The sequence below is a fragment of the Massilia sp. DWR3-1-1 genome (genome assembly GCF_049898325.1).
GTDB lineage: Bacteria > Pseudomonadota > Gammaproteobacteria > Burkholderiales > Burkholderiaceae_D > JAFCUW01.
Window position 1 is genome coordinate 1 of record NZ_JAFCXL010000025.1, and the last position, 56,828, is coordinate 56,828.

The window sequence follows — 56,828 nt, forward strand, 5'->3', positions numbered from 1 at the left end:
AGGCTGGCTGAACGAGTGATGAAAAGAGTGAATATCCAGCATGTGCTGGTGACGGAGGTGTATCAGTTTTAAATCGCTGCGAAGGCCAAAACTGTATCAGTTTTAAATCGCTGTTGACACTAATCCGGTGCGCATCAAGCAAGTGATGCTAAATCTGCTGTCCAACGCAATCAAATATAACCGCCTCGGAGGCAACATCGATATCTCGCGCGTCATGGATGGCCACGCGCAGGTTCGCATTGGTGTGCGCGATACCGGGCATGGCTTGACACCGAAAGAGTTGGGAAGCCTGTTTCAACCGTTTAATCGGCTCGGCCAGGAACACGGTAAGGAGGTCGGAACCGGCGTGGGCTTGGTCGTGACGAAGAAGCTGGTCGAATCGATGGGCGGGACGATCGGCGCGGAAAGCGAAGTGGGATGCGGCTCCTTGTTCTGGTTTAACGTGCCGCTCGCGAGGGACGGCACTCAACCCGTTGAGAGCTCAAAGGTCGAAGCAGATTAAGGGAAGACCATGAAAGCAGGACTTTTCTAAAACGGACCGGAAGATACGCAATTTACGCGCGAGCGATGCCACCATCGAGCCCTCAGACGCTTTCCGCTTTGCACACTCGCGCATCGTAATCGCGAACTCCTTGGCGTCAATAAGGGGCGGCTACAGAATTCAGGGGTGTAAGCCGGAACCCCCGGAATTTCCGCTCGTCAGTTCAATCCGAAGATGTTTTCATTTGGCCATGTCCGAAAACGATCGGTTGCGGACAGTGTCATTTTAGGATGTACGTAAAATTGCATGCCGATGTTTCGGACATGGCTTATAATAAGTACATCCATTTCGTACGCTTTGGCTCCCCAACATGTCTCGCACATTCATTTATGCTCGCGTCAGCACCGCCGATCAGAACACAGACAACCAAATTCTTGAAATCGAAGCGGCCGGCTTCGCGGTCGACAAACGCCGTATCGTGTGCGAAAGCATCAGCGGCAGCGTCGCGGCCACTGAACGGCCGCAGTTTGCTCGGTTGCTTGACCGTCTGGAACCCGGCGATATACTCATCGTAACCAAGCTAGACCGACTCGGCCGCAATGCAATGGATGTGCGCGCCACAGTAGAGCAACTGGCGGCCGATGCTATTCGTGTGCACTGCCTAGCGCTCGGCGGCGTCGATCTGACCAGCGCTGCCGGAAAGATGACCATGAGCGTGTTGAATGCGGTAGCTGAGTTTGAGCGCGATTTGCTGATCGAGCGAACCCAAGCAGGTCTTGCACGCGCACGGGCGGAAGGTAAGACGCTGGGTCGCCCGCCAGCGTTGACCAAGGTACAGCAGGCCGAAGCAATGCAACGCCTCGCGAGAGGTGAGTCCGTTGCCAAGGTGGCGCGTGATTACGGCACCACTCGCCAGTCCATCATGCGAGTTCGGGAGAGGCTCAGCCAATCCAGTGCAGCGGACTCCTGACAAGGACGCAGTCACCTTTCGAAATCGAAAATACGATCCAGCAGGCCGCCGAGCTGTCCGGAGGGCAGTTAAGGCCAGGCAAGGGGATTTGGACCATCCACCAAGGTAATCATAATGCTCTGATTGCCGCCATACAGGAAAAAGATGCCAGTCAGCTTTCTTTCTAACGCGCAGCGCGAGAACTATGGCCGCTACGCCGGTTCTCCATCACCCCATGACCTTGCCCGGTATTTTCATCTGGACGACACCGACCATGCGCTAATCGCTGCGAAGCGCGGCGTGCACAATCGGCTTGGCTTCGCCATCCAGCTGAGCACAGTGCGCTACCTGGGCGCGTTTTTGGAAGATCCGCTGGTCGTGCCCCAGCCCGTGTTGCGGACGCTGGCTAAGCAGCTGTGCATCGAAACGCTGGACAAAGCAAGCGCCTACAGCACTGGACGACAACGCTGGCAGCATGCGATAGAAATTCGCACACGCTATGGCTACGTCGAATTTACGGAACCCCTGATCGCCTTTCGCCTGACCCGATGGCTGTACGCTCTTTGCTGGACTGGCACCGACCGGCCGAGCGTGCTGTTCGAGCGCGCCACGACGTGGCTCGTGACGCACAAGGTACTGCTGCCAGGCTGCACGACGCTCGAACGGTACGTTGCGCGCCTGCGCAGCCGCGTCGAGGAGCGCTTATGGCGCTCGCTTGGCAATGGAATCAGCCTGGACCAGCAAACGCGTCTGGAAGCCCTCCTGATCTCTTCTGGCGGTACGCGGAACTCGCCGCTTGACCGACTGCGCACTGGGCCGCTAGTGGCCAGCAGCCGATCAATGAGCCTGGCGCTGATGCGACTGCAAGCCGTCCGTGAGCTTGGCATCCGTTTGCCAGCCGCCACGCGTATCCCGGCCACGCGGGTCGCAGCCTTGGCCCGGTTCGCCGGCGCCGCCAAAGCCAGCGCGATCCTGCGCCTGCCGACGTTACGCCGCCTGGCAACCTTGGTCGCGTTCGTGCACTGCCTCGAAGCATCGGCGCAGGACGACGCACTGGAAGTGCTCGAAGTCATCCTGAGGGAGCTTTTCGGTGACGACGTAAAAGCCCACAAGAAATCGCGCCTTCGTTCGCTTAAGGACTTGGATGAGGCAGCGGCTACCCTCGCCAGCGCCTGTCAAATGCTGCTGGACGACACCGTGCCGGATGCCGAGCTGCGCAACAAGTTGTTCGCACGGATTTCGCCGGACGCGCTCGCGCTGGCACTTGCCGGCGTCAACAAGCTGATTCGCCCAACCGACAACGTGTACTACCAAGAGCTGGATGCCAAATACAAGACCGTGCGGCGCTTCTTGCCCGAGCTGGCCGAACACGTTCAGTTTGGCGCGAATGCAGCTGGCGAGCCCTTCATCGCCGCATTCGCCTGGCTTCGCGCCAACATGACGGTGAAGAGACCCGGCAACGACGCGCCGCGCGAGATCATCACCAAGCTGTGGCAACGCCATGTGTTTCACCAGGATGGCGCCATCGACTTCCACGCTTACACTTTCTGCGTTTTGTCCGAATTGCGTATCGCGCTGCGCCGGCGCGACGTGTTCGTGGCCCCAAGCTGGCGTTACGCTGATCCGCGCGCCGGCCTGCTCGATAGCGCCGAATGGGAATCCACGCGCCCGATCATTTGCCGCACGCTTGGCTTGTCGGCGGTGCCAGGGCCGACATTGACCGCCCTGGCCGATGAATTGGATCGCACCTACCAAGCAGTCGCCGCCAGGTTGCCCGATAACCCGGCCGTGCGGTTCAACAAGGTGGGCGACAAACAAGAACTGGTGCTCAGCCCGCTCGACAAGATGGACGAGCCGGCGTCATTGATCGCGCTACGCGCCAAGGTCACAGGCATGCTGCCGCGCGTCGATCTGCCGGAACTGATCCTGGAGATTGCCGCCCGTACCCGCTTTACGGATGCCTTCACCCACATATCGGAGCGCACCGCGCGCGCTTCCGATCTGCATGTGAGCATCTGCGCGGTGCTGATGGCCGAGGCCTGCAACACTGGGCCGGAGCCGCTGATTCGCGGCGATGTGCCGGCGCTCAAGCGCGACAGGTTGTCATGGGTGGACCAGAACTATCTGCGCGACGACACCATCACTGCGGCGAACACCATGCTGGTCACCGCGCAGAGCCGTTCGACGCTGGCCAGCGTATGGGGCGGCGGCGAGGTCGCGTCGGCCGACGGGATGCGCTTCGTGGTGCCGGTGCGCTCGGTGCATTCCGGGCCGAATCCGAAATACTTCGGCGTCGGGCGCGGCGTGACCTGGTACAACCTGATATCGAACCAGTTTTCCGGACTGAACGACATCACGGTGCCTGGCACGCTGCGCGACAGCCTGGTCCTGCTAGCCGTCGTCCTGGAACAGCAGACCGACCTTCAGCCGACTCAGATCATGACGGACACGGGCGCGTACAGCGACGTGGTTTTCGGCCTGTTCCGCCTGCTTGGATACCGATTCAGTCCGCGCCTGGCCGATGTCGGCGGCACGCGTTTCTGACGAATCGATACCAAAGCCGACTACGGACTGCTCAATTCTGTATGCGGGCACAATATCAGCCTACAGAAGATCGAGCCGCATTGGGACGACATGCTGCGCCTGGCCGGCTCGCTCAAGCTCGGCCGGGTTTCTGCCGCCGGCATCATGCGCACGCTCCAGGTCGGCGAGCGCCCGACCAGGCTGGCCCAAGCCATCGCCGAGTTCGGCCGCATCGACAAGACGCTGCACACGCTGACCTACATCGATGACGAAGCCAAGCGCCGGGGCACGCTAACTCAGCTCAACCGTGGCGAGGGGCGGCACAGCGTTGCCCGCGCCGTCTTCCACGGCAAGCGAGGCGAGTTGCGGCAGCACTACCGCGAGGGGCAGGAAGACCAACTCGGTGCGCTCGGCTTGGTGCTCAACATAATCGTGCTGTGGAATACCAGCTACATGGAGGCCGCATTGAACCAGCTGCGCACGGACGGTTTCGAGGTAAGGGATGAGGACGTTGCCAGGCTGTCGCCGCTGCTGTATGAGCACATCAACATGCTGGGCCGGTATTCGTTTTCGGTGCCGGATGCGGTGGCCAAGGGCGAGTTACGGCCGTTGCGTAACCCAGCGAGCGATGAATAGTCCCGCGAACCTGGCTTAACCGTGTTTTACGTTCCACTGCACCTCAGACCCCGCGTACGCGCATGTCGCCTACGCGCATGTCGCCAACGCGCATGTCGCCTACGCGCACGTCGCCATCCGCTTCCCCCAGACTACCGGGATAGGCACTTAATCTGAGCCGGAAACGCGTCGAGCGTGAGCACGGCCCGTTTTAAGCGCGAGCCGCTACACCGATTCGCCGGGGCAGGGCAGCCAAGGCGCCTGCGCACGCCCGATTGCGCAGGCAGGTCCCACTTTGAACTTGCCAACCTGCATGCCTGAACACTATACTTCGCATATGATTCATATATGGAGAGTAGTGTGGGCATCGTCAATATCGAAGAAGAATTACATGATCAGCTGCGCAAGGCCAGCGCCGTATCCTGCCGTTCCATCAACGCCCAGGCGGCGTTCTGGATCAAGATTGGCATGGCTTGCGAGATGCATCCCACCCTGAGCTTCAACGACATCGTTACGGCCGAGCTGCGCGCGGCCGGGGTGGCGGCGCGGCCCGTCAGGGTGGCGGCGGCATGACCAAGACCCCCGACGAAATCGCCCTGATGGCGCAGGCGGGCAAGTTGCTCGCCGCCGTGTTCGGCCACCTCGACACGCTCGACATGATCGGCATGTCGACCATGCAGGTGAACGACCTGGTCGACCGTTACATCGTCGACGAGCTCGCGGCGCGCCCCGCCAGCAAGGGTCAGTACGGCTTTGCCTACGCCCTGAACGCGTCGCCCAACCACGTGGTGTGCCACGGTGTGCCATCGACGGCCGACATCCTCAAGGATGGCGACATCGTCAATTTCGACATCACCCTGGAGAAAAACGGTTACATGGCCGACTCGAGCAAGACTTACCTGGTCGGCACGGTGTCGGCGCCGGCCAGGCGGCTGGTGGACGTGACGTACGAAGCCTTGTGGAAGGGCATCAAAGCGGTGCGGCCCGGCGCCCGGCTGGGCGATGTGGGTCATGCCATCGAGCAGCACGCGCGCCGCCATGGTTACACGGTGGTGCGCGAGTACTGCGGCCACGGCATCGGCCGCGAGATGCACGAGCCGCCCCAGGTACTTCACTGGGGCAAGCCGAAAACCGGCCTGGTACTGCGCGAAGGCATGGTGTTTACCATCGAGCCCATGATCAACCAGGGGGGCGACGAGGTCGAGACGCAGGACGACGGCTGGACCGTCACCACCTGCGACGGCGCGCTGTCGGCCCAGTTCGAGCACACCGTGGCCGTCACCGCCAAGGGGGTGCGCGTGCTGACCTTGCGCGCGGGCGAAAAAGCCCTCAACTGAGCCGGCCGGCCCGGCCGCTGTGGGAGAAGGCGCCTGCTTGCCAGGGCCAGCAGGCCGATCGTGCGCTCGCCGCGGCGAGGTGGCCCTCCAGCGAACGCAAGCTGACGCTGCAGATAAACGGGTCGCCGCCGCGCCAGCTGCCTGGCACGTCCGCAGTGCGGCTGTCGACCTTGAACTGAAACACGATGGTCGCCTCGGCCAGCAGCGTCCAGTCAAACTGGTGTTTCGCCAAGGCCGCGCGCAGGAACAGGCTGTAGCGCTGCGCCAGCAGGGCGCCGCAATGGCAGGGCGGCCGCGCGGCCTGGGCCAACAAGTCAATCTCGACGGTGTGGGGTGGCGCGCCGAGCTCACGGTAGAGCAGGCCCGGGGCCCAATAGCCCTCGATGTCGTTGTTTCTGCCGAGCAAAGAAGCGAGCATGCCGGCGGCGGCATGGCGAAGACGGGAACGGATTCTCATGGCGAAGACCTGGTTCGGGCGAGCGCCCGGTAGCCCTTGCCGCGTCGGCCAGGGATCGATCGTATCACCGGCGCGCCCTTCAATCCTGCCTGAACTTTCCTTGCCGCTCCCCGGCAGGATGCCGCCATCTTGTTGCCCCTTAAATTAATTGTTCTTTCGTGACAATTGGCGAGTATTCCGACGATTTTTTCTGTCAAGATTAACTTGCTGGCGTGCAAGCCGACGAGGCGTGAAATGCGTCGCAGGAGCGCCTGCAGCCGGCAAAAGCGGCCGATTCCCCGCCTCCAACAAGCCTGAAAGAAAAATGCGTCCTTTCCTGTCCTGCCTTCTCTCGTTCATCACGGCGATGGCGTCGTTGCCGGCCGCAGCGCAAAAACTGGTGCCGTTTCAATTTCCCCGTGAGGGTATCGCGCCCTCACTCTGCGCGTTTCAAACGCCTGTCCCGCGCGATGCCCTGGTGCTGGCCGCCGGCGAATACGGGGGCAGGAAGACCGGTTTCCAGATCGACGATTCAGGCCACGAGGCGACGCAAATCGATGTTGCCGTCAACTCAGGGCACAACAGCGTCGTGCTGATGCTGGGTGCGTACGAGCCCACCGTCTGGAATGTAGGCTGGAGCGCTGGCACCAGGATTGTGGCAGTGATTGTGAGCGGGTATCACGCGCAGGCAGTGGCGGGATTGCCACGGAACGTCCCGATCATCAACAACAGTTATGCAAACCGCAGCAGCTGCGGCTATTTCTACATTCAGCCAACGGAGCAGCAAGGGCTGGACGCCATGGCCATGCAGGTCCTGGGACGGCCGGTCGACAAGATCTATCGATCCAGCAATGGCAAGGTGGTCGTTGGCGATACGCTGGAAAAAACCACGCACTTGCTCACGTCGAAGGACGTCACGGTTGAATCCCTGCGGCAGAAGAATGCACCGCCAACTGGCCCTGCGGGCCTCGCGAAAGCGGTCCGCAATGGCATATTGCGCGCTGCGACAGCCGATGACCTGGCTGCCTGGGAAACTGCAATGCAAAAGAAGCTCAATGGCGAGCCGCCGCTGCGTGACGCGGCCAGCGAAGGCAGGCGCAATCGCATGGGCAATCACATGGACAAGACCTATGTCGTCCTAAAGCGTTTCACGCTCCCCGCGGGCCTGTACGGGGGCGATGCCGCCGTGTTTTTATTACCGCGAGGTGTAGCTGTCCCAACCGGAAATTTGGGCCATTCCGCGCTGCTCGACTTGAATACCATGAGCTGCAAAGGGGGGCTTTGCCTTGGCCTGGGCCTGGGCACGATGGCGATGCCGAGCCTGGAGAAAGCCCGCGATGCGCAAAGCGTGGCGCTTCCCGAACAAGGCAAGGCAAAGTAAAAGGCGCGCATATGCGGTATCTCGTTCAACTTTGCCTGGCCTCTTGCTGGACCGTCCCCGCCGCAGCAAAGGCGCTCCTGTTTGATGTCGTGAAAACCAGTTCGGCTTGCGAACTGCGGGTGGTTGCGGCCCAGGTAAAAAATTCCACCTTCGAATGGGACGGCGGCTGCATCAATGGCAAGGCGGAAGGGATGGGGAGATTCATGCAAACACTGCAGTCGGGCACGGCACCTGCCCCTCGCTATCGCTCGACGCAAACGCGGCATGCGGGCGTCGTCTACGGCTACATGACGGCGTACACCGAAGGCGTGCCCGCCACATTTCCCCCTGCGGTGTATTTTTATTACGGCGACGCGAAAATCTCGTTCACCCAGGGCTGGGGATGGTCGCTCGACGGCTTGCACGTGGGAGGAACACAGATGGCCCTGCCCGCGCCAGCGCCTGCCAAGACGTTTCCGATGATGAGTATCCACTCGCCAACCCGTCGCCTGGTCCTTCACGCGTCCGATTGCTTGAACTACGACGGCAAGGTCGACGGCTGCGCGGCGGACAGGCCAGGCAATCGCGCCGTGTACGTGGTTCGTGAGTACGATAACGAGGGCAATATCGTTATTCTGCGCGAGAGCACGCTGTGCCCGAAGCCCTTCGATATTGCCTCATGCGGCCCCCTGCTGGCCCAAAAGAGCGCGCCATTGCGTGCTGAAATCCTGGCATTTCTCGTAGCGGCAAAACCGGCTGTCGACGAACTGCTCAAGCAGGCACACAGCGCCCGTCCTGCTGACCTCCCTCAGCCTGCGGCAGTCGACAGCGCGGGGCAGCCATTGGCCAGCTCCCCTCAATGACAACAGGCTTTCTGGCGGCGCGATTTTTATCCGAACCATCTGGCCTGCCGCGCCCGTTTTCTCCTTGTCGGGTTGAAGGGCAAGCCGCACCAGTCATCCATCAGGGGCCGGCCCCGCAATCGGCGTCCCCCTCAGTGCGCATGCCCGATGAGCTTGCCGAGTGTGGCGGCATCCATCGGCAGGTGAAAATGGGGCCCCTGGGCCTGGTCGCAGCCCAGCGCGATCAGCTGCGCTTGCTGGGCGGCCGTCGCCACCCCTTCGGCGATGACGACCACGCCAAGCGCATGGGCGCTGGCAATGATGCCGCTGGCGAGCGCGATGGGCATGGCCGCTTCGATGTCGTGCACCAGGTGGGCGTCGAGCCGAAGGCCGCGCAGGGGACACTTGGTCAGGCTGCTCAGGGAAGAATTGCCGGCGCCGAAACCATCGATGCACAGCGGCACGCCCGAGGCTGCCAATTGCTGCAGCAGTTCCGGGCCGCCCGGCCCCTCTCCCAGTAGCATGGACTCGGTAATTTCCAGCGCCACGGGCGCCGCCGCCTTGCCGATGCGCTCGAGGATGGCAATGCGCGCCGGGTCCGCGCCCTTGGCCTTCACGGGCAGGGAGGCGAGCTCGATACTGACGTTCAGCGCGGCGCCGTTCGTCCCGTGCCAGGCGGCCGCATGCGCCAGCGCATCGGTCAGCACCAGTTCGCGCAGTTCGTCGAGCACGCCCGCTTCTTCGGCCAGACCGGCGAAGTGCTCAGCGGTCAGCAAGCCGTTTGCGGGATGGTTCCAGAACAGCTGCGCTTCGGCGCCTTCGATGGCGCCACTGGCCAGCGCGACCACAGGCTCGTACAGCACGCTCAATTGTTGTTTTTCGATCGCGTTGCGCAGTTCGGCAATCCGGCCCTGGTGGGCGATGGCGGCGTTGCGCATTTCCGCCGTGAAGAAGCAGTAGCGGTTGCGGCCGCTCTGCTTGGCGGCGTACATGGCCTGGTCCGCGTGGCGCAGCAATTCGTCCTGGGCGCGCGCATCGTTGGGGTACAAGGCGATGCCCAGGCTGGCCGAAATCATCACGCTGCGCCCGGCGATGGAAAATTCGCGCGCCAGTGCATCGAGGATTTGCTGCGCCAGCACGCCGATGTGGGGCATGCTGCGAATTTCCGTGAAGATGACGGTGAATTCATCGCCGCCCAGCCGCGCCACCGTGTCGGTCTGGCGCACGCAGTCGCGGATGCGGCGGGCGCCTTGCTGCAAGAGCTCGTCGCCGGCCTCGTGGCCCAGCAGGTCGTTGACCTGCTTGAAGCCGTCGAGATCGACGAACATCAGTGCCAGCGGCAGGTGAATGCGGTCGGCCCGCTTGATTTCGTGGCTCAGACGATCACGGAACAGCAAGCGGCTGGGCAGGCCCGTGAGGTCGTCGTACTGGGCGCTGCGGCGGTATTTCTCTTCCGCCGCCTTGCGGTCGGTCACATTGCGCGCGATGCCGGCGACGGCCTCGAACTTACCCGCGTGGTCAACGACGGGTACCAGCAGGTATTCGAAGGTGACGTTTTTGCCGCGCCGGGTGCGGCTGATTTCACCGAGCGTGGTGCGCTGCGAGCGTGACACCAGGCGCACATGTTCGTCGAATTGTTCATGTGTAAAACCGTTGATCTCGGACAGGCGCTTGCCGCGCAGGACGCTCAGGGGTTCGCCAAACTCGGCGGCCAGGGCGGCATTGCCGTATTCGACGCGGCCGTCGCGGTCGACAATGAAGCTCAGGTCGGGCGAGGCCGATAGCAGGGTGTCGTACAGCCGCGCCCGACGGTCGCGGTCGTCGGAATAGCCGTACAGCGATTCGGTGAGCGCCTGGTCGATCGCTTCGTTAAACCGGACCAGCTCCATGAACACGGGGGTTTGCGCCTCGCTCTGGTGTTGTACCCACTGGCGCACGACGCTGGCGCGCAGCGCGCGGTATTCGGACATGGCGTCGTTGACGGAAAAGCCTTCCACCACCCGGTCCGAGCCATGCTGCCTGGCGTGGCTGCTGGAGGTTGCCACCGGACCGTGACCGGTGGATTTCTGCTCTTCCTGGTAGGCGCTCTGCACCTGGTCGAGATCGTCGGCGATGGCGACAAGGATGCCCGCTGCATGGTCGCGCAGGGCGAAGCGCGAGAGGGCGTTGGCGATGGGGATGCTCTGGGCGAACACCTCCCACTCGTCAAGAATGGTGTGCATGGACTGGCGGATAAAGGCGGCGATATTCACGGTGGGCGATCGGCGGTGGGACAGGGGCGCACGCTGGCGGACCCCGGTTGGACAGCCAGCGTGCCGATTCGTTCCCGCCGGTCGCGTCGCCCTGCTCAGGCGGCGGCTTTGAGCAGGCGCGAGACGGTCGACTGGTGCCAGGTGCGCCCCAGCGCCGTTTTCACGCCGCGACGGTTGAGCTCTTCGGCGATCTGCGCCATCGTCATCGCCTGCGCCTGCAGGCGGCGGATCTCGGGCAGGATGGCGGCGGCGAACGCGGCCGCCTTTTCCGCATTGCGCGCCTGGCCCAGCGCCTGCGCGGCCGGCAGATTGGTGCGGTTGCCCAACTGCACGCCCTGGGCCTTCAGGTCGGCCAGCGCCGACTTGGTGCGCGAGGCGATCAGCTTGCGCTCCTTTTCCGACAAGGCGGCAAACAGGTGCAAGATGAAGGGATCGGTGTCGACGCCCAGTTCGGCGACGATGAAGGGGGTGCCGGCCGCCATCAATCCGGAAATAAAAGCGACGTCGCGGCTCAGGCGGTCCAGTTTGGCGACGATCACGGGACAGCGCTGCTTGCTGGCCATGGCCAGCGCCTTGCGCAAGCCGGCGCGCTCGGCCAGTCCCAGCTTGCCGCTGGCCACTTCAGTGACCACCTCGCTCAACACGAAGCCCTCGGCGGCAGCGAACTCATCGATGACTTTACGCTGCGAGGCCAGCCCCAGGCCCGAGCGGCCCTGTTCATTGGTGGAGACGCGCAAGTAGGCGATGGCGGTTTTCATGTGGAGCAATTTCGGCGGGGTGGATATGCACTGATTATATTGCCTTTAGTGCTTGCATACAAGCGCAAGAAGAGTAGGTGGCTGGCGTGGAAGTCTGCATGGCCGGCTCGCCTGGCTGCGTTAGCGACGTCGACTGTGTCGACGCATGGCATCTGTGGCGCTTTCACCGTTGGCTGTGGGTCGTCCCCGAACCGATTTGAACTGGCGAGGTCAAACCTGCTCCACCAACGTATGGGGAGCGGGGCATGGCACAAGGCAAGCAGGTCCGTCCGAATTTCACCCGCCTGTTCTCCCGGCTGCGCGCCATTCATACGCACCAAAGGCGGGCCGCCTGCTGCTTCATGTCGGCGCTCGGCAACGCCGAGCGCTTCCTCCCAGCGTACTCGCTCACTTCGGCGGCTGAGCTCGAAGAAACGCAACAGCTGACGGTGAAAGCGCCCATTTCTTAGTCACGGTGCTGGCAGCCGTGTGGCGGGATCAAGCCGGCACACGTGCTGCCGCGGGTCATTTACATCGCCCGAGCAGGCAGATGCGCCGTGCGCGCCTCACCGTTCGGAGGCCGTGCCAGGACTCGCTCGCGCTCGTCCTTGGCGTGCGCCAGTCGGTAGAGGAGGGGAAGGACGAACAGCGTCAATATCGTCGAGGAAATAATGCCTCCGATAACGACTGTCGCCAATGGACGTTGCACCTCGGCGCCTGTGCCCGTTGCGATGGCCATTGGTATGAATCCAAGCGATGCCACAAGCGCCGTCATCAAGACGGGACGCAAACGCGTGAGCGCGCCGACATCGATGGCTTCATCGAGGGCCATGCCGTCGTCGCGCAGTGAGCGAATGAACGAAAGCATGACGAGGCCGTTCAAGACCGCCACACCGGACAGCGCGATAAAACCAACGGCAGCGGAGATCGACAGCGGGATGTCTCGCAGCCACAGTGCCAGGATGCCGCCAGTGAGCGCAAACGGGATGCCCGTAAAGACGAGCAATCCGTCTTTGACGTTGTTGAACATGACGAACAGCAGGACCAAAACGAGAAACAATGCCGCCGGCACGACAATTTGCAAACGCGTTGTCGCCGACTGCAACTGCTCGAACGTACCGCCCCAACTGGTCCAGTAACCGGGCGGAATCTTCACGTCCCGTTGAATCGTCGCTGACGCTTCAGGGACGAAACTGCCGAGATCGCGTCCCCGTACATTGGCACTGACGACAATGCGGCGCTTGCCATCTTCGCGACTGATCTGATTGGGACCGGGCGCGAACTCCAGTGTCGCCACTTCCGCCAGTGGAATAAAGCTGACCGCAGCTTCCCCATTGGCCCCGGCAGCCGGTCTTGGCAGCGCGATGGGCAGGCGGCGTAGCGCGTCGAGATCCGTGCGCAGATTCTCAGGCAGGCGAACGATGATGTCGAAGCGGCGATCGCCTTCGAACATGGTGCCGGCCGGACGGCCACCGGTTGCGATCGCCAGTGTTTCCTGGACGTCGACGACGTTGAGACCATACCGCGCCGTTTTTTCCCGATCGATATTTACTGTCAGCATGGGGAGACCCGAAGTCTGCTCAACTTTGACCTCGGTTGCGCCGCGCACGCGGCCCAGCACGGCCGCCACCTTGCTTGCCGTATCGTTCAGAACGTCCATGTCATCACCAAAAATTTTCACGGCGACATCGCTTCGCACCCCGGAAATGAGCTCATTGAAACGCAGTTGGATGGGCTGAGAGAACTCGTAGGTATTGCCAGGAAACTTGTTTGCCTCGGCCTGGACCGCGGCAAGCAGTTCGTCACGGGTCTTTCCAGGCGCGGGCCACTGGCTCTGCGGCTTGAGCATGACGTAACCATCAGAAATGTTGGGCGGCATCGGATCGGAAGCAATTTCAGCCGTGCCGGTCCGGGCGAACACGCGTTCAATCTCGGGAAACTTCGCTTTCAGCCCGGTTTCGATCTGCTTTTGCATGTCGAGCGATTGGCTAAGGCTGGTACCGGGGATGCGCAGCGCCTGGATGGCGAAGTCGCCTTCATTCAAGTTGGGGACAAACTCGCTGCCAAGGCGTGTCGCCAGGGCGCCCGACAGCACCACCAGGACCGCGGCGATGGTGACAACGACCGCCTTGTTGGCCATGAACTTTGCCAGCAGTGGGGTGTAGCCGCGTTTCGCATAAGCCATCAGGAAATTCTCTTTTTCGCTGACCCGTTCGCCGATAAACAGGGCAAGCGCTGCAGGGATGAACGTGAGCGAGACAATCATTGCACCGACGAGGGCCGCAACGACGCTGAATGCCATCGGATGAAACATTTTCCCTTCAACCCCGGTCAGCGCGAAGATCGGGATGTAGACGATCATGATGATCAACTGCCCGAACAGCAGGGGGCGCCGTGCTTCCTGCGCCGCTGTGTAGACTTCATGGTAACGCTCGCTTCGCGTCAAGGAACGCCCTTTTTGCTGCTGGGCGTGGGCAAGACGGCGCACACAGTTTTCGACGATGACGACCGCGCCATCGATAATAATGCCGAAGTCGAGCGCGCCTAAACTCATCAGATTGGCGCTGACCTTGTAGTTGACCATGCCGGTAAATGTGAACAGCATCGACAGCGGAATGACCATGGCGGTAATGAGCGCAGCGCGTATGTTGCCGAGAAAGACGAACAAGATCACGATCACCAGGATGGCGCCCTCGAACAAATTTTTCTTGACCGTATTGATGGCTTTGTCGACCAGTACGGTGCGGTCGTAGACGGTGACTGCACGCACACCTGCGGGCAAGTTCTTGTTAAGCTGGACCATCTTTTTTTCGACGGCTTGCGACACCAGGCGGCTGTTCTCACCGATGAGCATGAACACGGTACCGAGCACGACTTCCCAACCGTTGTCGGTGGCAGCCCCGGTACGCAGTTCGCGGCCGATCTCGACATTGGCGACATCCCTGATGCGGATCGGCACCCCTTGCACGTTGTTGAGAATGACGTTGCGGATGTCCTCGATTGATCGTACCTGGCCAGGCGCACGGATCAGGAATTGCTCGCCCCGGCGCTCGATGTAGCCGGCGCCCACATTATTGTTGTTGCGATCAACGGCGGCAACAATATTGGCGAGCGTCAGCCCATACGACGCCAGCTTGGCCGGGTCCGGTGTGACGTGATATTCCTTGGCATAGCCGCCAATCGAATTGATCTCGGTGACACCTTTCACGTTGCGCAATTGCGGCTTGATGATCCAGTCCTGAATTTCCCGCAAGTCGGTAAGACTATACGGCGTGCCATCCGGCTTTTTCGCACCTGGCTCGCTTTCCACCGTCCACAGATAAATTTCTCCCAAGCCCGTGGAAATCGGGCCCATCATCGGGGTCACGCCCGCCGGCAGCTTCTCCTTCGCCTCCTGCAGGCGTTGATTGACCAACTGCCGTGCGAAATAGATGTCGGTGCCATCCTTGAAAATGACCGTGATTTGGGACAGGCCGTAGCGTGACAGCGAGCGGGTCTGCTCGAGGTTCGGCAGACCCGACATGACCGTCTCGATCGGGAACGTGACGCGTTGTTCCATTTCGACCGGAGAATAGCCGGCAGCAGCGCTGTTGATCTGCACCTGGACGTTGGTAATATCGGGAACGGCGTCGATCGGCAGCTTTTGATAGCTGTAGACGCCGATACCCATGAGGGCGAAGACCGCGAGCATCACCAGCCATCGATGCTCGATGGAAAATCGAATAATTCGTTCAAACATGATCTGTTCTCCGCTTAATGGCCATGCCCGGCGCTGCCCTTGCCCTGCTCGGCCTTGAGGACAAAGCTTCCCTGGGCGGCGTACGGTGTCCCGGCTTTCATGCCGCGCACAATCTCTGTGGTCGTCCCATCGCTGCGACCGATTTGCACCGGTACGGCGATGAAGCCGCCGTCGATCCTAACGAACACGGTCGGCTTGTCCGCCACGGTCTGGATTGCCTCGGACCGCACCGCCACCGCGACATCACGTTTGTCGGCGGTCAGTTCGATGTTGACGAAAAGGCCCGGCCGCCAGGCATTGTCAGGATTGTCCAATGTCACCGTGGCCTTCGCGGTGCGGGTTTGCTCGCCCAGCAGCGTGCCGACGTAAGTGACAGTACCGCTTGCGCTCTGCGCCAGCGAGGTCGCTTTCACGGTGGCTTTTTCACCGACGCGAACGGCGCCCAGGTCTTTTGCCGGGACGTTGATATCTGCCCAGACGGAGGACAAATCCGAAATCTTGAACACAATCGCGTCTTCCTTGACGGACTCGCCCGGCGCGATGTGTTTTTCCACGATGGCGCCGGCGAATGGCGCGCGCAGTTCGAACCGGTTGAGCGCGCCGGCACTGCCGGGCGTCGCACCGACTGCAAGCAGTTTCTGGCGCGCGTTGCGGGTATGGATGTCGGCTTCACGCAGCACCTGCTGGGCTTGCAGGTAGTCTTGCTCAGCCGAAATTTTGTCCAGCCAGAGTTGTTTTTCCCGCGAATACGTCACTTCGGCCAGTTCCTGGCGGCGCTGGGCGGACAGCAGATCGCTGCGCAATTGGGAAATGTCCGCACTGGCCACGACCGCGAGCAGTTGGCCCTTTTTAACAAGCTGTCCGATATTGGCGGAAACGCTTTCAACCACGCCAGCCAGGCGGGGGACAATGTGCGCGGTCCGGTCTTCGTTGAAGCGGATTTCGCCGGACAACTCGAAGGCACTGCTGATCGATGCCGGCGCCGCCGATGCGATCGTGATGCCTGCAGTGTTTAACTGGGCATCATTGATTTCGATCTTGCCTTCCTCGCTGTCGAGCGTGATTTGCATCGATGCGTCGCCGCGCCGGACCTCGATCTTCGACTTGAAAATATGCGGCTCGGCAATTGGGACGGTCGAGACCTGACTGTCCTTGTCCACGGCGAACAGGATATGTTCGACCGCGCCCAGCGGACGGCGCAAGACTTCCGTCACCGTCGCGGCGCCAGGTGCGATCTGTTTGCGCTGGTCGAACAGCCAGACGCGATGACGTGCCGCCCCATTCTCTTCAGCCAGCAAGACCTCGACGCCGAAATCACCCTTGGTGAACAATTTTCCACCATGCGGTCCGACCTTGCCCACCTGTTCGGTGTGCGTCTTTGCGCCGTCCCCGGCCGATTCAGGGGCCGACTTGCCCACCTTGAGGATGAGCGCGAGCAGTACCACGCCCACAGCGACGATGATCGCGACGGCGATCCGTGTTTTCTTTTCTGGCGTGTTCATTCCTGCTCCTGAGGGGAGATGGCAGCATCGAGGAGGCGACCATGTTGTTCAACGTTGCCGACCAGCCGTTCGATGTCGGCTGCGGCGCGATGCGACTGGGCGAGCGCGCCGATGTAGAGGGCCTTGCTTTGATTGAGCGTGCGCTGTGCGTCGAGCACGTCGAGAAAGCTGAATTTGCCGAGCTCGAATCCTTTGGTGGCCGATTCGTACGCGTGCTGGGCACCAGGGAGGATCTCGTCACGCAGCACCGTCAGCTCATTGCTTGCCGCTTCCCGGCGCAGCGACGCTTGTGTCAGTTCGAGGGACAGATTTGCCTGTACCACAGCAACGTCATCTTTGGCCTTATCGGTGCGCCGCAGGGCGCTCAGTACATTGCCCTGGTTGCGATCGAACAGTGGCAGTGGAACAGCGATGCCGACGACTGTTTGGCGAATGCCCGCCTGCTCGTCGCGCTTGCTGCCCAAGCTCAACGTTACATTGGGCATGCGGCGACTGCGTTCGAGTTCGACACCCGATTTCTGCCGTTCAACCTCGATTCTGGCGCGAAGTAACTGGGGGGCGCCGGAAAGCTGTGCTAGCAATTGCGCGGTCGATTGATGGCTTGCCAGCGCCTCAGTCGGTACCGCAACCGGCGCCACGTCGGCAAGCTTGTTTCCCCACGTCGCAGCGAGGCGCTGCCGCGCGAGTGCGAGTTCCGTGGAGGCTTGGCTCAATTCAATCTTCGTACTGGCCTGTGCGACCCGTGCACGTGTCTCTTCAACGGGCGAAATTCTGCCCGCCAGGACACGGCGCGCGGCAGCGGCCGTGACGCGCTCTGATAGCTGCTGCGACGCGCGCGCCAATGCCAGTCGTTCTTGCGCCGACAGCACGTCAAAGTAGGCCGTCACCACATCGGCGCGCAAATTGGCGCGGTATGTTGCAACGTCGGCCGATGCGGCCGCTTGATCGAGATCCGCAGACGCAATGCGCGCGGCGCGTTTGCCGCCAAGTTCAATTTCTTGATTGACCTGGATCGTCGTGGTGTTGCCGCTGCTACGCAGCCCCTCGCGCACGAAGGTCAATGCGGGATTGAGTGACTTGCCTGCTTGAATTCGCTGCCCTTGTGCGATCGCGACGTCTTGCCGCGCAGAGCGTAAGCCAGGGTTGTACTGAAACGCCCGTTCGATCGCGGCGGCCAGGGTCAGTGGTGGTAGCGCAGGGGAGGCGCCCGTGACCGTCGATGGGGGGACAGCGCCGGGTACTGCGCTCTGCGCGTAAAGTGAAACAGGCTGTAGCAATAGCACGGCCAGCCCGAGCGGGGCGAGTTGAAGTCGCATGGATTCTCCGAAATGTGAATGGGAAAGAATCCGGCGAACCAGGGCCTACAGGTGCCCGAAATGAACGGGGAAGGGAAGCAGGGGTTGTCGCCGGACTAAGCGGCGACAAACCATTGAGGACGTTCGGGGGCGCCCAAATAGGGCGCGGGGAGTCCGGGAGGACCGGGAACCGTCTCGTGGCTGGTGATGGATAGAAAAATGGGGGCAGCCATCGAGGTGAACACACCGATCGACGAATGGACACACGTCGTGCAATCGGGATCGTCGCCGATGCTGGGCGTGGATGCATCGTCGTCCCCCACATCGCCGGAGCCCTTCGAACTCTGATGCTGATGCTGGTGGTGGCCGACGTGTTGTGCCGCCTTGCCCTGCTCGTGTTCGCAGTACGCATTGGCGACGCCCCAGCTGAGCTGGAGCACCATTGCGACGATGAGCAGTTGAAGGAAACGCAGGACCATCGCTCGATTATAGCGGCTTTTTTCGGCATTCACCGGCTCCAACAATTGCGGAAAACGCACGGCAAGGTGGCCATGGTGGGCGACGGCGTCAACGACGCCCCGGCAATGGCCCACGCCGCGGTCGGCATTGCGATGGGTGCGGCGGGCTCTGATGTCGCACTGGAAACGGCCGACGTCGCCTTAATGGGTGACGACCTTCGCCAGTTGCCCTTTGTGGTCGGTCTGTCGCGCCAGACCAGCCGTATTATCAAGCAAAATCTGTGGGTCAGCCTTGGCGTTGTTGCGGTGCTGATTTCGGCAACGATATGGGGACTCCATATCGGCACCGCCGTGTTATTCCACGAAGGCGCCACGATCATCCTGGTCATCAATGCGCTGCGCCTGTTGGCCTACCAGGACAAGGAGGAGCACGGGCGGCCTGGCCAGGCTACCGCGCAGGCAAGCGCCGGGGCGGTAGCCGTCGTCAAATAAATCGCTACGCGCCTGGCAATCAAACCGCCAGGGCCGCCGAGTACGCCCTCAAGCGCTGGCCTGCGCTGCGCCTTGCGTGACGGGCGCGCCGACAACATTGACGCAATATATGCATTCACTATATGAGCATTTAACGGTCGCATAATGGCATCGGGGCGCGCGGTTTTTCGGTGAATTTAGGCGAAGTAGGGCGCCGAAGGAGGGGTAATGGGGGCAGGGGAGGCAAAGTAGTGCTTTTTGCGCCGAAATATGCACCTTTTTTCGCCCGGGCGGTACCCAATCAGCCATCCTGCCACTGATGCGCGGGCACAGTGACACCGGCGTAAGGCAGCGACTGCGCGCGCATCCCCGGTGCGCTCGGCCAGTCGGACCGCGCCGCTGCCACGCGCCTTGCCAGCAGCAAAGGCGCCGCATGGGCGGCGCATGCTACGCAGCGGCCGCGCCCAGCCAGGCAAGGTGCGTTGTCAGCCAGCGACGAACTCGGCGCGATTTCGGCCCGCATGGGCTGACGTGGGCCACTGGGATGCACCAAGGGATCGTTCAGGACCGGGGTGTGCGTCCGGTGGTGGTACAAACTGTTCGATCGCACACTGGTCAATCTCCCATTGAACCATGACAAGCGGCTTGGTCATCAGCGCGCGCCTTACCAGCGACCGGGTCACCAGGAAGTGCGTCGCACGCCGATGATCCGCTTCCATGGCGCCGTAGCGGCAACCGGGGGCTTGCAGGAGCGTGCTTGGCGGCGGCCTCGGATCAGCACGCTGGATGTCTGGTGCATCAGGCAAACGGGGCAGGCAGGCCATAGGCCAGCAAGTATGCAGGCGGTCGTGACGACGTTTCATCGCCACGGAAAAGCGAACTCGGACAAGAAGAACTCGGGCAAGCAGAACGCTGGGCAAGGAGTGGCCAGCGGTCCACGCACAGACTCTATTTTACATAATATAAATTATGCGAAATTTAGTGCCAAGCTCACCAGCGTCGATCGCCCGCAATGACCATGAAAAACTCAGCCGTTTTTCTTGTCGCTGATGCCATCGAACTGCAGCGTATGCGTCGAACCTTTGAGCGCGGCGCCGCTCACGATCACGCCGTTGGTCAGGATCTGGATGTAGCTCGGCACACCGACCGGTCCCATGATGGGCAACATCAGATTTCGGTTCGGGTTTTGAACTCGCAATTGACGAAGTCGATCATCGTCGATTCGGTATTGTCATTCTGGATGACGACGGCAGAGCTGCCGCCGATGAAATTGATGCCATCGATATAGAGTTGATACGCGCTAAGCGCCTTGATTGCCGGGAACATGCCCGAGGGCTCGAACGATGCGGTTCCAAGCGCGACAATACGGCAAGCCGAGGGCACCGACAGCGCAGCGCCCAACCTGTAACGGGCCCCGTGGATGAACACGGTGGGCGTATCGTCGGTGTAGACCGCGCCCGACCCCGACGGCTTGAAACTGGCGCGATCGGCAAAAGCGGCATCGATTGCCGCTTGTAATGGGGCGCGGTCGTCGGCGATGCCGTCGCCCTTGGCCCCACCAGCGAATTTCTTGTCGCGCGGGTCGTAGAAGCTGCAATCGATGATGTCGCCTGGTTGCTGCTGGTTGCTGCTGGGTGCGCGACTGCGCGCCGGATGCTCCCAGCAAGGCCGCGCCTGATGTTGCCGCAAATGCCAGGGCCTTGCGCCTTGACTGATTTGGACCTGGATCGCTCATGCCATGATTGTGCGATGTGCCACCGATCGAAACCACAGCGCGTGCCTGCGCCCTCTTTTGGCGCGCGTCGGCGCGTCGGCGCGTCGGGGGGGCGCGCTAGCCCGGCACGGCTGAAAGCGCCGTCGCCCCTGCCGGCACAGCCTCTTACAGGCCCAGCGCCGACAGCCCCGGATGATCGTCCGGCCGGCGTCCCAGCGGCCAGCGGAATTTGCGGTCCGCCTCCTTGATCGGCAGATCGTTGATGCAGGCGAAGCGCCGCGTCATCAGCCCGTCGGCGCCGAATTCCCAGTTCTCGTTGCCGTAGGAGCGAAACCAGTTGCCGGCGTCGTCATGCCATTCGTAGGCGTAACGGACGGCGATGCGATTGTCGGCGAAGGCCCATAGTTCCTTGATCAGGCGGTAATCGAGTTCCTTGTTCCACTTACGCTCTAGAAAGGCCTGGGCCTCTGCGCGATTTTGGATGAATTCGGCCCGGTTGCGCCACGTCGTGTCGACGCTGTAGGCGCTGGCGACTTTTTGGGCGTCGCGGCTGTTCCAGCCATCTTCGGCCAGGCGCACCTTCAAGGTGGCGGTCTCGGTGTTAAATGGCGGCAATGGTGGACGGACTTCAGCTTGCATTTTTTACCCTGCTGGAAAAATGGACGGACGGTCAGACCTGTACGAGCGACCTGTTCGGCTGAAAGTGTATTACCAGGGAGGTAATAAGGACAAGTAAAATCCTGCCTCGATCCGGGCCGCGAACGCCGCCCGGGTGCTACAGGGGGCGCCTTATTGCGCTTGCAGTGCCGTGACGGCGTAGCCTTTTTCGGCGATCTGCGCGGCGACATGGTCCAGGTGGTAGGTCGCCAGCTGGTCGGCAGTGTCGTCGAGTTCAACCGCTTTCGCTTCGACTTCCCAGTCGGTATTGGTGGCCTCTTCCGGGATGTTGCGCGTTTCAGGCACAGCCAGGTAGCTGAATTTGCCGTCGTGTTCGGCTCTGCGGTAAATGTCCAGGCGCATAATGGTTCCTTGATTGAGGGTTTGTCGAGTCCGGTCTGCCGGGTGAGTCCGGATGTCAGGATTTATCTTACGCGCAATCGACATTTTCGTGCGTTAGGCACGGCAGGCACCCGATCAGCGGCTCGACTGGCCGCCGCGCAGCACCCGCGCCGGCAGCATCACGATCGCCTTGAGCAGATCGAAGACGGCATCGACGGTGATGCCGATCAGCCGGAACGGCAGCAGCAACAGCCAGGCAATGGGATAGAGGATCAGGGCCAGCAAGGCCAGCGGCCAGCACAGGAACAAGACCAGCAGCCACAGCAGAAAACTGAACATCGCACACTCCCTCGAACAGATTGGAAAGAGTTCAGGATAAATTCAGGCGGGCGGCGACGCAAAGCGCTTGCGATGAACGGCGCGCCGGCATGCCCAGGGGGCGCAAACGGCCGATGAACGCAAGCGCCCTGCCCGCTACCTGGACGCTTACTGGCCCAGGCAGATGATCTTGGTGTTGTATTCTTTGGCGTTGGGCTTCTTGCTGCTCGACCAGTCGATCGCTTCCTGCGCCTCGGCCACCGTCATGATGGTGGCCTTGTCCTTGTTCTTGATGAACGAGACCCCCTCGAACTTGCCGTCCTTGCCCCGCATGACCTTGGCGAAAACGGGGGGCTTGGTATCGCCGTCGGCGATCTTGTTTTGCTGGACGAGGTAACGCTGGTCGAGGTTTTCCATGACGGTGCTTAAAATAAGGTTCAATCCCGTATTTTAAGCGATTGGCCGGCCGCTTATGCGAATACCGGACTGCGGCCGACGGGGGCGATCGCCGCCGCCGCGTCCACGGCCACGGTGACCCGCATGCTGGCCTGCAATGAGGGCAGCGAACCGCCGCAGCGGTAGGAGAAGCTGACGTCGATGATGTCGCCCACGCGCGCGGGCAAGGGATCGGCCAGCGGCATCGTCATGTAATGGTTGAGCCAGTCAATGGTGCTCGATTCTTCCGCCACCACCGCCAGGATGTTCTTGGTGATGAAGCGCAGGGCGTTGAGCGTGCCCGCCTTTTCGACGCGGAATTGCCCTTGCCAGCTCACCAGGGTATCTTGCGGCTGGCTGAAATCCATCACGCTATAGACCGCCGGCGCCGACAGTTCGATGGTGCCGGGATGAATCACGTTGGTTTCCTGGAATTGCACGATGGGCGCATAAAAGCCCTCGAAGTCGTATTCCTGCTGCAGGGGCTGGACCGCCATGATGACGGCCTCGGGCAGGAAGATGGGCAGCGGCCCGCCGAACCTGGCGAGATAGCGGCGCTTGAACGATTCCATCACCTCGACCTGCTTTTCACGCAGCATGCCCACGTGGATCATTTCGCAAATGACCACGTCGACGGGTTCGGGTGGCAGGTATTCGAAGGCGTCGGCATGGACCACTTCGACTTTTTCGCCGTTCGGGTTCATCGCCAGCATCTTGCGCGCTTCCTTGACCATGTCGGGATTGAACTCGACGCACCACACTTTCGATGCCTTGGCGGCGGCGAACCACGACAGCACGCCCGTGCCACCACCGAGTTCGAGCACCCTGGCGCCCGGCTTGACGGCGTAGTTGATCGCCGATTTGAAGCCGTGCATGCGATTCTGGTCCATCAGCATATTGTGATGGTAATGAACCGGGATGAATTGGCCCAGGTAGCAAGACTCGATTTCGCGTTCGTTCAGCATGGTGTCCTCGTGGTGCAGGCCGGCGGTGTCGCCGAGCGTGGTTGTCAGTTCGTCAGGCTATTATCGCGAGTAAGTCGATGCTTCATTGCGAGGAGTTTGCCGGTCTTTACCTGCCAGTTCGCCCGATGCAATATGGGTGTGCGCTACCGCCCCGCCCCGCCATGGCGGGAAATCGCCGCGGCGATCCGGGGCTTTTCGGCCCGCAGCGCAATTTGCGCGGCGCTCAATTGCTCGCTATTGGTCAGCGTGGTGTCGGCGCCCGCTTCGAGCAGGGTCGTCACCGTCGCCTCCTGGCCTTCGCGGGCGGCCAGCATCAGCGCGGTAAAGCCGGCCGGCGCGCGCGCGTCGACGGCCGCGCCCCTGGCCAGCAGCAAGCGCGTAATGGCGTCGTCGCCGCCCGCGGCGGCGAAGTGCAGCGCGTTCCAGCCGGCCCGGTTGATGCGGGCGCCCCGGGCCAGCAGCGCTTCGACCGCCGCCCGGTTGCCCTTGTAAGCCGCCATCATCAGCGCGGTATTGCCGTTCGGCGCCTGCGCTTCCAGGTCCACGCCGGGCAAGGCGATCAGGCTGGCGGCGACCTCGGTGGCGCCTTCGCGCAGCGCCACGATCAGGCCCGGCTCGCCGCTGCGGGGATCGGCCTGGTTGGGATTGACCACCTGGCCGGCAATCATCTTTTGCACCGTTTTGGCGTCGTCCATCTGCACGGAGCGGAAATAGCGGGTCAGTTCGTCCGTGCCGGGCGCCCGGGCGGCCCCGGCCAGGCCCGCCTGCGCCGCCAACAGCAGGGCCAAGACCGTACGCTTGATTAGAATTTGCATGAGATAATCACCGCATCACGTTGAAAAGATTTAAGAAATTATCTGTCGTCTGGCGCGCCACCTGGTCGAGCGGCAGGTCCTTCAGGGTGGCGATATATTCCGCCACGTGGCGTACATAGCCGGGTTCGTTCATGCGGCCCCGGAACGGCACCGGCGCCAGGTAGGGCGAGTCGGTCTCGATCAGCATGCGCTCGAGCGGCACCGCTTGCGCCACCGCCTGCAAATCCTTGGCGCTTTTAAAGGTGACGATGCCGGAAAAGGAAATATAAAACCCCATGGCGATGGCCGCTTCGGCCACCTCGAGCGACTCCGTAAAACAGTGCATGACGCCGCCCACGCCGCCCTGGTCGGTGCCGGCGCCCTCTTCCTGCAGCAGGCGGATGGTGTCCGCGCTGGCCGAGCGGGTGTGAATAATCAGGGGCTTACGGGTGATTCTTGATGCTTTGATGTGGGTTCGGAAACGTTCGCGCTGCCATTCGAGGTCGCCCTCGAGCCGGTAATAATCGAGCCCCGTTTCCCCGATGGCGATGATTTTCGGGTGGTCGGCAAGTTTGACCAGCAGTTCAACGGTCGGTTCCGGCGTGTCCGCATAATCGGGGTGCACGCCGACCGAAGCATAGATGTGGGGATATTGCTCGGCCAAAGCCAGCACTTGCGGAAAGTCCGGCAGGTCGACCGACACGCACAGCGCGTGGGTGACGCGGTTTTCGGCCATCCTGGCCAGCAGTTCGGGCATGCGAGCGGCCAGCTCGGGGAAATTGATGTGGCAGTGGGAGTCGATATACATGGGGTGATTGTAGCCCGGCGCCATGGTTCACGCCAGCGCGCCGCCCCTCAGTCGACGCGCTTGCCCACGATGATCAGGTCGCGCTCGACGCCGTCGAGGTTGGCGACGCGGGGCAGATGGGCCCAGGTGGCAAAACCGAACTTGGCGAACAGGGCCAGGCTGGCCGCATTGTGGCCAAAGATGAAGCCCAGCAGCGAATGGACGGCGATCTGCGGCGCGTGCTCGATCGCCGCTTGCAGGCAATATTTGCCGATGCCCTTGCCGCGCCACTGCTCGGCAATATAGATCGACACCTCGGCCGTGCCCGAGTAAGCCGGGCGGCCGTAGAAATTCGAGTACGACATCCAGCCCACAATCGCCGGCGCGGCGCTGGCGTCGTCGGCCGCGTGGAGTACCCACAAGGGCCGGCGATCGCTTTCGTGGGCGTCGAACCACGGTTCGCGCGAGGCCACGCTCACCGGCTCCGTGTCGGCCGTCACTTCGCGCGAAGCGATGGTGGAATTGTAGATCTCGACAATGGCGGGCAGGTCGGAGCGAAGGGCGATGCGGTGGACGTAGGACGGCATGAGAGAGAAAGGAAAGGACAGTAAAAGTGAGGGCGCCCGCGGCGGCGCCTATAAAGTGTGGGTGGCGCGCGAGGAACGCAGGGCGGCGCCGAGGATTTCTTCGATGCGCAGCCTGGCGCGCTGGCCCGTTTCGTCGTCGGGAAAATGCACGCCGATGCCCTGCGCCTTGTTGTTGTTGGCCGCCGCCGGCGTGATCCAGACCACCTTGCCGGCGATCGGGTACTTGTTGGGGTCGTCCATCAGGGCCAGGATCAGGTAGATTTCGTCGCCGATCTTGTACGGCTTGGCAGTGGGCACGAACACCCCGCCGTTTTTCAGGAATGGCATATAGGCGGCGTACAGGGCCGCTTTTTCCTTGATGGCAAGCGACAATACCGATGGCCGTGGGGCCGCGGCTGCGCTCGCATCAGTGGGGTTGCCAGTCATTCCATTCCTTTCAGCTACCTCAGGAGCAATTTACAGTGTAATCAAGCAGCATCGCTTCGACAAACAGTTTCGGCGACAGGGGGTGGTCCGAGGTGGCCCGACGTTCATTGGTACTCTTGATCGCTTGCAACAACTTCGCAGTGTGCACCGTGGCGGACAAGGCTGCAAGTTCGTTCTGGTGGCGGGGATAGTAACGGATCCTGCCCGACAGTTTGAAGGACAGCAGGTCGTACAGCCACCGTTGCTGCCAAGAAACCAGTGTCGACAAGGCCGTCTTGCTCAATTTGTCGGCATGTTTGAGGGCCGCTTCCGCGCTGGGGCGCGCCAGCACGCCCAGCAGCAGTTCGAGGTCGTCGCGGTTGCCCGCCTCCGACTGGGCCAGCGCCGCCAGCGGTGCGCCGCCCTGCTCGCGCAGCCAGCTGTCGGCGTCGGCTGCGCCCAGGCCCTGCTGTTGCAGCCAGGCCTGGCCGGCAGCGTTGTCGGGCAAGGGCAAGGCGAACTTGCGGCAGCGCGACAGGATGGTGGGCAGCAGCCGGTCCAGGCCGTTCGAGGCCAGCAGGAACACGGTCCCCGGCGGCGGCTCTTCCAGGGTTTTCAGCAGGGCGTTCGAGGCCGGCGTGTTGAGCGCTTCGGCCGGGTACAGCACCACCACCCGCAAGCCCTGGCGGTGGGTGGAAATGTTCATGAAATCGGCCAGTTGGCGGATCTGCTCGATCTTGATGTCCTTCGACGGCGTCTTGGCCGCCTTGCCCTTCTTGCCCTCGTCGGCGCCCTCGTCGCCTTCGCCGGCGCCGTCGTCTTCCAGCGCTTCCGGGCGCACGCGGCGGTAATCGGGGTGATTGTGCTGGACGAACCAGCCGCAGGAGGCGCAGGTGCCGCAGGCAAAGCCGTCCGGCCGGACGTTTTCGCACAGCAGCGACTGGGCAAAGGCCTCGATGAAGTGGGCCTTGCCCGTGCCCGCTTCGCCATGAAACAGCAGCGCATGCGGCAAACGTTCACGCAAGACTTGAAGTTGTTGCCAGGCGCCTGCGTGCCAGGGATAGATGCTGCTATTCATAATCGATTCAATCACTTGCGACCTGTTTTGAATGTACTGCGCGAAGCCGAAAAGCGGGCGCGCCGATTACAGTTCAAGTAAGTTCTCAATAATGGCGGTGAGGCGCGCGCGGGTGTCGGCGATGCTCCTGGTCGAGTCGACCACCACGATGCGGTCGGGAAACTGGGCGGCGCGGCGCAGGTATTCCTGGCGGCAGTTGGCGAAAAACGTGGTTTGCTCCTGCTCGAACTTGTCGAGCGTGCGGGTGGCGTCGAGGCGGGCGCGGGCGATGTCGAGCGGCACATCGAACAGCAGCGTCAGCGCCGGCTGCAGGTGCGGATGGACCCACTGCTCGAGCGCTTCGAGCTTGGCCACGTCGAGACCGCGCCCCCCGCCCTGGTAGGCGAAACTGGCGTCGCTGAAGCGGTCGGAAATGACCCAGTCGCCACGCTGCAGGGCCGGCTCGATGACCTGGGCCAGGTGCTCGCGGCGGCTGGCGAACATCAGCAGCGCCTCGGTTTCCAGGTGCATCTTCTGATGCAGCAGCACTTCGCGCAAGGCCTCGCCCAGCGGGGTGCCGCCCGGCTCGCGTGAACTGACGACGGTTTTGCCGTGCGCCTTGAGCAAGTCGGCGACGAAGTCGATGTGGGTCGACTTGCCGGCGCCGTCGATCCCTTCAAAGGTGATGAATTTGCCCGGCAGCGCGGTCGATGCTGATAAATGACTTGTCATGCGTACTTAGCGTTGGAATCGGTTGACGGCGTTGTTATGCTCGTTCAGATTGGTGGAAAACTTGCTGGTGCCATCGCCCCGCGAGACGAAATACAGGGCGGCCGTCTGGGCCGGCTGCAAGGCTGCTTCGAGCGACTCGCGCCCCGGCAGGGCAATCGGCGTGGGCGGCAAGCCGCCCCGCGTATAGGTATTGTACGGGGTGTCCGTTTCCAGGTCGCGCTTGCGGATGCGCCCCGTGTACTTGGCGCCCATGCCGTAGATGACGGTGGGGTCGGTTTGCAGCAGCATGCCGGTTTTCAGGCGGTTGACGAACACGCCGGCGATCATGGCCCGCTCGGACTTCTGCCCAGTTTCTTTTTCGACAATCGAGGCCATCGTCAGCGCCTGGTAGGGCGTGATGTAGGGCAAGCTGGGGTCGCGTTTTTTCCAGGCAGTGTCTAGTTGCGACAGCAACATCGCGTGCGCCTGCTTGTAGATCTGCATGTCGGGCGAGCCCTTGGCGAACAAATAGGTGTCCGGGAAAAACAGGCCTTCCGGCACCTTGAAGTCGGACGACAGTTTGCTCATCAGCTCGGCGTCGGACAAATTCACCGTTTCGTGGCGCAGCCCCTCGTTGGCGGCCACCGCCGCGCGCATCTGGCGGAAGGTCCAGCCTTCGATGATGGTCAGCGATTCCTGCGCGAATTCACCGCGCACGAGCTGGTCGAGCAGGCGCCGGGGCGAACTGCCCGGCTTGAGCTCATAACTGCCGGCCTTGATGCGGCCCGCTTTCTGGGTGATCCGCGCCAGCACGGAAAACAGCCAGGGATTGAGCGGAACGCCCGCCTCGGCAATCTGCTGCGAGGCGGCGCCCACGCTGCTGCCGGCGAGCACGGTGAACGGCAGCGGCGCGCCGCCACTGGTCAAGGGCTGCTTGGCCCACCAGCTGAAGGCGACCGCGCCGAGCGCGGCGGCCACAGTGCCTGTGACGAGAAGTTTTTTAATGAAGCCCATGCGTGTTCTTTTGGTTTCGGGGGGTGTCCGGCGCGATTGGCGCGACATCTTTATAATGAACCCACAATGATAATGCTTTACATAGAAAGTATTCAGGAAAATATGGATCACTGGAATGATTACCTGACGGAACATCTGGCAGGCCCGCGCGACCCCGCAGGCGGCGATGATACCGTGCCTGCGCCCGCCTGCGCTGCCCCGCTGGACGCGGCGCAGCTGGCGGCCGGCTTTGTCGCCGTCATCGACGGCCTGGGCCTGATCGGCGTCGACGGCGACGATGCCGCCAGCTTCCTGCACAATCAGCTGACCAACGATGTGCTGCACCTGGGCACGGGCGAAGCGCGGCTGGCCGGCTATTGCTCGCCGAAAGGCCGTCTGCAGGCAAGCATGCTGGCCTGGCGTTCGCCTGAGACCGTGTTCCTGTTGCTGCCGCGCGAGCTGCAGGCGAGTTTGCAAAAGCGCCTGTCGATGTTCGTCATGCGCGCCAAGGCGCGACTGCGCGACGCGGGCGAAGGCGTGGTCACGCTGGGCGTGGGTGGCGCGGGCGCGGAAGCGGCCCTGCGCGAGGTACTGGGCGTGCTGCCTGGCGGCCCCTACGGCAAAAACGACTCGGACGCGGGCACCGTGATCCGGGTGGCCGACGCCTTCGGCGCCCCCCGGTTCCTGTGGCTGACCACCGCCAGCGCCGCCCGCGCCGCCATCGACGGCCTGCGCGCGCGCCTGGCGTTCGGCGGCGACCAGGCCTGGGCCCTGTCGTCGATCCACGCGGGGGTGCCGCTGATCACCGTGAAAACCCAGGACCAGTTCGTGCCGCAAATGGTCAATTTCGAGCTGCTGGGCGGGGTCAACTTCAAAAAAGGCTGCTATCCGGGCCAGGAAATCGTCGCCCGCAGCCAGTACCTGGGCAAGCTCAAGCGCCGCACCGCGCTGGCCAGCATCGGCGCGCAGGCGCAGGCGGGTGACGAGGTGTTCGCCGACAGCGATCCCGGCCAGCCCTGCGGCATGATCGTCAACGCCCAGCCCAATGGCAACGGCGACGGGGTCGATGTGCTGGTCGAGCTGAAACTGGCGGTGCTGGACGGCGCCGCCGTGCACCTGGGCGCGCCTGGCGGCCCCGTGCTGCGCTTTCTCACCATGCCCTACCCGCTCGACGCCATCGAGGTCTGAGCCATGTCCACCGGCTCCATCGACCTGTACGTGTATTACCAGGTGGCCGACGCCGATGCGCCGACCCTGCGCGCGCGCGTGGGCGCCATGCAGGCGGGCCTGGGCCGGGGCCAGCTCAAGCGGCGGCCCGGTTCCAGCGACGGCCGCCAGACCTGGATGGAAGTCTATCCGGCGGTGGCGCCCGCGTTTCTTGACGAGCTCGCCGCAGCCGTGGCCGCGGCTGCGCTGGCGGCGGCGGGGATCGGCGACCGCCACACTGAAATATTTACCGATCTGGCCCCGATGGAAGCTGCCCCATGTGCCTGATTGTTTTTGCCTGGCAAGTGGTGCCCGGTGCGCCGCTGGTGGCGTGCGCCAACCGCGACGAGTTCTATGACCGCCCCGCCCGCGCCGCCGCGCCGTGGCCGGAACACCCCGCCATCTACGCCGGCCGCGACCTGCAGGGGGGCGGCAGCTGGATGGGCATCACCACGCAAGAGGCGGGCGGGCGCTTTGCCGCACTGACGAATATCCGCGCCCCGGGCGAGCGCCGGCCTGATGCGCCCTCGCGCGGTGCACTGGTGGCCGATTTCCTGGCCGGCGGGCTGTCCGCTCCCGACTATCTCGCCAGCATCGCCGCCACCGCCCCGGGCTACAACGGCTTTAACCTGGTGCTGGGCGACCGCCACGGCTTGTACTGGTACTCGAACCGGGCGCAGGGGGACAGCCGCAACGGCCAGCCGCTGGCGCCCGGCATCTACGGCATTTCGAATGGCCTTCTGGACGCGCCATGGCCGAAGGTGGTGCGCACCAAGGCGCAGTTCGCCAGCCTGCTGTGCCAGGGGGCGCCCGAGGCGGCGTATTTCGAGATGCTGTCCGACACCACGCGCGCGCCTGACCTGCGCCTGCCCGACACCGGCATCGACATCGGTCTCGAGCGCACCTTGTCGGCTGTCTGCATCGAGTCGCCCGGCTACGGTACCCGCACCTCGACGGTGGTGACGCTGTATGCCGACGCCCCGCCCCGGCTGCACGAAAAAGTGCTGCAGTAGGCGGGGGCTGAAGCCGTCGAGCCCGTCAGAGCTTTCAGGCCCGTCAGGCTTCTCAGGCCCGTCAGGCCTCTCAGGCCCGTCAGGGCTCTCAGGCCCGTCAGGGCTCTCAGGCCCGTCAGGCCTCTTAGGCCCGTCAGGCCTCTTAGGCCCGTCAGGCCTCTTAGGCCCGTCAGGCCTTTCAGGCCTGACGCATCTTCGCCCGCAGCATGTCGCGGATATGCGGGGTGGCGGCGTAGGGGTCGGCCGGATTCCTGCCGTGCACGATGTCTTCCATGCGCGTGCCCACGTGGCCCAGCGCGCCCGGGTGCGAGTAGATGTAGAACTGGCCGTCCGCGATCGCCTCGAAGGTCAGGCGGGCCACGTCGCCGGCCGACACCTTGCCCGACTCGACCGCCTTGACCGTCATCGCCTGCGCCGCCATCTGGCTGGCGGTGGGGCCGGCCGTCATCTTGACGTCGGCCGGGCGGTTGCGGTGCGATTGCGAAATCCCGGTCGGCACAAAATACGGGCACAGGACGGAGGCGCCGATGGGCGCTTCGACCAGTTGCAAATCGTGGTACAGGGTTTCGCTCAGGCTTACCACCGCGTGTTTCGACACATTGTAGACGCCCATCGTGGGGGCATTGAGCAGCCCGGCCATCGAAGCGGTGTTGACGATATGGCCCTGGTAGCCGGGCTCGCTGGCGGCGCAGGCGAGCATCAGCGGCGTGAACACGCGCACGCCGTGGATGACGCCCCAGAGATTGACGCCCAGCACCCATTCCCAGTCGGCGACGGAGTTTTCCCAGATCAGTCCGCCCGAGCCCACGCCGGCATTATTAAACAGCAGGTGCACGGCGCCGTAGCGGGCCATGGTGGCGTCGGCCAGCGCCTGCACCTGCTCGCCCTTGCGCACGTCGCACACTTGCGTGATGACTTCGGCGCCGGCGGCGGCCAGTTCGGCCCCGGTCTGCTCGAGGGTGTCGAGTTGTACATCGGCCAGCACCAGTTTCATGCCCAGGCTGTGCGCGTGCAGGGCGAATTCACGGCCCAGGCCACTGGCGCCGCCCGTGATGACAGCCACTTTGCCACTGAAATTTTGCATGGTTTGTTTCTCCTCAGACGGCGGACACGCCGCCGTCGATGGCCAGGGTCTGGCCGGTAATGTGCTTGCCAGCATCCGATGCGAACAGGATGGTGGCCCCTTTCATGTCTTCGGCGTCGCCGATGCGGCCCAGCGGGGCGCCGCGCGCAAGCTGCTCTTCGCCGAGGGCGGCCAGCACCCCCTTGGTCATTTTTGACGGGAAAAAGCCGGGCGCGATGGCGTTGACGGTGATGCCGTAGGCGCCCCATTCGCCCGCCAGGGTGCGGGTAAAGTTGATGACCGCCGCCTTCGAGGTGTTGTAGGCGATGGTTTTCATGGTGCCCGGCGGATTGCCGGACAAGCCCGCGATGGAGGCGATATTGATGATCCGGCCATAGCCGCGCGGAATCATCGAAGCCTTGCCCACCGCTTGGCTCATCAGGAAAATGCTGCGCACGTTCAGGTTCATCACCTTGTCCCACGCTTCCACCGGGTGCGCTTCGGCGGGCGCGCCCCAGGTGGCGCCCGCGTTATTGATCAGGATGTCGATGTGGCCCAGCGTGGCCATGGCATGCGCCACCAGCGCATCGACGTGCGTTGCCTCGGCCAGGTCGGCGGCGAAGGCGCTGGCCTCGATGCCGAGGCTGGCCAGGTGGGCGACTGCCTCGTCCAGTTCGGACTGCTTGCGCGACGACAAGACGATACGCGCGCCCTGCTCGCCCAGTGCTTCGGCCATCTGCAGGCCCAGGCCGCGCGAGCCGCCCGTGATCAGCGCGGTCTTGCCTTGCAAGGAAAATAATTTTTGTGTCGTACGCATCTCAGACCTCGTAATCCATGCACTGGCGCGCTTCGCGCACGGCGCCGATAAAGGGCTTGACCGCCTCGTGGGTGGGGTGGGCGGCGTAGGCGTCGAGCGCAGCCTTGTCGGTAAATTCCGAGTAGAGCACCACGTCATAGCTGGCCTCCAGGCCCGGCTGGGCCAGGCTCACTTCGAAGTGCACGATGCCCGGCACGATGGCGGCGCACTGCTCGAGTCGGCGCTTCATCTCGACGGCGTTGGCGGCGCGGTCGGCCCCCTCGGCGTGCTCCTTCAATTTCCACATGACGATGTGTTTAAGCATGTTGTCTCCTTGATTGTTATTCGAATTAATTTAAAACCAGGCGTCCTGCATATCGAGCGTGGTGGTGTCGATGCTGGCCAGCAGGGCCAGTTGCGGCGCCACCCTGGGCAGCTCCCAGTTGAAGAAATAGCGGCAGGCTTGCAGCTTGCCGCGGTAAAAATCGAGTTCGGTGGCGGTCGGCCCGGCGGCGGCCAGCGCGCGCGCTGCCACCTGCGCCTGTTGCAGCCAGATCCAGGCGACGACGATGTGGCCGGCCGCTTCCAGGTAGAGGCTGGCGTTGGCCAGCGTCTTGTTCAGGTCGCCCGTGCCGTACAGTGCGGCGGTGACCGTCGCCAGCGAAGCCCAGGCCGCTTCGAGCTGCTCGGCATACGGCAGCAGTTCGGTGACCGCCTCGGCGCGCACGGCGGCGATGCTGGCGGCGAGCGCCGCGCCGACGGCCTTGAACAGGGCGCCGTCGTCGATTCGCACCTTGCGGCCCAGCAAATCGAGCCCGTGGATGCCGTGGGTGCCCTCGTGGATGGGGTTGAGGCGGTTGTCGCGATAGAACTGCTCGACATTGTATTCACGGGTGTAGCCGTAGCCGCCGTGGACCTGAATGGCCAGGCTGTTCGCCTCGACGCACCATTGCGAGGGCCAGGACTTGGCGATCGGCGTGAGAAAGTCGAGTAACTGGCCGGCGCCGTGCCGCGCCTCGGGGGTGGGCGCCGTGTTCTGCTCGTCAACCAGGCGGGCGCAGTACAGCACCAGGCCCAGCGCCCCTTCCACGTAGGCTTTTTGCGCCAGCAGCATGCGCCGCACATCGGTGTGGGCGATGATCGCCAGCGGCAGCCGGGCCGGGTCCTTCTCGGCCGGGTGGCGGCCCTGGGGGCGGTTGCGGGCGTAATCGAGCGCGTGCAGGTAGCCCGTCACGCCCAGCACGGCAGCGCCCAGGCCGACGCCGATGCGCGCTTCGTTCATCATGTGAAACATGTTCGCCAGGCCCTGGTGGGCATTGCCGACCAGGTAGCCGATGGCGCCCGCCTTGCCCTGCGGCGTAAATTTGCCTTCGCCGAAGTTGAGCAGGCAATTGGTGGTGCCGCGGTTCCCCATCTTGTGGTTCAGGCCGGCCAGCACGACGTCGTTGCGCGCGGCCGGTTTGCCGTGCTCGTCGAGCAGGAATTTCGGCACGATGAACAGTGAGATGCCCCGCGTGCCGGGGATCAGCTTGCCGTCCGGGCCGGGAATCTTGGCCAGCACCAGGTGGACGATGTTGCCAGCGAGCTCGTGCTCGCCCGCGGAAATCCACATCTTGTTGCCGGTCAGGCGGTACTGGCGCTCGCCGTCGGGGCCGTCGACAGGATCGGGCGTGGCGCGCGTCGTGATGTCCGACAGGCTCGAGCCCGCCTGCGGCTCGGACAAGCACATGGTGCCGAAGAATTCACCGGCGAACATCGGCTTGACGAACTGCGCGACCTGGCGCGGCGTGCCCGTCTTGAGCAGGGTGTTGGCGTTGGCGATGGTGAGGAAGATATACGCCGAGGTGGCCACATTGGCCGCCGTGAACCAGGCGGCAACAGCTTTTTCCACCACCGACGGCAACTGCATGCCGCCCGCTTCATAGTCCTGGCCGGCCGCCATCAGCCCGGCGGCGCTGTAGGTGTCGAGCGCCACCTTGACCTGGGCAATCATGGTGACGGTGGCGCCGTCGAAGCTGGGCTCGTCCTTGTCGGCGAGCTTGTTGTGGGGGGCGAACAGGTCGGTGGCGATCTGCTGGGCGATGTCGATGGCGGCGCCGAAGGTTTCGCGGCTGTGGTCGGCGAAACGGGGGCGCTCGGTCAGCGTCTCGACGGCCAGCCATTCGAACAGCAGGAAGTCGAGGTCGCGGCGGGAAAGAATGGTCGAGGAGATGGCGGGAGACACGGTGGGAGAAACGGTCGAGGACATGGCGGCTCGCGGAAAAACGGCGTTAGCACCAGGCCGGCAAACGTGCCTGGCGCACAAGCGCCGGGCACGCAGGCGCCCGGCGCACTCCTGCAGGCGCGAGCGCCTGCACGGGTGGGATCAGAGCACCTCGAACAGGCCGGCAGCGCCCTGGCCGCCGCCGATGCACATCGTTACCACCACGTATTTGACGCCGCGCCGCTTGCCTTCGATCAGCGCGTGGCCCACCAGGCGGGCGCCTGACACGCCGTAAGGATGGCCGACGGCAATCGCGCCGCCGTTGACGTTGAGCCGGTCCATGGGGATGCCCAGGGTGTCGGCGCAGTACAGCACCTGGACCGCGAAAGCCTCGTTCAGTTCCCACAGGCCGATGTCGGACACGGCCAGGCCCGCCCGCTTGAGCAGCTTGGGCACCGCGTAGACGGGGCCGATGCCCATTTCGTCGGGCTCGCAGCCGGCCACGGCGAAGCCGCGGAACACCCCCAGCGGGGCGATGCCGCGATCACGCGCGAGGTCGCCGCGCATCACGATGGCCACCGAGGCGCCGTCGGAAAACTGGCTGGCGTTGCCGGCGGTAATGACGCCGCCCGCTTGTGCCGGCCGGATCTTCGCCACGCCCTCGAGCGTGGTGTCTTCGCGGATGCCTTCGTCGGACGACACCGTCACTTCGCGCGTGAGCAGCATGCCGCTGGCCTTGTCGGCCACGCCCATGATGGTGGTCAGTGGCACGATTTCGCGGTCGAAGCGGCCGTTGGCGCGCGCCTCCGAGGCGCGCTGCTGGCTTTGTACGCCGTAGGCATCCTGGCGCTCGCGGCTGATGCCGTAGCGCTGGGCCACCGTCTCGGCCGTTTGCAGCATGGGCCAGTACAGGGCCGGCTTGTGCTGCTTGAGCCACACTTCGGCGAGCATGTGGCGGTTCATTTCCTGCTGCACGCACGAGATCGATTCGACGCCGCCAGCGGCGAACACATCGCCCTCACCGGCAATGATGCGCTGGGCCGCCAGGGCGATCGTCTGCAGGCCGGAGGAACAGAAGCGGTTGACCGTCATGCCGGGCACCGAGACGGGGCAACCGGCGCGCAGGGCGATCTGGCGGCCGATGTTGGCGCCGGTGGCGCCTTCCGGGTTGGCGCAGCCGATGATCACGTCCTCAAGGTCACCGGGGGCGATGCCGGCCCGCTCGATGGCGGCGGCCAGCACGTGGCCGCCCAGCGTGGCGCCGTGGGTCATGTTGAACCCGCCCTTCCACGATTTGGCCAAGCCCGTGCGGGCAGTCGATACGATGACAGCGTCAAGCATACAAGTCTCCTGGATGTGGGAATATTTTCAAATGAGAATAGCACAATTAAGTACGGTCGTTCGCAAAATAATTGCGGAACAAATCGGCCCGTGGCGGGGTCTGAATCGTGTCGGACGATGATGTGAGAGTCAAGCGGAGGCCGTGCAAGCTTGTCGTAAGGTTCGCGGTACACACTGCGAATCGACGGACCCCTTGTTCAATAGTTACGATTGAAAAAATATGGGGCCGGCAAATGCTTCTAAAATTACATAATCGGAGACAAGCATGGCAACCACACCCGGCATGACCGCTGGCGGACACAAAGCAGCAACGTCCGCAGGCATGACCAAGGAAGAACGCAAGGTCATTTTCGCGTCCTCACTCGGCACCGTTTTCGAATGGTACGATTTTTATCTGTACGGCTCGCTCGCCGCCATCATCGGCAAACAATTCTTCAAGGGCGACCCCACCACCTCCTTCATTTTTGCGCTGCTCACCTTCGCCGCCGGCTTCATCGTGCGCCCGTTCGGCGCGCTGGTGTTCGGTCGCCTGGGCGACATGATCGGCCGCAAATACACCTTCCTGATCACCATCCTGATCATGGGCGCCTCCACCTTCATCGTCGGCCTGCTGCCAAACTATGATGCAATCGGCATCGCCGCACCGATCATCCTGGTGTCGCTGCGCGTGCTGCAGGGCCTGGCCCTGGGTGGCGAATACGGTGGCGCCGCCACCTACGTCGCCGAACATGCGCCGGAAGGCAAGCGGGGCTTCTTCACCTCGTGGATCCAGACCACCGCCACGATGGGCCTGTTCCTGTCGCTGCTGGTCATTCTCGGCACCCGTACGGCCATGGGCGAAGACGCCTTCCAGGCCTGGGGCTGGCGCGTGCCGTTCCTGGTGTCGGTGCTGCTGCTCGGCGTGTCCGTCTGGATCCGCCTGTCGATGAACGAGTCGCCCGCCTTCACCAAGATGAAGGCCGAAGGCAAAACTTCGAAGGCGCCGCTTACCGAATCGTTCCTGCAACCGCGCAACGCCAAGATCGTGTTCCTGGCGCTGGTCGGCCTGACCATGGGCCAGGCAGTGGTGTGGTACACGGGCCAGTTCTACGCCCTGTTCTTCCTGACCCAGACGCTCAAGGTCGATGGCCCCACCGCCAACATCCTGATCGCCATCGCGCTGGCCCTGGCGACGCCGTTCTTCGTCATTTTCGGCAGCCTGTCCGATAAAATCGGCCGCAAGTGGATCATCCTGGGCGGTTGCCTGATCGCCGCTGCCACGTACTTCCCGATCTTCGGCGCCATCACCCACTACGCCAACCCGGCGCTGGAAACGGCTCTGAAAAACTCGCCAGTGACCGTGGTGGCCGATCCGGCAACCTGCAACTTCCAGTTCAACCCCACCGGTACCGCCAAGTTCCCGTCCTCGTGCGACATCGCCACCGGCATCCTGACGGGCGCCTCGGTCAACTACACCCGGCAGGACGCGCCCGCTGGCACCATCGCCACCGTCAAGGTCGGCGACAAGGTCATCACCTCGTTCAACGCCAGCATGGACGCCGCCGGCCTGAACTTCGACGCCGCCAGCAAGAAGCAGGAAGCTGCGCTGAAAGCTGAAGTGGGCGGCGCCGTCAAAGCGGCCGGCTATCCCGCCAAGGCCGATCCGGCTCAGATCAACAAGCCGATGACGGTATTGTTCCTGTTCATCCTGGTGCTGTACGTCACCATGGTGTACGGTCCGATCGCCGCCATGCTGGTTGAAATGTTCCCGACCCGCATCCGCTACACCTCGATGTCGCTGCCATACCACATCGGTAACGGCTGGTTCGGCGGCCTGCTGCCTACCATCACGTTCGCGATGGTGGCCTTCAAGGGCGACATTTATTATGGCCTGTGGTATCCGATCATCATCGCCCTGATCACGGTCGTCATCGGTGGCCTGTTCGTTCGTGAAACCAAAGACAACGACATCTACGCCGCCGATTAAATCGGGTGCCAGTTTGTCGTAATTAGTTAGAAATAATAAAAATGCCGCTGGCGACAGCGGCATTTTTTTCGTCCATTCGGCATCGCGCCTACGCAGGCGTGATGCCCCTGCCTTGCGGTGCGAGCCGGTGCTGGCTGTTGCGGGTTCTTGTCGGCGTCGCCGCACAAGCCTTGCAGGCGCGGCGGCGCTCGTGCGGGGTGTTGGGCATGCCCGTGCGGGCATCAGCTTGCTTCGCGCCGCTGCAGCACACGCTGTGCGCCCACGCGACAGGGGCGCTCATGTCAATCCAACTGCTTGCCTGACGCCATGCCACCGCGCAAAGGCGTGGTCGAGCTCACTGAAGGGCGGCAAGGGGCGGTGCAGGCGCGAGCAACAGTGAACGCTGCATGCGCCATGAAAAAAGCTGGCGGGACCGCCATCGCGATCCCACCAGCTTTCTTGCCCTGCATCGGCCTGTTACTCCACTTGCGAGAGGCGCACGCCGCAGCGAAGGCGCCCCCGCCTCACTCGTTGAAGCGCTTGCCCTCAGCGACCAGCTTGACCAGCAAGGGCGCAGGCGTCCAGGCGTCGCCGTGGCGGCCTTTGGCATAGCGCTCGATGGCGGCCTTGACCTTGTACAGGCCCACCGTGTCGGCGTAGAACATGGGGCCGCCACGGAACACGGGGAAGCCGTAGCCCGTCAGGTAGACCATGTCGATGTCGGAGGCGCGCATGGCGATGCCCTCTTCCAGGATGTGCGCGCCTTCATTGACCAGCGAATAGACCAGGCGCTCAACGATCTCTTCGTCGGAAATCTTGCGGCGCTCGACACCGATGTCGACCGAGTGCTGGACGATCATCGCGTTGACGGCGGCATTCGGGTAGGCCTTGCGGTCGCCCGGCTTGTAGTCGTACCAGCCGGCACCCGTCTTCTGGCCGTAGCGCCCCATTTCGCACAGCAGGTCTGCCGTCTTCGAATACACGATCGCTGGTTTTTCCACGTAACGGCGCTTGCGGATGGCCCAGCCGATGTCGTTGCCGGCCAGGTCGCCCATGCGGAACGGCCCCATGGCAAAGCCGAATTTCTCGACCGCCTTGTCGACCTGCTCGGGCAGGCAGCCTTCTTCCAGCAGGAAGCCGGCCTGGCGGCTGTATTGCTCGATCATGCGGTTGCCGATGAAGCCGTCGCACACGCCCGACACCACGCCGGTTTTCTTCAGCTTTTTCGACAGCGCCAGCGTGGTGGCCAGCACATCCTTGGCGGTGTGCTTGCCGCGCACGATTTCCAGCAGCTTCATGACGTTGGCGGGACTGAAAAAGTGGGTGCCGACGACATCCTGCGGGCGCTGGGTGAAAGCGGCGATGCGGTCCAGGTCCAGCGTCGACGTGTTGGAGGCGAGAATGGCGCCCGGCTTCATCACGCGGTCGAGCTGCTCGAACACGGCTTGCTTGACGCCCATTTCTTCGAATACGGCCTCGATCACGATGTCGGCCTGGCCGATGTCCTCGTACTGCAAGGTGCCGCTGATCAAGCCCACGCGCTGGTCGAATTTCTCCTGCGTCAGCTTGCCCTTCTTCATGGTGTTCTCGTAATTCTTGCGGATCGTCGCCATGCCCTTGTCGAGCGCTTCCTGGCGCGTTTCCAGCAGGATCACGGGAATGCCCGCATTGGCGAAATTCATGGCGATGCCGCCGCCCATGGTGCCGGCGCCGACGATGGCGGCCTGCTTGATGCTGCGCACGGGGGTATCGGCTGGCACATCCGGCAATTTGCTGGCGCTGCGCTCGGCGAAAAAGGCGTGGCGCAGGGCTTTCGATTCGCTCGTCTGGGCCAGGTGCAAGAAGCGCTCGCGCTCGAATTTCAGGCCATCGTCGAACTTGCGGGTGACCGAGGCGGCCACCGTTTCCACGCACTCGAGGGGCGCCGGATAGGGGCCCGCCATGGCCTTGACGGTGTTGCGGGTAAATTGCAGGAAGGCTTCGTGGTTCGGGTAGTCGACCTTGCGATCGCGCACTTTCGGCAGGGGCCGCACGGCCGCCACGCTTTCGGCGTAGGCCACCGCCTCGGCGATCAGTTGGGCATCGGCGGCAAACAGCTTGTCGAACAGGGGCGTGTCGGCCAACTGCTCCGATGGCACGAAGGCGCCCGACACCACCATGTTCAGGGCCCGCTCCAGGCCGATCAGGCGGGGCAGGCGCTGGGTGCCGCCCGCGCCCGGCAACAGGCCCAGTTTGACTTCCGGCAGCGCAATCTGGGCGCCCGGCAGGGCGACGCGGTAGTTGCAACCGAGCGCCAGCTCGAGGCCGCCCCCCATGCAGACGCTGTGAATGGCGGCAATGGTCGGCTTGGTCGATGCTTCGACGACGCTGATCAGGGTGTGCAGGGTGGGCTCGGTGAGCGCCTTGGGCGAATTGAATTCCTTGATGTCGGCGCCGCCCGAAAAGGCCTTGCCGGCACCCGTGATCACGATGGCCTCGACGGCGTCGTCGGCCTGGGCCCGGTTGACCGCTTCGACGGCCGCGGTGCGCGTCGCCAGCCCCAGGCCGTTGACGGGCGGATTGTTCAAGGTGATGACAGCAACCTTGCCATTGACGACGTAATCAGCGCTCATGTTTTTCCTTTGTCAGTTGACTCGCAATCTGCTAACTATACCCGATAAAAGTACGGTCGTATTATTTTAATAAGGGGATTTTTCGGTGCCCATTACACCTCCAGCCATTCCTGGCGCACGGCGGCGTTGGCGCGCAATTGATCGGGGCTGCCTTCGAACACGATCGCACCGTGTCCCATCACGTACACGCGCTGGGAAATGTCCATGGCGATCGCCAGTTTTTGTTCGACCAGCAGCACCGACACCCCCTTGTGCTTGAGCGCGAGCAGGTAGTCGGCCACCAGCGCCACGATCTTCGGCGCCAGCCCCTCGGTCGGCTCGTCGATCATGATCAGGTCCGGGTCGCCCATCAGGGTGCGGCACAGGGTCAGCATCTGCTGCTCGCCACCGGAGAGCACGCCGGCGGCGACCTCGCGCCGCTCTTGCAGGCGGGGAAACATGGCGTACATATCGGCCAGGCTCCAGCGGCTCGCCTTGACGCCCCGGCCGCCCTTCTGCCCCAGCTGCAGATTCTGCTCCACCGTCAGCGTGGGGAAAATATCGCGCCCCTCGGGCACGTAGCCGACGCCCCGGTGGGCGATCTGGAAAGCCTTCAGGCCCAGCAGTTCGGCGCCCTTGAAGCGCACCGAGCCGGTGGCCGTGACCTGCCCCATCACCGCTTTGACCAGGGTCGAGCGGCCCACGCCGTTGCGGCCCAGCAGGCTGACAATTTCGCCCTCTCCCACCCGCAAGTCGATGCCGTGCAGCACGTGGCTTTTGCCGTACCAGGCCTGCAAGTGTTCGATCGTCAGGATGTCCATCTACGCCTCGCCCAGGTAAGCTGCTTGCACGGCGGCATTGCCGCGGATCATGGCCGGGGTGTCGCACGCGATCACCTCGCCGTACACGAGCACGGCGATCTTGTCGGCCAGGCCGAACACCACGCCCATGTCGTGCTCGACCATCAATAAGGTCTTGCCCGCCGTGACCTTGCGGATCAGTTCCACGGCCGCGTCCGATTCCGAGCGGCTCATGCCGGCGGTCGGTTCGTCGAGCAGGATCACGTCGGCGCCGCCGGCAATGGTGATGCCGATTTCCAGCGCGCGCTGCTCGGCGTAGGTGAGCACCCCGGCGGCGACGTCGCGCTGGCGCTTCAGGCCGATTTCCTCGAGTACCTGTTCGGTGCGCTCGTGGGCGTCGCGCAGGGCGCCCAGCCGGTGCCAGAACGAGTAGCGGTAGCCGAGCGACCAGAGCACGGCGCAGCGCAGGTTTTCGTACACGCTGAGCTTGTCGAACAGGTTGCTCACCTGAAAACTGCGCGCCAGCCCGCGCCGGTTGATGTCGAACGGCCGCAAGCCCGCCACGCTGGCCCCGTGCAGGCGGATGTCGCCGCCGCTCAGGCCAAAGCGGCCCGAAATGAGGTTGAACAGGGTCGACTTGCCGGCGCCGTTGGGGCCGATGATGGCGCAGCGCTCGCCGCGGGCCACGCTCAAGGTGGCGCCGCGGATGATCTCCGACTTGCCGAAACTTTTGCGCACATCGTCCAGCGCCAGCGCGGGCGCCACGGCGAGAATGGGGGCGTTCATGGCCGGCCTTTCGCGATCGATTCGGCAATCTCGCTGTTGACGGCGTGCCACTGCGCCAGGTAGCGGGGCGCACTGGCACGGTAGGCCAGCACGCCGGCCACGAACAGCGTGGCCGCCACCAGCCACGGCAGCGCCGCGTGGGCGTCCAGCGTCACCCCGAGCAGGCGCGACGGCGCGCCGCCACTCTCGAGGGTGCGGCGGTACAGCAATTCGACGGCGAAGACGACGCCCGTCGCCGCCACCAGCACGGCACCACCGGTGGCCAGCAGGGGCGCGCGCAGGCGGGCGAACTTGCCGAACTTCGCGACCCGCAGCAAGAGCATGAGGAGGCTGGCCAGTCCGGCCGGGGCGAAGCGCACCAGGGTGATGAAGAACAGGCCCAGGTAGAGTTGCCATGCGGCCGTGTATTCGGAGAGCATGACGACGAATCCCACCCCCACCACGGCGCCGATCAGGGGACCGAAGAAGTAGCCGATGCCGCCGATGAACACGAACAGCAGGATGCTGCCCGAGCGCAGGGCGCTGACGTTTTCCGCGCTGACGATCTCGAAGTTGATCGCCCCCAGCGCGCCCGAGATACCGGCAAAAAAGGCCGACAGGATCAGGGCCAGATAGCGCACCCACTGGGTGTCGTAGCCGATGAAGGCAGCCCGCTCGGGATTGTCGCGCACGGCATTGAGCATGCGCCCGAGCGGGGTGTGGGTGAACGCATACATGGCCGCGGTGCTGATGAACAGCCAGAAGGCGATCAGGTAATACACCTCGATCTGGGGGCCGTAGCTGATGCCCAGGAACGGCTTGCCGATGACGCGATTGGTGGTCACGCCGCCTTCTCCGCCGAAAAAGCCGGGAAACATCAGCGAGGCGGCAAATACCAGTTCCACCAGCCCCAGCGTGATCATGGCAAAGGTGGTGCCCGACTTGCGCGTGGTGACGTAGCCGAACAGCACCCCGAACAGCAGGCCGGCGACGCCGCCCACCAGCGGAATCAGGGTCACCGGCACCGTCACGCCGGCCGCCTGGTTCATTACGTGGATGGCGACGAAGCCGCCCAGCCCCGAATAGACGGCGTGGCCGAACGAGAGCATGCCGCCCTGCCCCAGCAGCATGTTGTACGACAGGCCAAACAGCATCACCGTGCCGATCTGGCTGAGGATCGACAGGGCGGCGCCCTTGGCGAAGATCCAGGGCGCCACCAGCAGCAGCAGGGCAAAGCCGCCCCACACGAGATAGCGGCCCAGGTTGAGGGGGCGAAACGTCAGCGTCTTGCCCGCGGGCGTGGAAAGGGTGGTCATTCGCGCGTTCCCATCAAGCCTTTCGGGCGGAAAATCAGCATCAATACCAATAACAGGAAAGGCAGGATGGCCGCGCTCTGGGCGATCGTCACCTTGAGCAGGGAATAGCCGGGGGTGCTCGCGCCGATGCCGGCGCCGGCCCAGTTGAGCACGCTCATCAGGGAATAATCGAGGGCGACGGCAAAGGTTTGCAGCACGCCGATGAGCAGGGAGGCAATGAAGGCCCCCGCCAGCGACCCCATGCCGCCCACCACCACCACCACGAAGACGATGCTGCCCACGGTGGCGGCCATGCTGGGCTCGGTGACGAAGGCATTGCCGCCGATCACCCCTGCCAGCCCCGCCAGCGCGCAACCGCCGCCGAACACCCACATGAAGATGCGCGGCACATTGTGGCCCAGCGCTTCGGCCGCCTCGGGGTGGGTCAGCGCGGCCTGGATCACCAGGCCGATGCGGGTGCGCGTGAGCAGCAGCCAGATCGCCACCAGCATGGCCAGCGCGACGGCCATCATGAAGGCCCGGTACATGGGAAAACTGGTGGAAAACAGGGTGAACAGGGGGCCGTCGAGTTGCTTCGGGATCGCATAGGCGACCGCCGCCCTGCCCCAGATCAGCTGCACCAGTTCGACGATCAGGTAGGACAGGCCGAAGGTGAACAGCAGTTCCGGCACGTGGCCGAATTTGTGAATGGGCCGCAAGCCATAGCGCTCGACCAGCGCCCCAGCCAGCCCCACCACCAGCGGCGCGAGCACGAGCGCGGGCCAGAAGCCGACCGCGTTGCTGATGCTGTAGGCGATGTAGGCGCCCAGCATATAAAAACTGGCGTGCGCAAAATTGAGCACGCCCATCATGCTGAAGATCAGGGTCAGGCCGGACGAGAGCATGAACAGCAGCAGGCCGTAACTGATCCCGTTCAGCAAGGTGAACAGGGTAAATTCCATGAGGGGTCGCCAGGAAGGGGCGCGCAGCGACTGCGCGCCCTGGGTCAAGCTACAGGAGGATCGCGCCAGCGGCCCGCCGCTGGCTGCGCACTGTCAGACGCCGGGCCGCTTCATCTGGCACGAGGTGGGCTGACCGGCCTGGTAGGCATCGATCTTCTTGTCCATCTTCCAGCCATAGCCCGTATTTTCCTGGTCGTACCTGACATCCTTGCCGTTGATCCTGGTCCAGGTGCCGATGTACAGCGGTTGCTGCAACTGGTGGTCGACCTTGTTCATTGTCACTTCGCCGTTCAGGCTGGCGAACCTGGCCCCCTCCATGGCGAACGCCACCTTGACAGGATCGGTCGATTTGCCCGCCTTGATGGCCTGGGCCAGCATGCCGATGCTGCTGTGGGTCTGCGCCGTATAGTAATCGTCGTTGTATTTCTTTTTATAGGCTTCGACGATCTCCTTGCCCTTGAAGCTCTCGTTGTTGACCATCCAGTTGCCGACGATTTTCACGCGCTCGGCGCCGGCGGCGCCCATTGCCGTCGGCACGCCCGTGGTGACGCCGTAATAGGTATAGAAACTCGCTTTCAGATCGGCGTCCTTGGCCGCGCGGATCAGCAGCGCCAGGTCGGCGCCCCAGTTGCCGGTGATGACGGTGTCGGCGCCCGAGGCCTTGATCTTGGCAATATACGGCGAAAAATCCTTGACCTGGGCGATCGGGTGCAGATCGTCGCCGGCGATCTTGATGTCGGGCCGCTTGCGTTTCAGGTACTCCTTGGCGGCGCGGCTGACCGCCTGACCAAAGGCGTAGTTCTGGCCGATGATGTAGACGCTCTTGATGTCCTGGTTGGGCGCCATATAGCTCGTCAGCGCCTCCATCTTCATGTCGGAGTTGGCGTCGAAGCGGAAATGCCAGAAGCTGCATTTGCTGTTGGTCATGTCCGGGTCGATGGCGGCGTAGTTCAGGAACACCACTTCCTTGCCCGGGTTGCGCTCATTGTGCTTGTTGATGGCGTCGAGCAAGGCCAGGCCCACGCCGGACCCGTTGCCCTGCGTGATGTAACGGTAACCCTGGTCAATCACCGCCTTCAATTGGGTCAGCGACTCCTGCGGGCTGGCCTTGTTGTCGAAGCCGACCACCTCGATCTTGTGCTCGCCCGCCCACTTGTCGCGCGATGCCAGTTCGGCAATGGCCTGGAAACTGTGCAGCTGGTTCTGACCCACCGGTGCGAACGGCCCCGACAGCGGGTCGATGAAGGCGATCTTGACAGTGTCGGCCTGCGCGAAGGGCGCGGCCACAACGCTCAGGGCCAGCAGGGCGGCCATGCTGCGTTTCTTACCGGGGGTCTTGCCAAACAGCTTGCTCATATGTCTCCACCTATATAATTTTTTTGGTTGCTTACGGCATCGCGTTGTACAAATGGTCGGAGTAATCAGGCGGTGGGCAGCATATACCCCCTGAATTGCTCGCGCAGCTTGTTCTTCTGGATCTTGCCGGTGGCGCCCATCGGCAGGGCGTCGATGAAGCTGACGTCGTCGGGCATCCAGAATTTCGCCACTTTTCCTTCAAAAAATGCCAGCAGTTCGGCGCGGCTCACCTCGGCCCCGGGGCGCTTGACCACCAACAACAATGGCCGCTCATCCCATTTCGGGTGGGCGATGCCGATGCAGGCCGCCTGCAGCACCGCCGGGTGCGCCATGGCGATGTTTTCCAGGTCGATGGTGCCGATCCACTCGCCGCCGGACTTGATGACATCCTTGCTACGGTCGGTAATTTGCAGATAGCCGTCGGCATCGATGGTGGCCACGTCGCCGGTGGGGAACCAGCCGTCCTGCAACACATCGCCCCCTTCGTTCTTGTAATAGCTGGCGATGATCCACGGCCCCTTGACCAGCAGGTGGCCGTAGGTGACGCCGTCCCAGGCCAGTTCGACGCCGTCGTCGTCGACGATCTTCATGTCCACGCCGTAGATGGCATGGCCCTGCTTTTGCAGGATCTTGCGCTGTTCATCCCGGCCCAGCGCCAGGTGGCGCGCCTGCAAGCCGCCGGCGGTGCCCAGTGGCGACATTTCCGTCATGCCCCAGGCGTGCACGACCTCGATGCCGAAGCGGTCCATCAGCGTGTCCATCATGGCCGGCGGGCAGGCCGAGCCGCCGATCACGGTGCGGCGGAAGGTGGAAAAGGTCAGATTGTTTTGAATCGCGTAATTGATCAAGCCCAACCAGACGGTTGGCACGCCGGCCGAAAACGTCACCCCTTCGGCCTCGAACAGCTCATAGAGCGACTTGCCATCGAGCGCGGCACCAGGAAACACCATCTTCGCGCCCGACAGCAGCACCGAATACGGCAAGCCCCAGGCGTTGACGTGGAACATCGGCACCACCGGCAACACGGTGTCCCTGGCCGACACGTTCAGGGCGTTCGGCATGGCCGAGCCGTAGCCGTGCAAGACGGTTGAACGGTGCGAATACAGGGCGCCCTTCGGGTTGCCCGTGGTGCCCGAGGTGTAGCACAGCGAGGCGGCGGCGTTTTCGTCGAACAGGGGCCAGGCATAGTCGGGCGAACTGCTCGCGAGCAAGTCCTCGTAGCACAGCAGATTGGGAATCGCCGTCGCCTCGGGCATGCGTTCGTGGCCCGCCATCAGCACGAAGGCGCGCACCGTCTTGCAGTGGGCCGCCACCGCTTCAATCAGGGGCAGGAAGCTCAGGTCGAAAAACAGCACCTGGTCTTCGGCGTGGTTGACGATGTAGGCGATCTGTTCCGGGTGCAGGCGCGGATTGATGGTGTGCAGCACGGCGCCCGAGCCGGACACGCCGTAATAGAGCTCCATGTGGCGGTAGCCGTTCCAGGCCAGCGTGGCGACCCGGTCGCCGATGGCGATGCCCAGGCCCTGCAGGGCATGGGCGACGCGCCGGGCGCGCTCATGGCAGTCGCGGTAGGTGTAACGGTGCAGATCGCCTTCGACGCGGCGCGAGACGATTTCCACGTGGCCGTAGTGACGGGCGGCGAACTCGATGATGCCGGAGATGAGCAGGGGCTGGCTCATCATCTGGCCCATCACGGGACTGGGCGGAAAAGCATTCTGGGGATCATGCAAGGGGGTGGTCGACACTGTGCGCGCTCCTGTGGCTGCTCGTTGATGGTTGAGTTTCGTACGACCGTGCTAAAACAGTCAATACTTTTCGATGGTGCGATGCACCAGTCGCGCCCCTGCCTATCGACCTGATAGGAAAAATTCCAATCGTGCGCAAGAGGCCTATCGCTATACTCGTCAAACAATTTGTATCATGATCAATATTACCTTAAGGATATCAAATGGCAACGAAGAAAACCGCAGGCGCCAGCCTGCCCAGTAAAGTGGCGGCGGCCAAACCCGATCCCCAGGCGAGCCTCGAGACCAGCACCGGCAACGGCGGCGAACTACACCAGCACGACAGCGGCAGCGCCCTCACCACCAACCAGGGCGTGCCCGTCTCGGACAACCAGAATTCCCTGCGCGCCCATGCGCGCGGCCCCACCCTGCTGGAAGATTTCATCCTGCGCGAGAAAATCACCCATTTCGACCATGAGCGCATTCCCGAGCGCATCGTCCATGCGCGCGGCACGGGCGTGCACGGCGTGTTCAAGCTGAGCGCCTCGCTGGCCGACTACACCACCGCCAGCATCCTCACGGAAGTGGGCGCGGAAACCGAGGTGTTTGCCCGCTTTTCCACCGTGGCCGGCGGCGCGGGCTCGGTCGACACCCCGCGCGACGTGCGCGGCTTCGCCGTCAAGATGTACACCAAGCAGGGCAACTGGGACCTGGTGGGCAATAACATCCCCGTCTTCTTCATCCAGGACGCCATCAAGTTTCCCGACCTGATCCACGCTGTCAAGATGGAACCGGACCGCGGCTTTCCACAGGCGGCCTCGGCCCATGACACCTTCTGGGATTTCATCTCCCTCACGCCCGAGTCCATGCACATGGTGATGTGGGCGATGTCGGACCGCACCCTGCCCCGTTCGCTGCGCATGATCGAAGGCTTCGGCATCCACAGCTTCCGCCTGCTCGACGGGCAAGGCAAGTCGACCTTCGTCAAGTTTCACTGGCGCCCCGTGCTGGGCCTGCAATCGACCCTGTGGGACGAAGCGGTCAAGATCGCCGGCGCCGACCCCGATTTCCACCGCCGCGACATGTTTGAAAACGTTTCCGCCGGCAATTTCCCCGAATGGGACCTGGCCGTCCAGTTGTTCACCGAGGAAGACGCTGCCGGCTTCCCCTTCGACCACCTCGATTCGACCAAGCTGATCCCGGAGGAACTGATTCCCCTGCAGGTCATCGGCCGCATGACCCTGAACCGCTGGCCGAACAATTTCTTTGCCGCCACGGAGCAGGTCGCCTTCTGTCCCTCGCACATCCCGCCGGGCATCGATTTCTCCAACGATCCCCTGCTGCAAGGCCGCCTGCACTCCTACCTCGACACGCAACTGTCGCGGCTCGGTGGACCGAATTTCCACCAGATCCCCATCAATGCGGCCAAGGTTCCGGTGAGCAACAACCAGCGTGACGGCCATATGCAGATGAACCAGCCCGTGGGCCGCGTCGCCTACGAGCCCAATTCGCTGATGGCGGACGGTCCCCGCGAAACCGCCAAGGGCTTTCGCAGTGTTGCAGCCGAAGAAAGTGGCACCCGTGCGCGCATCCGCGCCGAGACCTTCGCCGACCATTACAGCCAGGCGCGCCAGTTCTTCGTCAGCCAGAGTGCGCCCGAACAGGCGCACATGGCCGCGGCGCTGGTGTTCGAACTGTCCAAGGTCGAGCATCCGCACATCCGCGAGGCCATGGTCGGACACCTGATCCGGATCGACGAGACGCTGGCCCAGCGCGTGGCCACCGGCCTGGGCATGAAAAAACTGCCGCCGCCGGCGCCGACCGGCACCCCGGCCCGGGACCTGCCGCCCTCGCCCGCCCTGCAACTGATCGGCAAGATGAAGGACACGCTCGAAGGGCGCGCCATCGGCGTGCTGGTCGCCGACGGCTCCGACGCCGCCCTGGTGGACGCCATCACAAAGGCCATCACCAAGGCGGGCGCCGACTTCAAGATCATCGCCCCGCACATCGGTGAAGTGGCGCTGTCCGACAAGTCGAGCCTGAAGGTGGACGGCCAATTGGCCGGTACGCCGTCGATCATGTTCGATGCGGTGGCGATCATCGTCTCGCCCGAGCAGGCTGCGCTGCTGGTCAAGGAAGCGGCCGCCATCGATTTTGTCCGCGACGCCTTTGGCCACCTGAAAGCGATCGCCGTCGACGGCGGCGCCCGGGCGCTGCTGGACAAGGCGGGGGTGGAAGCGGACGACGGCGTGGTCGAGGCGGCCAACCCGGCCGCCTTCATCAAGGCCGCCAAGACGCGGCAGTGGGCACGCGAACCGAAAGTGCGCAACTTGCCGTAAGCATGCGCTTCATCGAAGCCCGCCCGCACGGCGGGCTTTTTTACGTGCGCGTCCGTTTCCCTGGCGGCGGCGCTCGCGTTTTTTCCAGCCACGCTAAAATAGGCATCGACTTTCACCATATGGGATCTGCCATTCGCGCCGACGACCTTCCGCTGAGCAATTCATTTGCCGCGCTGCCCCCCGATTTCTATACCCGGCTGATGCCGACGCCCCTGCCTGCGCCGTATTTTGTTGCCGCCAGCAGCAGCAGCGCCGCGCTGGTCGGGCTCACCCCCGCACAACTGGCCACGCCTGAACTGGTCGAACTGTTCGCCGGCAATGCCGTGGCGGCCCGCTCGCTGCCCCTGTCGGCCGTCTATTCCGGCCACCAGTTTGGCGTCTGGGCGGGCCAGCTGGGCGATGGCCGGGCCATCCTGCTGGGCGAGCTGAACGGCCCAGCGGGGCCGATGGAATTGCAGCTCAAGGGCGCCGGCCTGACGCCGTACTCGCGCATGGGCGACGGGCGCGCCGTGCTGCGCTCGTCGGTGCGCGAATTTCTATGTTCCGAAGCCATGGCGGCCCTGCGCATTCCCACCACGCGGGGCTTGTGCATCATGGGCGCCGACCAGCCGATCCTGCGCGAAACGGTGGAAACGGCCGCCGTGGTCACGCGCATGGCGCCCAGTTTCGTCCGCTTCGGCTCCTTCGAACACTGGTACCACCGCAACAAGCCCGCGCAGTTGCAGCAACTGGCCGACTACGTCATCGCCACGTTTTATCCGGAACTGACGGCCGAAGCGAATCCTTACGCGGCCCTGCTGGCCGAAGTGACGCGCCGCACCGCCCGCATGATCGCCCACTGGCAGGCGGTCGGCTTCATGCATGGCGTGATGAACACCGACAATATGTCGATCCTCGGCCTGACCCTCGACTACGGCCCGTTCGGCTTCATGGAGGCGTTCGACCCCGCCCACATCTGCAATCACACCGACCAGCAGGGTCGCTACTCGTATGCCAACCAGCCCGAAGTGGGCCACTGGAACTGCTATGCGCTGGGCCAGGCACTGATGCCCCTGATCGGCGAGGTCGAGGCGGCGCAGGAAGCGCTGGGCGTATACCAGGGCGAATTTGCCGCCACCTTCGACTACCTGCTGCACGCCAAGCTGGGCTTGCACAGCGAGGACGGGGCCGACGCCGCCCTGTTCGAGTCGCTGTTTGCCCTGATGACGGCCTCGCACGTCGATTTCACCAATTTCTTCCGTGCGCTGGGCAATTTCACCATCGACGAAGGCAGCGCCGCCAACACCGCGCTGCGCGACATGTTCATCGACCGCGCCGGCTTCGACGACTGGGCCGGCCGTTACCGCGTCCGCCTGCGCCAGGAACACAGCGTCGACAGCGAGCGCAAACTGGCCATGGACGCCGTCAACCCCAAGTATGTGCTGCGCAATTACCTGGCCCAGGTGGCCATCGACAGGGCGATCGCCAAGGATTATGCTGAAATCGACAAATTGCAGGCCATCCTGTCGCGCCCCTTCGACGAGCAGCCCGAGCACGCCGCCTACGCCGCCCTGCCGCCCGACTGGGCCAGCGACCTTGAAGTAAGTTGCTCTTCCTGAAATCGTTTTTTTGCCGTCCCCACCCAATACAGCCGCCGCGAAAGGCACCATGAACGATAAAGTCACCAAATCCGACGCCCAATGGCGCGAGATGCTCGACCCGACGCAATACCAGGTCACCCGCCACGCCGCCACCGAGCGCGCCTTCACGGGCAAGTTCTGGGATCACCACGAACACGGCATTTACACCTGCGTCTGCTGCAACACGCCCCTGTTCGAGTCCGACGCCAAGTTCGATTCCGGCTGCGGCTGGCCCAGCTATTTCAAGGCGCTCGATCCGGCCAACGTCATTGAAAAGACCGACCGTACCCATGGTATGCTGCGCACCGAGATTATCTGCGCCGTCTGCGACGCCCACCTGGGACACGTGTTCCCCGATGGTCCGCCGCCGACCGGCCTGCGCTATTGCATCAACTCGGCGTCGCTGCGCTTCGCGCCCCTGTAAGCGCCGCCGCTCTCGCTCCCGTTCACTTTGCCTTGACCATTCATGAAATTTCTCTTTGACCTGTTCCCCATCATCCTGTTCTTCGGCGTGTTCCGTTGGGGCGAGGGAAACCAGGATGCCGCCCACGGCCTGGTCCAGCAGTACCTGGGCCCACTGATCTCCGGCGGCGGCGCCACCGCGGCGCAGTCGCCCATCATCCTCGCCACCGTGATCGGCATCATCGCCACCCTGCTGCAGATCGGCTATCTGCTGATCTCCCGCAAGAAGGTCGATGGCATGCTGTGGGTGTCGGCCGCCGTCATCGTCGTCATGGGCGGCGCCACCATTTATCTGCACGATGACAACTTCATCAAGTGGAAGCCCACCATCCTGTACTGGGCGTTCGCCGCCATCCTGCTGTTCTACCAGACCGTGATGGGCAAGAACCTCATGAAAAGCGTGATGGGCGAAGCGATGAAGCTGCCCGAGCCCGTCTGGCGCACGGTGGCCTGGTCGTGGATCGGTTTCCTGGCGGCGCTGGGCTGCCTGAACCTGTTGATGGCCTTCGTCGTCTTCAAGGGCAACACCAGCGCCTGGGTCAACTTCAAGGTGTTCGGCGCCACCGGGATCTTCTTCCTGTTTATCGTGGCGATGGGTCTGATGCTGTCGAAACACATGCAGGAGGAAGAAGCATGAGCGGGCACCATCACGACCACGACCACGCCAGCGCTGACGGCGCCGGCGTGCCCGCCCGCGGCCCCCGTGCTGAGCGCATCCTGGCCCTGCTGGCCGCGCTCGACCCGGTCCTGCTCGAACTGGCCGACGAATCGCAGCTGCACGCAGGCCATGCGGGCGCGGCCTCCGGTGGCGGGCATTTTCGCCTGAAAATCGTTTCCCCTCGCTTCGAGGGCCAGAGGCTCGTCATGCGCCATCGACTCGTGTATGATTCCGTGCACGATATGATGCACACCGAAATCCATGCGCTGGCCATCACTGCGCTGGCGCCCTCGGAAGTCCGGTAAGCGCCGCTTTCAGGGTCGCTTAAGAAATCTGTTCGACAATCGTCACTCATAGCTAAAACAATCGATTCATCAGTCTACGTAACTTTTTTCCTATCAGGATCCAAACATGACTTTTAAGCCAGCCAGCCTGCTGTTAGCACTTGTTGCCATCGTTGCCGCACCATCGTTCGCCCAGAACCTCGCCGTCGTCAACGGCAAGGCGATCCCGTCGTCGCGCGCTGACGCCGTCGTCAAGCAAGTCATCGCCCAGGGCCAGCAGCCGGATTCGCCGCAATTGCGCGAAGCCATCAAAAAAGACCTGATCATGCGTGAAGTCATGATGCAGGAAGCGATGAAACAGGGCTACGAGAAAAACGAGCTGGTCAAATCGCAAATGGAGCAGGCGCGCCAGACCATCATCATCAACGCCATGGTGCGTGACTACGTGAGCAAGAATCCCGTCAAGGACGCTGACATCAAGGCCGAGTACGACAAGTTCAAGGCACAGGCCGGCGACAAGGAATTCCACGTCCGCCACATCCTGCTGGGCACCGAAGCCGAAGCTGTCGCCGTCATCGCCAAGCTCAAAGCCGGTTCGAAATTCGAAGAACTGGCCAAGCAATCGAAAGACACGGGCACCGCGGCCACCGGCGGCGACCTCGACTGGGCTACCCCGTCGTCGTTCCCGAAAGCGTTCAGCGATGCCTTCGTCAACCTGCAAAAAGGCCAGGTCGCCGAGAAGCCAGTGCAAACGCCAAACGGCTTCCACGTGGTGAAAGTGGACGACACCCGTCCGACCAAGATCCCGCCGATGGAAGAAGTCAAAGGCCAGATCGAAGAAGCGATCCAGCAGAAGAAACTGCAAGCCTACCAGGAAGCGATTCTGGCCAAGGCTAAGGTACAATAAGCGCGCCGTCGTTTGAGCGTCGCAGTACAATGAATGGACGGCGCCGCAGGGCGACGTCCATTTCGCATTTTGCAGTCCCCCTCTTTCGTTTCTATAGGAATCAAACATGATCTTGAAGCCAGCTACCCTGATGTTGATGACCGCCCTCGTGGCCGCCCCGGCCTTCGCGCAAAACGTCGCGACCGTCAACGGCAAGCCGATTCCCGCTGCCAAAGTCGATCAGATCGTCAAGCAGGTGGTTGCGCAGGGCAAGCAAGCGGACTCGCCGCAGCTGCGCGAAGCCATCAAGAAAGACTTGATCAACCGCGAAGTGATGATCCAGGAAGCCGACCGCCTGGGTGTGGCCAACCGTCCCGACGTCAAGATGGCGCTCGACAATGCCCGTCAAAGCATCGTCATCAACGCCATGCTGCAAGACTACGTCAAGAAAAACCCCGTCAAGGACGCGGACATCAAGGCCGAGTACGACAAGTACAAATCGCAGGTGGGCGACAAGGAATACCATGCACGCCACATCCTCGTGGCCACCGAAGACGAAGCCAAGGCCATCATCGTCAAGCTGAAAGCGGGCGGCAAGTTCGAAGAACTGGCCAAGCAATCGAAAGACGGTTCGGCCGCCAACGGTGGCGACCTCGACTGGGCTAGCGCCGCCTCCTACGTGCCGGAGTTTTCCGCCGCCATGGTCAAGCTGAACAAGGGCCAGGTCACCGACACCCCCGTCAAGACCCAGTTCGGCTACCACGTCATCAAGCTCGAAGACACGCGCGCGGCCAAGGTGCCATCGTTCGACGAAGTCAAGCAGCAAGTGGCCGAATCGATCCAGCAGCGCCGCCTGGCCACCTACCGCGACGACCTGGCCAAGAAAGCCAAGGTCCAGTAAGCCGACCGCGCCGCCGGCGCTGGTCCAATAAAAAAGCGCTTCCGAGGAAGCGCTTTTTTTATGCCTGCACGACGCCGCCATCGCGGCGGGGCCGATGCTGCCGGCCCCGCCGCGATACCGCCGGCATATCAGCCGACGAACTTGCGCGCATTCCTGAACATGCGCATCCACGGCGAATCCTCGCCCCACGCATCCGGGTGCCACGACTGCTGCACCGAGCGGAACACCCGCTCCGCGTGCGGCATCAGCACCGAGAAGCGCCCGTCCGGCGTGGTCACACCGGTCAGCCCGCCGGGTGAGCCGTTCGGGTTGAACGGATAGACTTCGGTGGCCGCGCCACGGTTGTCGACAAAGCGCATCGCCTGGTGCACGGCGGCCAGCTCGCCCGTCTGCGAAAAGTCCGCATAGCCTTCGCCGTGGGCGATGGCAATCGGCGCCTGCGTGCCGGCCATGCCGGCAAAGAAAATCGACGGCGAATCGAGCACTTCGACCATGCCGAAGCGCGCCTCGAACTGCTCGGACTTGTTGCGGGTGAACTTCGGCCACGCGTGCGCGCCGGGGATCATCGACTTCAGATTGCTCATCATCTGGCAGCCATTGCACACGCCCAGGCCGAAGGTATCGGCGCGCTGGAAGAAGCGGGCGAACTGCTCGGCCAGCAGGGCGTTGAACAGGATCGTCTTGGCCCAGCCTTCGCCGGCGCCCAGCACGTCGCCGTAGGAGAAGCCGCCGACGGCGATGACGCCGTGGAAGTCGTCCAGGCTGGCGCGGCCGGCGATCAGGTCGCTCATGTGGACGTCCACCGCAGCAAAGCCCGCCTGGTGCATCACCCACGCCGTTTCGATGTGCGAGTTGACGCCCTGCTCGCGCAGGATGGCCACGCGCGGACGGGCGCCACCGATGAAGGGGGCGGCCACGTTCTCGTTCGGGTCGAACGTGAGCACCGGCGTCATGCCGGGGTCGGTCTCGTCGAGCAGGCGCGCGTATTCGGCGTCGGCGCAGGCGGGGTTGTCGCGCAGGCGGGCGATGCGCCAGCTGGTGTCGCTCCACAGGCGGTGCAGGGCGCTGCGCGGCTGGCTGTAGATCACCTTGGCGTCGCGCGTCAATTCCACCACGCCGCGCTCGTTCGGTTTGCCGATGATGTGACTGCAGGCGCCCAGCTGGTGCGCGCGCAGCACGTTCATCACCGCGCTCTTGTCCTGTTCGCGCACCTGCAGCACGGCGCCCAGCTCTTCGCTGAACAGGGCCGCCAGCGTCAGCGCATTGCGCCGCTCGCCCACCTGCCCTGCCCAGTTCTTGGCGTCGCCCCAGTCGGCGGCGTGTTCATCGCCCATCGCCAGGATGTCGAGGTTGACGGACAGGCCGGCGCGGCCGGCGAAGGCCATCTCGACCAGGGTGGCGAACAGGCCGCCGTCCGAACGGTCGTGGTAGGCCAGCAGCATGTCGTCGGCATTGAGCGCCTGGATCGCGGCGAAAAACGCTTTCAGGTCGTCGGCGCTGTCGACGTCGGGGGTGGCGTCGCCCAGCTGGCCCGTCACCTGCGCCAGCGCCGAGGCGCCCAGGCGGTTCTTGCCGCGTCCCAGGTCGACCAGGATCAGCGTGGTGGCGCCAAGGTCCATGCGCAGCTGCGGCGTGAGAGTCTTGCGGATATCGAGGACGGGCGCGAACGCCGAGACGATCAGCGACACGGGCGAGGTGACGGCCTTGGCGTCGCCCTTGTCCTGCCAGGTGGTGCGCATCGACAGCGAGTCCTTGCCGACCGGGATGCTGATCCCCAGCGCCGGGCACAGCTCCATGCCGACCGCCTTGACGGTGTCGAACAGGGCCGCGTCCTGGCCTGGCTGGCCGCAGGCGGCC

The 56,828-nt window shown here is 63.4% G+C and carries 51 protein-coding genes and 2 pseudogenes (1 of these 53 running past the window's edge); 20 read left to right on the top strand and 33 right to left on the bottom strand.

All coding sequences use genetic code 11. From position 1 onward, the window contains the following. The first annotated feature begins 127 nt into the window (after positions 1-127). The 5 genes and pseudogenes from ACP7EY_RS20835 to map all read left to right on the top strand — a co-directional run bounded on the left by ACP7EY_RS20835 (position 128) and on the right by map (position 5,905). Positions 128-502 carry a sensor histidine kinase gene (locus ACP7EY_RS20835; RefSeq protein WP_426197024.1) on the top strand — a complete coding sequence of 125 codons (375 nt, stop codon included), beginning with the start codon at positions 128-130 and terminating at the stop codon, positions 500-502. Positions 503-851: 349 nt separating this feature from the next. Further along, the gene (locus tag ACP7EY_RS20840; RefSeq protein ID WP_426197026.1) at positions 852-1,451 is read left to right on the top strand and encodes a recombinase family protein; all 600 of its coding nucleotides are present in this window, start codon (positions 852-854) and stop codon (positions 1,449-1,451) included. Positions 1,452-1,595: 144 nt separating this feature from the next. Beyond that, positions 1,596-4,589: pseudogene (locus ACP7EY_RS20845) on the top strand (Tn3 family transposase). Between the two features lie 339 nt (positions 4,590-4,928). Further along, a complete protein-coding gene (locus tag ACP7EY_RS20850) occupies positions 4,929-5,141 on the top strand; it encodes a ParD-like family protein (protein WP_426197118.1) in 213 nt (70 codons plus the stop codon). Next, entirely contained in the window at positions 5,138-5,905 is a 768-nt protein-coding gene (map, locus tag ACP7EY_RS20855) for a type I methionyl aminopeptidase (RefSeq protein WP_426197028.1), read from the top strand. Before ACP7EY_RS20850 ends, map begins: the two co-directional genes overlap by 4 nt. On the opposite strand, the gene ACP7EY_RS20860 is transcribed toward map, so the two are convergent. Then, positions 5,898-6,362, bottom strand: coding sequence for a hypothetical protein (locus ACP7EY_RS20860; RefSeq protein WP_426197030.1), 465 nt, complete (start codon positions 6,360-6,362; stop codon positions 5,898-5,900). The two genes, map and ACP7EY_RS20860, sit on opposite strands and share 8 nt — an antisense overlap. Positions 6,363-6,666: 304 nt before the next feature. Between ACP7EY_RS20860 and ACP7EY_RS20865 the strand changes: the two genes are divergently transcribed. Continuing rightward, on the top strand, positions 6,667-7,722 hold the full coding sequence (locus ACP7EY_RS20865) for a hypothetical protein (protein ID WP_426197032.1): 1,056 nt from the start codon (positions 6,667-6,669) through the stop codon (positions 7,720-7,722). A gap of 11 nt (positions 7,723-7,733) precedes the next feature. Further along, positions 7,734-8,564 (top strand): hypothetical protein, encoded by an 831-nt coding sequence (locus ACP7EY_RS20870; protein WP_426197034.1) that lies wholly within the window; start codon positions 7,734-7,736, stop codon positions 8,562-8,564. Positions 8,565-8,695: 131 nt separating this feature from the next. Here the strand turns inward: ACP7EY_RS20870 and ACP7EY_RS20875 are convergent, their stop codons facing one another. After that, positions 8,696-10,795: a putative bifunctional diguanylate cyclase/phosphodiesterase gene (locus tag ACP7EY_RS20875; RefSeq protein WP_426197036.1), complete on the bottom strand. Its 2,100-nt coding sequence runs from the start codon at positions 10,793-10,795 to the stop codon at positions 8,696-8,698. A gap of 95 nt (positions 10,796-10,890) precedes the next feature. Then, on the bottom strand, positions 10,891-11,553 hold the full coding sequence (locus tag ACP7EY_RS20880; RefSeq protein WP_426197038.1) for a recombinase family protein: 663 nt from the start codon (positions 11,551-11,553) through the stop codon (positions 10,891-10,893). Between the two features lie 245 nt (positions 11,554-11,798). Here ACP7EY_RS20880 and ACP7EY_RS20885 point away from each other — a divergent pair, with 245 nt between their 5' ends. Beyond that, positions 11,799-12,002, top strand: coding sequence for a hypothetical protein (locus ACP7EY_RS20885; protein ID WP_426197040.1), 204 nt, complete (start codon positions 11,799-11,801; stop codon positions 12,000-12,002). A 59-nt stretch (positions 12,003-12,061) separates the two neighbouring features. Here ACP7EY_RS20885 and ACP7EY_RS20890 read toward each other — a convergent pair whose 3' ends face one another. From ACP7EY_RS20890 to ACP7EY_RS20900, 3 genes are read right to left on the bottom strand one after another with little or no spacing between them, the layout of a single operon-like run. Further along, entirely contained in the window at positions 12,062-15,271 is a 3,210-nt protein-coding gene (locus ACP7EY_RS20890; RefSeq protein WP_426197041.1) for a CusA/CzcA family heavy metal efflux RND transporter, read from the bottom strand. Positions 15,272-15,285: 14 nt separating this feature from the next. Beyond that, complete coding sequence (locus ACP7EY_RS20895) at positions 15,286-16,773, bottom strand: efflux RND transporter periplasmic adaptor subunit (RefSeq protein WP_426197043.1); 1,488 nt, start codon at positions 16,771-16,773, stop codon at positions 15,286-15,288. Continuing rightward, positions 16,770-18,089 carry a TolC family protein gene (locus ACP7EY_RS20900; RefSeq protein WP_426197045.1) on the bottom strand — a complete coding sequence of 440 codons (1,320 nt, stop codon included), beginning with the start codon at positions 18,087-18,089 and terminating at the stop codon, positions 16,770-16,772. Before ACP7EY_RS20900 ends, ACP7EY_RS20895 begins: the two co-directional genes overlap by 4 nt. Before the next feature lie 503 nt (positions 18,090-18,592). Between ACP7EY_RS20900 and ACP7EY_RS20905 the strand changes: the two are divergent. Continuing rightward, positions 18,593-19,018, top strand: a pseudogene (locus tag ACP7EY_RS20905) (heavy metal translocating P-type ATPase); the annotation flags it as partial. A gap of 1,006 nt (positions 19,019-20,024) precedes the next feature. Here the strand turns inward: ACP7EY_RS20905 and ACP7EY_RS20910 are convergent. From ACP7EY_RS20910 to mltG, 14 genes are all read right to left on the bottom strand, one after another. Beyond that, entirely contained in the window at positions 20,025-20,165 is a 141-nt protein-coding gene (locus tag ACP7EY_RS20910; protein WP_426197047.1) for a hypothetical protein, read from the bottom strand. After that, positions 20,165-20,686, bottom strand: coding sequence for a hypothetical protein (locus ACP7EY_RS20915; RefSeq protein ID WP_426197049.1), 522 nt, complete (start codon positions 20,684-20,686; stop codon positions 20,165-20,167). The genes ACP7EY_RS20910 and ACP7EY_RS20915 overlap by 1 nt, the downstream gene beginning before the upstream one ends. A 190-nt stretch (positions 20,687-20,876) precedes the next feature. Beyond that, complete coding sequence (locus ACP7EY_RS20920) at positions 20,877-21,350, bottom strand: DUF1348 family protein (RefSeq protein ID WP_426197051.1); 474 nt, start codon at positions 21,348-21,350, stop codon at positions 20,877-20,879. Between the two features lie 150 nt (positions 21,351-21,500). Further along, a complete protein-coding gene (locus ACP7EY_RS20925) occupies positions 21,501-21,731 on the bottom strand; it encodes a DUF6139 family protein (RefSeq protein WP_426197053.1) in 231 nt (76 codons plus the stop codon). 114 nt (positions 21,732-21,845) lie between these two features. Further along, positions 21,846-22,049 carry a hypothetical protein gene (locus tag ACP7EY_RS20930; protein ID WP_426197055.1) on the bottom strand — a complete coding sequence of 68 codons (204 nt, stop codon included), beginning with the start codon at positions 22,047-22,049 and terminating at the stop codon, positions 21,846-21,848. 147 nt (positions 22,050-22,196) lie between these two features. Then, a complete protein-coding gene (locus ACP7EY_RS20935; protein ID WP_426197057.1) occupies positions 22,197-22,469 on the bottom strand; it encodes a hypothetical protein in 273 nt (90 codons plus the stop codon). Positions 22,470-22,498: 29 nt separating this feature from the next. Further along, positions 22,499-23,428: a methyltransferase domain-containing protein gene (locus tag ACP7EY_RS20940; RefSeq protein WP_426197059.1), complete on the bottom strand. Its 930-nt coding sequence runs from the start codon at positions 23,426-23,428 to the stop codon at positions 22,499-22,501. Positions 23,429-23,571: 143 nt separating this feature from the next. Then, a complete protein-coding gene (locus ACP7EY_RS20945; RefSeq protein WP_426197061.1) occupies positions 23,572-24,216 on the bottom strand; it encodes an ankyrin repeat domain-containing protein in 645 nt (214 codons plus the stop codon). A 34-nt stretch (positions 24,217-24,250) separates the two neighbouring features. Beyond that, on the bottom strand, positions 24,251-25,030 hold the full coding sequence (locus ACP7EY_RS20950; protein ID WP_426197063.1) for a TatD family hydrolase: 780 nt from the start codon (positions 25,028-25,030) through the stop codon (positions 24,251-24,253). 47 nt (positions 25,031-25,077) lie between these two features. Further along, positions 25,078-25,596, bottom strand: coding sequence for a GNAT family N-acetyltransferase (locus tag ACP7EY_RS20955; RefSeq protein WP_426197065.1), 519 nt, complete (start codon positions 25,594-25,596; stop codon positions 25,078-25,080). Positions 25,597-25,644: 48 nt separating this feature from the next. Next, positions 25,645-26,022 (bottom strand): PilZ domain-containing protein, encoded by a 378-nt coding sequence (locus tag ACP7EY_RS20960; RefSeq protein ID WP_426197067.1) that lies wholly within the window; start codon positions 26,020-26,022, stop codon positions 25,645-25,647. A gap of 19 nt (positions 26,023-26,041) precedes the next feature. Further along, positions 26,042-27,079: a DNA polymerase III subunit delta' gene (gene holB / locus ACP7EY_RS20965; protein ID WP_426197069.1), complete on the bottom strand. Its 1,038-nt coding sequence runs from the start codon at positions 27,077-27,079 to the stop codon at positions 26,042-26,044. 66 nt (positions 27,080-27,145) lie between these two features. After that, complete coding sequence (gene tmk / locus ACP7EY_RS20970; protein WP_426197071.1) at positions 27,146-27,790, bottom strand: dTMP kinase; 645 nt, start codon at positions 27,788-27,790, stop codon at positions 27,146-27,148. Between the two features lie 6 nt (positions 27,791-27,796). Then, on the bottom strand, positions 27,797-28,783 hold the full coding sequence (gene mltG, locus ACP7EY_RS20975) for an endolytic transglycosylase MltG (RefSeq protein WP_426197073.1): 987 nt from the start codon (positions 28,781-28,783) through the stop codon (positions 27,797-27,799). A 102-nt stretch (positions 28,784-28,885) separates the two neighbouring features. On the opposite strand from mltG, the gene ACP7EY_RS20980 reads away from it, so the two are divergent. Genes ACP7EY_RS20980 through ACP7EY_RS20990 form a run of 3 tightly spaced genes read left to right on the top strand, consistent with a single transcriptional unit; the run spans position 28,886 to position 30,981 of the window. Next, entirely contained in the window at positions 28,886-29,950 is a 1,065-nt protein-coding gene (locus ACP7EY_RS20980) for a YgfZ/GcvT domain-containing protein (RefSeq protein ID WP_426197075.1), read from the top strand. A 3-nt stretch (positions 29,951-29,953) separates the two neighbouring features. After that, complete coding sequence (locus tag ACP7EY_RS20985) at positions 29,954-30,256, top strand: DUF4936 family protein (RefSeq protein WP_426197076.1); 303 nt, start codon at positions 29,954-29,956, stop codon at positions 30,254-30,256. After that, a complete protein-coding gene (locus tag ACP7EY_RS20990; RefSeq protein ID WP_426197078.1) occupies positions 30,247-30,981 on the top strand; it encodes an NRDE family protein in 735 nt (244 codons plus the stop codon). The genes ACP7EY_RS20985 and ACP7EY_RS20990 overlap by 10 nt, the downstream gene beginning before the upstream one ends. Positions 30,982-31,159: 178 nt before the next feature. On the opposite strand, the gene ACP7EY_RS20995 is transcribed toward ACP7EY_RS20990, so the two are convergent. The 5 genes from ACP7EY_RS20995 to ACP7EY_RS21015 form a co-directional block, all read right to left on the bottom strand. Continuing rightward, positions 31,160-32,065 carry an SDR family oxidoreductase gene (locus tag ACP7EY_RS20995; protein WP_426197080.1) on the bottom strand — a complete coding sequence of 302 codons (906 nt, stop codon included), beginning with the start codon at positions 32,063-32,065 and terminating at the stop codon, positions 31,160-31,162. A gap of 13 nt (positions 32,066-32,078) precedes the next feature. Further along, a complete protein-coding gene (locus ACP7EY_RS21000; protein ID WP_426197082.1) occupies positions 32,079-32,861 on the bottom strand; it encodes an SDR family oxidoreductase in 783 nt (260 codons plus the stop codon). A gap of 1 nt (position 32,862) precedes the next feature. Next, a complete protein-coding gene (locus tag ACP7EY_RS21005) occupies positions 32,863-33,165 on the bottom strand; it encodes a Dabb family protein (RefSeq protein WP_426197084.1) in 303 nt (100 codons plus the stop codon). A 30-nt stretch (positions 33,166-33,195) separates the two neighbouring features. Next, the gene (locus ACP7EY_RS21010; protein WP_426197120.1) at positions 33,196-35,052 is read right to left on the bottom strand and encodes an acyl-CoA dehydrogenase; all 1,857 of its coding nucleotides are present in this window, start codon (positions 35,050-35,052) and stop codon (positions 33,196-33,198) included. Positions 35,053-35,205: 153 nt separating this feature from the next. Beyond that, positions 35,206-36,384, bottom strand: a complete 1,179-nt coding sequence (locus tag ACP7EY_RS21015; RefSeq protein ID WP_426197086.1) for an acetyl-CoA C-acyltransferase — start codon at positions 36,382-36,384, stop codon at positions 35,206-35,208. A 265-nt stretch (positions 36,385-36,649) separates the two neighbouring features. Here ACP7EY_RS21015 and ACP7EY_RS21020 point away from each other — a divergent pair, with 265 nt between their 5' ends. Continuing rightward, a complete protein-coding gene (locus tag ACP7EY_RS21020; RefSeq protein WP_426197088.1) occupies positions 36,650-38,350 on the top strand; it encodes an MFS transporter in 1,701 nt (566 codons plus the stop codon). Positions 38,351-38,853: 503 nt separating this feature from the next. Here the strand turns inward: ACP7EY_RS21020 and ACP7EY_RS21025 are convergent. The 7 genes from ACP7EY_RS21025 to ACP7EY_RS21055 form a co-directional block, all read right to left on the bottom strand. Beyond that, complete coding sequence (locus ACP7EY_RS21025; RefSeq protein WP_426197090.1) at positions 38,854-40,941, bottom strand: 3-hydroxyacyl-CoA dehydrogenase NAD-binding domain-containing protein; 2,088 nt, start codon at positions 40,939-40,941, stop codon at positions 38,854-38,856. Positions 40,942-41,033: 92 nt separating this feature from the next. Beyond that, entirely contained in the window at positions 41,034-41,741 is a 708-nt protein-coding gene (locus tag ACP7EY_RS21030; protein ID WP_426197092.1) for an ABC transporter ATP-binding protein, read from the bottom strand. Continuing rightward, entirely contained in the window at positions 41,742-42,506 is a 765-nt protein-coding gene (locus ACP7EY_RS21035; protein WP_426197093.1) for an ABC transporter ATP-binding protein, read from the bottom strand. After that, positions 42,503-43,801, bottom strand: coding sequence for a branched-chain amino acid ABC transporter permease (locus ACP7EY_RS21040; protein ID WP_426197094.1), 1,299 nt, complete (start codon positions 43,799-43,801; stop codon positions 42,503-42,505). The genes ACP7EY_RS21035 and ACP7EY_RS21040 overlap by 4 nt, the downstream gene beginning before the upstream one ends. After that, positions 43,798-44,742: a branched-chain amino acid ABC transporter permease gene (locus tag ACP7EY_RS21045; protein WP_426197095.1), complete on the bottom strand. Its 945-nt coding sequence runs from the start codon at positions 44,740-44,742 to the stop codon at positions 43,798-43,800. The genes ACP7EY_RS21040 and ACP7EY_RS21045 overlap by 4 nt, the downstream gene beginning before the upstream one ends. A 93-nt stretch (positions 44,743-44,835) precedes the next feature. Next, positions 44,836-46,056 (bottom strand): branched-chain amino acid ABC transporter substrate-binding protein, encoded by a 1,221-nt coding sequence (locus ACP7EY_RS21050; protein WP_426197122.1) that lies wholly within the window; start codon positions 46,054-46,056, stop codon positions 44,836-44,838. 107 nt (positions 46,057-46,163) lie between these two features. Next, the gene (locus ACP7EY_RS21055; protein ID WP_426197124.1) at positions 46,164-47,789 is read right to left on the bottom strand and encodes a 3-(methylthio)propionyl-CoA ligase; all 1,626 of its coding nucleotides are present in this window, start codon (positions 47,787-47,789) and stop codon (positions 46,164-46,166) included. 257 nt (positions 47,790-48,046) lie between these two features. Between ACP7EY_RS21055 and ACP7EY_RS21060 the strand changes: the two genes are divergently transcribed. The 7 genes from ACP7EY_RS21060 (at position 48,047) to ACP7EY_RS21090 (ending at position 54,971) form a co-directional block, all read left to right on the top strand. After that, positions 48,047-50,161 (top strand): catalase, encoded by a 2,115-nt coding sequence (locus tag ACP7EY_RS21060; protein WP_426197097.1) that lies wholly within the window; start codon positions 48,047-48,049, stop codon positions 50,159-50,161. A gap of 119 nt (positions 50,162-50,280) precedes the next feature. Beyond that, positions 50,281-51,759 carry a protein adenylyltransferase SelO gene (locus ACP7EY_RS21065; RefSeq protein ID WP_426197099.1) on the top strand — a complete coding sequence of 493 codons (1,479 nt, stop codon included), beginning with the start codon at positions 50,281-50,283 and terminating at the stop codon, positions 51,757-51,759. 49 nt (positions 51,760-51,808) lie between these two features. Beyond that, a complete protein-coding gene (msrB, locus tag ACP7EY_RS21070) occupies positions 51,809-52,204 on the top strand; it encodes a peptide-methionine (R)-S-oxide reductase MsrB (protein WP_426197101.1) in 396 nt (131 codons plus the stop codon). A 42-nt stretch (positions 52,205-52,246) separates the two neighbouring features. Then, positions 52,247-52,879 carry a septation protein A gene (locus tag ACP7EY_RS21075; RefSeq protein ID WP_426197103.1) on the top strand — a complete coding sequence of 211 codons (633 nt, stop codon included), beginning with the start codon at positions 52,247-52,249 and terminating at the stop codon, positions 52,877-52,879. Next, positions 52,876-53,205 (top strand): BolA family protein, encoded by a 330-nt coding sequence (locus tag ACP7EY_RS21080; protein WP_426197105.1) that lies wholly within the window; start codon positions 52,876-52,878, stop codon positions 53,203-53,205. The genes ACP7EY_RS21075 and ACP7EY_RS21080 overlap by 4 nt, the downstream gene beginning before the upstream one ends. A gap of 106 nt (positions 53,206-53,311) precedes the next feature. Continuing rightward, complete coding sequence (locus ACP7EY_RS21085; protein ID WP_426197106.1) at positions 53,312-54,091, top strand: peptidylprolyl isomerase; 780 nt, start codon at positions 53,312-53,314, stop codon at positions 54,089-54,091. Between the two features lie 106 nt (positions 54,092-54,197). Beyond that, complete coding sequence (locus ACP7EY_RS21090) at positions 54,198-54,971, top strand: peptidylprolyl isomerase (protein WP_426197108.1); 774 nt, start codon at positions 54,198-54,200, stop codon at positions 54,969-54,971. Between the two features lie 128 nt (positions 54,972-55,099). Here ACP7EY_RS21090 and purL read toward each other — a convergent pair whose 3' ends face one another. Beyond that, a protein-coding gene (gene purL / locus ACP7EY_RS21095; RefSeq protein ID WP_426197110.1) for a phosphoribosylformylglycinamidine synthase crosses the window boundary here: on the bottom strand, positions 55,100-56,828 show its 3' portion. It continues 2,309 nt past the right edge of the window; the window shows 1,729 of its 4,038 coding nt (coding positions 2,310-4,038); the start codon falls outside the window, past its right edge; it ends in the stop codon at positions 55,100-55,102.

What these genes read in the sequence shown, in the direction of transcription:
- ACP7EY_RS20840 (WP_426197026.1), top strand. Translation starts at nt 852, where the DNA reads ATGTCTCGCACATTCATTTATGCTCGCGTCAGCACCGCCGATCAGAAC.
- map (WP_426197028.1), top strand. Translation starts at nt 5,138, where the DNA reads ATGACCAAGACCCCCGACGAAATCGCCCTGATGGCGCAGGCGGGCAAG.
- ACP7EY_RS20860 (WP_426197030.1), bottom strand. Translation starts at nt 6,362, where the DNA reads ATGAGAATCCGTTCCCGTCTTCGCCATGCCGCCGCCGGCATGCTCGCT.
- ACP7EY_RS20865 (WP_426197032.1), top strand. Translation starts at nt 6,667, where the DNA reads ATGCGTCCTTTCCTGTCCTGCCTTCTCTCGTTCATCACGGCGATGGCG.
- ACP7EY_RS20870 (WP_426197034.1), top strand. Translation starts at nt 7,734, where the DNA reads ATGCGGTATCTCGTTCAACTTTGCCTGGCCTCTTGCTGGACCGTCCCC.
- ACP7EY_RS20880 (WP_426197038.1), bottom strand. Translation starts at nt 11,553, where the DNA reads ATGAAAACCGCCATCGCCTACTTGCGCGTCTCCACCAATGAACAGGGC.
- ACP7EY_RS20885 (WP_426197040.1), top strand. Translation starts at nt 11,799, where the DNA reads ATGGCACAAGGCAAGCAGGTCCGTCCGAATTTCACCCGCCTGTTCTCC.
- ACP7EY_RS20890 (WP_426197041.1), bottom strand. Translation starts at nt 15,271, where the DNA reads ATGTTTGAACGAATTATTCGATTTTCCATCGAGCATCGATGGCTGGTG.
- ACP7EY_RS20895 (WP_426197043.1), bottom strand. Translation starts at nt 16,773, where the DNA reads ATGAACACGCCAGAAAAGAAAACACGGATCGCCGTCGCGATCATCGTC.
- ACP7EY_RS20900 (WP_426197045.1), bottom strand. Translation starts at nt 18,089, where the DNA reads ATGCGACTTCAACTCGCCCCGCTCGGGCTGGCCGTGCTATTGCTACAG.
- ACP7EY_RS20910 (WP_426197047.1), bottom strand. Translation starts at nt 20,165, where the DNA reads ATGTTGCCCATCATGGGACCGGTCGGTGTGCCGAGCTACATCCAGATC.
- ACP7EY_RS20920 (WP_426197051.1), bottom strand. Translation starts at nt 21,350, where the DNA reads ATGCAAGCTGAAGTCCGTCCACCATTGCCGCCATTTAACACCGAGACC.
- ACP7EY_RS20925 (WP_426197053.1), bottom strand. Translation starts at nt 21,731, where the DNA reads ATGCGCCTGGACATTTACCGCAGAGCCGAACACGACGGCAAATTCAGC.
- ACP7EY_RS20930 (WP_426197055.1), bottom strand. Translation starts at nt 22,049, where the DNA reads ATGTTCAGTTTTCTGCTGTGGCTGCTGGTCTTGTTCCTGTGCTGGCCG.
- ACP7EY_RS20940 (WP_426197059.1), bottom strand. Translation starts at nt 23,428, where the DNA reads ATGCTGAACGAACGCGAAATCGAGTCTTGCTACCTGGGCCAATTCATC.
- ACP7EY_RS20950 (WP_426197063.1), bottom strand. Translation starts at nt 25,030, where the DNA reads ATGTATATCGACTCCCACTGCCACATCAATTTCCCCGAGCTGGCCGCT.
- ACP7EY_RS20955 (WP_426197065.1), bottom strand. Translation starts at nt 25,596, where the DNA reads ATGCCGTCCTACGTCCACCGCATCGCCCTTCGCTCCGACCTGCCCGCC.
- ACP7EY_RS20960 (WP_426197067.1), bottom strand. Translation starts at nt 26,022, where the DNA reads ATGACTGGCAACCCCACTGATGCGAGCGCAGCCGCGGCCCCACGGCCA.
- holB (WP_426197069.1), bottom strand. Translation starts at nt 27,079, where the DNA reads ATGAATAGCAGCATCTATCCCTGGCACGCAGGCGCCTGGCAACAACTT.
- tmk (WP_426197071.1), bottom strand. Translation starts at nt 27,790, where the DNA reads ATGACAAGTCATTTATCAGCATCGACCGCGCTGCCGGGCAAATTCATC.
- mltG (WP_426197073.1), bottom strand. Translation starts at nt 28,783, where the DNA reads ATGGGCTTCATTAAAAAACTTCTCGTCACAGGCACTGTGGCCGCCGCG.
- ACP7EY_RS20980 (WP_426197075.1), top strand. Translation starts at nt 28,886, where the DNA reads ATGGATCACTGGAATGATTACCTGACGGAACATCTGGCAGGCCCGCGC.
- ACP7EY_RS20985 (WP_426197076.1), top strand. Translation starts at nt 29,954, where the DNA reads ATGTCCACCGGCTCCATCGACCTGTACGTGTATTACCAGGTGGCCGAC.
- ACP7EY_RS20990 (WP_426197078.1), top strand. Translation starts at nt 30,247, where the DNA reads ATGTGCCTGATTGTTTTTGCCTGGCAAGTGGTGCCCGGTGCGCCGCTG.
- ACP7EY_RS20995 (WP_426197080.1), bottom strand. Translation starts at nt 32,065, where the DNA reads ATGCAAAATTTCAGTGGCAAAGTGGCTGTCATCACGGGCGGCGCCAGT.
- ACP7EY_RS21000 (WP_426197082.1), bottom strand. Translation starts at nt 32,861, where the DNA reads ATGCGTACGACACAAAAATTATTTTCCTTGCAAGGCAAGACCGCGCTG.
- ACP7EY_RS21005 (WP_426197084.1), bottom strand. Translation starts at nt 33,165, where the DNA reads ATGCTTAAACACATCGTCATGTGGAAATTGAAGGAGCACGCCGAGGGG.
- ACP7EY_RS21015 (WP_426197086.1), bottom strand. Translation starts at nt 36,384, where the DNA reads ATGCTTGACGCTGTCATCGTATCGACTGCCCGCACGGGCTTGGCCAAA.
- ACP7EY_RS21020 (WP_426197088.1), top strand. Translation starts at nt 36,650, where the DNA reads ATGGCAACCACACCCGGCATGACCGCTGGCGGACACAAAGCAGCAACG.
- ACP7EY_RS21025 (WP_426197090.1), bottom strand. Translation starts at nt 40,941, where the DNA reads ATGAGCGCTGATTACGTCGTCAATGGCAAGGTTGCTGTCATCACCTTG.
- ACP7EY_RS21030 (WP_426197092.1), bottom strand. Translation starts at nt 41,741, where the DNA reads ATGGACATCCTGACGATCGAACACTTGCAGGCCTGGTACGGCAAAAGC.
- ACP7EY_RS21035 (WP_426197093.1), bottom strand. Translation starts at nt 42,506, where the DNA reads ATGAACGCCCCCATTCTCGCCGTGGCGCCCGCGCTGGCGCTGGACGAT.
- ACP7EY_RS21040 (WP_426197094.1), bottom strand. Translation starts at nt 43,801, where the DNA reads ATGACCACCCTTTCCACGCCCGCGGGCAAGACGCTGACGTTTCGCCCC.
- ACP7EY_RS21045 (WP_426197095.1), bottom strand. Translation starts at nt 44,742, where the DNA reads ATGGAATTTACCCTGTTCACCTTGCTGAACGGGATCAGTTACGGCCTG.
- ACP7EY_RS21050 (WP_426197122.1), bottom strand. Translation starts at nt 46,056, where the DNA reads ATGGCCGCCCTGCTGGCCCTGAGCGTTGTGGCCGCGCCCTTCGCGCAG.
- ACP7EY_RS21055 (WP_426197124.1), bottom strand. Translation starts at nt 47,789, where the DNA reads ATGGGCCAGATGATGAGCCAGCCCCTGCTCATCTCCGGCATCATCGAG.
- ACP7EY_RS21060 (WP_426197097.1), top strand. Translation starts at nt 48,047, where the DNA reads ATGGCAACGAAGAAAACCGCAGGCGCCAGCCTGCCCAGTAAAGTGGCG.
- ACP7EY_RS21065 (WP_426197099.1), top strand. Translation starts at nt 50,281, where the DNA reads ATGGGATCTGCCATTCGCGCCGACGACCTTCCGCTGAGCAATTCATTT.
- msrB (WP_426197101.1), top strand. Translation starts at nt 51,809, where the DNA reads ATGAACGATAAAGTCACCAAATCCGACGCCCAATGGCGCGAGATGCTC.
- ACP7EY_RS21075 (WP_426197103.1), top strand. Translation starts at nt 52,247, where the DNA reads ATGAAATTTCTCTTTGACCTGTTCCCCATCATCCTGTTCTTCGGCGTG.
- ACP7EY_RS21080 (WP_426197105.1), top strand. Translation starts at nt 52,876, where the DNA reads ATGAGCGGGCACCATCACGACCACGACCACGCCAGCGCTGACGGCGCC.
- ACP7EY_RS21085 (WP_426197106.1), top strand. Translation starts at nt 53,312, where the DNA reads ATGACTTTTAAGCCAGCCAGCCTGCTGTTAGCACTTGTTGCCATCGTT.
- ACP7EY_RS21090 (WP_426197108.1), top strand. Translation starts at nt 54,198, where the DNA reads ATGATCTTGAAGCCAGCTACCCTGATGTTGATGACCGCCCTCGTGGCC.